We start from the raw sequence: 57,671 nt of genomic DNA on the forward strand, positions 1-57,671 counted from the left end.
ATTACGTTGGGATTGGCCTCTTGCTCAGCAAAAAACGAATATTATTACCAAACGCATCCTGATGAATTACAACAAGCACTGAAAGCCTGCCCGGAGAGACAACCCCAGGGATTATCTTGTGAACACATGGAAGCGCTTGCTACTCGTATGAACGAGCTTGCATATAAATTACAGATGAGTCCCCAAGGCTTTGGCCAAAAAATTATAGCCTTGCAAGAAGCTATCGCTAAAGAGCAAAGTCAATTAAATACCGAACGAAATAATGAAAACCTGGAAGCAAGTTTAATGAAGAAGAAACAAGATTTAGCTGATCACCTGGCAGTGGTTAGATGGTTTGAATCACCCAAGAGTTAATCATGAGAGTATTGATCAGTAATGATGATGGAGTTTTTGCACCTGGAATTAATATCTTGGCTAAAGAGCTTTCATCTTTTGTAGACATTGAAGTGGTTGCCCCAGATAGAAACAGAAGTGGTGCAAGTAATTCTTTAACATTATCTCGACCAATAAAAGTTAAACAACTGGAAAATGGATATTACAGCGTCGAGGGCACTCCAACTGACTGCGTGCATTTAGCAGTAACTGGATTTTTAAACTCTGAAATTGATATGGTTGTCTCTGGAATTAATGAGGGTGGAAATTTAGGTGATGATATCCTTTATTCAGGTACAGTCGCAGCTGCTATGGAAGGTCGTTATTTGGGATTGCCCGCACTTGCAATTTCAATGGTGGGTCATGATATTCAACATTATGAAACAGCAGCAATCATTACGAAACAATTGGTGATGCAACTTAGTACCCATAGGTTGCCCTCACAGACTATTCTCAATGTTAATATCCCTAATTTACCTTTAGATAAAATAAAAGGTTTGCAAGTCACTCGATTAGGAACGCGTCATGGAGCAGAGCCTGTTGTCAAGGATACTGATCCCAGAGGGCGGCCTATTTACTGGATTGGTTTACCAGGGGCGGAAGCTGATGCAGGACCTGGAACTGATTTTCATGCTATTAATGAAGGCTATGTTTCGATCACACCCCTTCATTTAGATATGACAAATTATAAATTGTTTGATCAGTTAGCTCATTGGCTTAATGGTATCCAAGTTCAAGAAGCATAATTTGGTGTTAATTCGCTATAAAAAATGGTTTTATTTTATTATAGCGACCGTTTTATTAAAACCAGATCTCGTATAAATGCTGAGCATTTTACAGGAGAAGGTGCGTTTAGCGGCATAAAAGGCATTTCCATGCTTTTTTTGTGTCAAACCCACGTTAATTTAACCTGAACAATCTACTTGGGCTTTTAGCTATAACGATTTCAGGAATAGTAGAAATCTTTGCAAAGCTCAACAGAATTATTCAGGTTTTGGTTGAGGTACTCGATGATAAGTTCATTTTTTAAAAAGTTCTTATACCTTATTTTCCCACTGCTCTTGGTTGGTTGCGGAAAAAATTGGGCACCGGTTAGCGAGTTACGATGGTATTCTCAAAAAGAACATATTGTGAAACGCGGTGAGACTCTTTATTCAATCGCATTTCGTTATGATACTGATTTTAAGACTTTGGCTCGTTTAAATCATATTAATCCGCCTTATTCTTTGAGAGTCGGGCAAGTCATTAACTTACGAAATATTCCGCGTCATAAGCGAGTTTCGCGCAATTTTAACACATATAAGCCGCAGTATTATCCTCCTCCTAAGCCCAGGCCAGTAGTAATCCATTCACCTGCGAATCGATATGCTCGTTCTGCTTCAGGCTGGTTATGGCCAGTAAGTGGGCGTGTCGTGACCACATTTATTCCTGATCAAGGTAAAAAAGGCATAAACATTGCATGTAGAAAAGGTGAAAAAGTACTTGCAGCAGCAAGTGGTGTAGTAGCTTATGCTGGAAGTGGCCTGGCAGGTTATGGTAACTTAATTATTATTAAACATAATTATGGGTATTTAACTGCTTATGGTCATAATGCCAGAGTCATGGTTGCTGAGGGTCAACATGTTAAGGCAGGTCAGGTTATTGCGGAAGCAGGTGTTATTGACCATAAATATATAGGTGTTCATTTTGAAATAAGAAAGTCAGGTGTTCCTGTCAATCCATTGAATTATCTACAAAAAGGTTGACAGATTACTTGTAGTTATAGCAACAATACTCTTTGTTATGAAGTATAATGTAGTTAACGTGAGTTCGATATAAATTATGATTTTATATCGAACTGTTTATATATTGAACTCAAAATAAATAATTTTGAGATATGGCTAAATACTATAGGTGAAAATAATGCGTGAAGACGATGAGCCAATTAAAGAGCCGGAACTTAAAGAAGAAGAGTGGTCTGAGCCAGACGATGAATCACTTTTAATTGCAGAAGATGATCTTGATTCGTTTATTGAAAAATCCGAAGAAGAAGATTTTGAGCTTCCTGATTTTTCTGATGACCATGCTTTTCCATCATTTCGCGGTAAAAGTGCAATTAAAATGATGGACGCAACGCAATTGTACTTAAGTGAAATTGGATTCTCACCTTTGCTAAGTGCTGAGGAAGAGGTGCATTATGCAACGCTTGCTTTAAAAGGAGATGTTGCGGCTCGGAAAAAGATGATTGAGTCTAATTTGCGCTTAGTGGTTAAAATTTCACGACGCTACCTGAATCGAGGTTTACCTTTACTTGATTTAATTGAAGAAGGGAATTTAGGATTGATGAAGTCAGTAGAAAAATTTGATCCTAAGCGAGGGTTTCGATTTTCAACCTATGCTACCTGGTGGATTCGACAAACAATCGAGCGGGCTATAATGAACCAGACTCGAACAATCCGTTTGCCTATTCATGTGGTTAAAGAGCTAAATGTATACTTAAGAGCTGCCAGACAGCTGACTCAAAAGCTTGATCATGAGCCATCCCCTGAAGAAATTGCTGAGATGGTTGATAAACCTTTAGAAGATGTGCAAAAGCTTTTGGGATTGAATGATAAAGTAACTTCTGTGGATACTCCTATAGGTTTTGATGAAAATAAATCCTTGCTCGATACTATTCCCGACGAAAACAGTGTTAATCCTGCGGAACTCTTGACTAATGAAAACTTACGTTTACATATAGAATCATTATTGGACAAGCTTACTGAAAATCAACAGCAGGTTATTGCAAGAAGGTTTGGCTTGAGAGGTTTTGAAAAAGCAACCCTGGAAGATGTCGGTAAGGAAATTGATTTAACTCGCGAACGTGTTCGTCAAATTCAAGTTGAAGCATTAAAAACACTAAGAAGCCTTTTAGAAAAAATGGGCTTAACACAAGAAGATTTATTTTAATTTTATCTTGAAAAATTTTAAGAAGAGTTGGTAGCCTGAGTAAACAAAGCATGCGGTTAAATTGTCTACTCAGGCTATTTTTTATCCCAAAAACACAGTTAAAAAGGAGTCGCTGTAATGCAAAAAATTGCTTTATCTGCTTTAGTCTTATTTTCATCAATAACTTACGCTGAACAATTAACAACATTTGCGGGTATAGCTGATGCAGTCGCCCAAGGAAAAGAAATTACACTGGTCATGAACCTTCAGGAATGTACTTCGGATAACTTCCCTGCGAGTCCCATTATAGGCTCAGTAAAACCCAATGCGTTTATGGTGATTAATAATAATCGGATTACTGCTTCAGACAGACACTTTACTTTGGATAATCCTACAGCAAACGGTAATCCTACCTTTGAATATATTAAATATAATATTAATTCCGATGGAAAAGTTTCTATAAAAAATACGATAATGAATGCCACTAATTACCAGAAAATGGATACCTTTCAAGTGAGCTGTGAGTTAAATAAAGGGTTTAAAGCATTTGGCTAAACTATAAGCTAAGGAGTTCGCCGCGCCCCTAGCCAGCGATATTAGGCTGTACTTTACCCTGGCTATATCTAAAGTTGCCTGGGTAAAGTATAACGAATTTTATTTGTCTCTAAAAAACAATCTTTTAATCAATCTTAAATTCCTGTTTAAGTCCTTGCCAGCAATCGGTATAGTCCTTCTGTCGTTCAGGAATACGCATTGCTTGTTCAGTGACTTGCCATGGATCTCTTGTTTCAAACATAAAAGCCAATGTATTCAAATAAGCTTCGGGCTTAAGCGTTTGTGCTACGGCTTTTTCATAGCTTATTTGATCAGGTCCATGAGGGGTCATACAATTATGAATGCTTACACCTCCTGGTGAGAAGCCTTCTTTTTTTGCATCATACTCACCATGCACAAGCCCCATTAATTCATTCATGTAATTTCGGTGATAATAAGGCGGTCTAAATGTATGTTCAGCGACCATCCATCTAGGGGGAAAAATAACAAAATCTAAATTGGCTACGCCTGGCGTGTCACTCTCTGAAGATAATACTGTAAAAATACTAGGATCAGGATGATCGAAGCTTACTGTATTAATTGTATTAAACAAGCTTAAATCATAACGATAAGGGGCGTAGTTACCATGCCAAGCTACAACATTCAGAGGAGAATGGTTGCATTTTGCTGTCCATAACCTATGTTGATATTTGCAAATAAGAGTAACATTGGCTTTGTTTTGTTCAAATGCGGCTACCGGATACTGAAAATGTCTGGGGTGAGCTAAGCCATTAGCGCCAATGACTCCTAGTTGAGGTAACGTTAGTGGACTTCCAATATTTTCACAAAGATAGCCTTTTGCTTCTGGGCTAAGGAGTTCCATTTTAAATTTAACACCACGAGGAATAACGGCAATCATCCCCGGGCATACATTTAATTTACCAAATTCAGTGTGTAGGTTCACTTCGCCCATATAGGGAACAAAGAGCATTTCTCCATCGTTATTAGCAAAATATTTATCCTGCATAGAGCGAGTGCATTGATAGAGGTACGCATTGATTAGGGGAGTTCCGGCCAGATGAAACAGACCGTCAACAAAGTCAAAGTCTTCTTCTTTGAATAAATTAAGTGGGGACCAACGCAATGGATTTGGTGGTTGTTCTGCATGGTAAGGTTTAAAAAGCTCCACTTCATAAGGATAGTATGTTCCTTGCACTACAGACGGCAATATACGGTAAAGCCAGCTGCGTAAATTATTATGCCTTGGACGAGTAAAAGCTGTGCCACTTAGCTGCTCTGCATAAAGACCTAAATTACAGTGTTGAGGTGAGTTTTGATTGATGGGCAAGGCCCCTGGAACTGCTTCAGTTTGATGATAATTACCAAATCCTTGCAAATACACTGTTGATCTCCTTTAGAGTTTATGTTCATTGAATGGCGATAAGGGAGCTACTTGGTAAAGTCTTCCAAAGTACTACTTTTCCTCATTTTGATCATAATTACTTAAAAAATAATAACTGGTGGCTACTATAGTCTAAAAAAGCTTAAAATGTCGAGACCAAAACGGCCTCGGTTATTCTTTTTAACAAAAGAAGATGTATAATTTAGGCAAGTTGAAATCAGGTTTTGAGGTATTATATGGCTGGTCATAGTAAATGGGCGAATATTAAATTTCGCAAAGGGGTTCAGGATGCTAAAAGAGGGAAGATATTCACCAAATTAATTAGAGAAATTACCGTTGCGGCTCGTCTTGGTGGGGGTGAGGAATCGTCAAATCCAAGATTAAGAGATGCTGTAAAAAAAGCACTTAATGCGAATATGAAGCGTGATACTATTGATAACGCGATTAAACGTGGAGTAGGGGGGCTGGATGGTGAGGCAATGGTTGCTATGCGTTATGAAGGCTATGGACCCGGTGGTGTCGCAGTGCTTGTAGATTGCTTGTCTGATAATAAAAATAGAACTGTATCTGATGTGCGCCATGCATTCACAAAGCATGGTGGTAACTTAGGTACAGATGGTTCAGTATCCTATCTATTTACAAATCAAGGCGAAATACTTATGGAGCCTGGCCAGTCTGAAGAGCGGGTGATGGAAATTGCTATCGATGCGGGAGCAAATGATGTTTCTGTTGAAGAAGAACAGATAGAGGTGATTACCCCTGTAGAAGCATATCATAGTGTATTGAATGCTTTAACAAATGCGGGGTTGAAGATTGAACAATCTCATTTAACCATGCGCGCTCAAACGCTAGTATCTATTGATGATGAATCAGCACAAAGTTTATTAAAATTAATAGATATGCTTGAAGATTTGGATGATGTTCAAGAAGTGTACAGTAATGCGGAATTTTCCGAAACATTATTAGAATCAATAAATTAATGACTATTATTTTAGGGATAGATCCTGGTTCAAGGATTACAGGTTATGGTTTAATAAAAGAATCAGATCGTAAAATTGAATACATTGATAGTGGGTGTATACGCACTACACCAGATGGTGAGTTGAGCCAAAAGTTGCTGCAAATTTATGATGGCATTTGCCAATTAATGGATCAATACTCACCTGAAGAAGTGGCCATCGAACAAGTATTTATGCATGAAAACCCTAACTCTGCCCTAAAATTGGGGCACGCACGGGGGGTTGCTATGGTTGCTGCAGCGTCACATCGTGTTAAAGTGAGTGAGTATTCAGCACGAGAGATCAAACAAACTGTAGTGGGTTATGGTGCTGCCGAAAAAAACCAGGTAAGTCACATGGTAGTAAGTTTGCTGGCGCTAAATAAAGCGCCTCAAAAAGATGCTGCCGATGCATTAGCCATAGCAATTTGTCATAGTCATATGCGCCATCATTTATCAACTGTGATCGGTAGGCGAGGATTAAGGAGAAGGAAAAGATGATTGGTTGGTTGGATGGGCACATTGTTGATAAATATCAGCCAGGAAAATTAGTTCTCAATGTTCATGGAGTTGGATATGATGTGGAAACCTCGTTAAATACCTTTTTTAAATTAGATACGCTAAATGGATCAGTGGGCCTGCATATACATACCATCGTTCGCGAAGATGCATTGCTTTTATATGGTTTTTTAGATCGTCAGGAAAGAGAATTATTTAGGGCATTAATTAAAGTAAATGGAGTAGGCCCAAAGCTTGCTATGTCTATTCTCTCGAGTATCACCCCAAATGAGTTCATTGAATGCATTCAACAGGAAAATGCTGTTTTTTTAATGAAGTTACCAGGGATAGGTAAGAAAACAGCCGAACGGTTGGTAGTAGAAATGCGTGATAGCTTAAAACAATTTTCTGTGCCTTGTTCTGAATCTTTGAAGTCGGATCATAGGATGAGTGATCAGGATGAAGCAGTAAGTGCTTTAGAAGTATTGGGGTATAAGCCTCAAGAGGCATTGAAAGCTGTGAAGAAAGTTAATGATGGGGTAAAAAGTTGTGAACAGTTAATTCGGGACGCTCTGCAAGTGTTAGCAGCGCGATAATAAGGAGCCTGAGCGAAATACAAAATCATCTGATCGAATCTGGTTTTGATTTTCAACACCCCATAGCTCCCAATATATAATTGTTTTCAAAGCTCATTTTAAAAGAGCATATTCAGAGTGGCTTAGAAAGTAGCTATCGGGGTAGTAAGCGAATATCACAGAGCCATTTTTAATGGTATTGATAATAAATTTTGCCAGACTTGCAGCAATGGCAGGACAGCCCCATGAACAGCCAGCACGACCCGCTTTTTTGATAAAGGCAGGTTCAACATACCATGCCCCATGAACGACAACTCGACGATCGTGGGCATTAGAGTTTAAGTTTTTCTCTAATCCCTTGAGATTTAAGGAATAACCTTTGTGCCCAACGTAAGTACCTTCAGTAATATAAGTTCCAAGACTGGATTCTTTGCTCCACATGTCGTTAGAAAATTTATAGGGCACAGTGCCCTTTCCTGAGTTTCGACCATGAGCAACATAAGTTTTAAGCACTAAGGTATATGTTTGCATATCAAAAATCCACATACGACGTTGGTTAGATGGAACGGAAAAGTCGATAATGGTTAGCATGGGATTTTTAACCTTACCTTGCGCAAAGGCTCTTTTATATGCTCTTAAAGCAAGTTTAATAACCACTTTATTTAACCTTGGGGCTGATTGACTTAATCTCTCTAATACTACCTGCTCAGTGGGGATATTTACCTTTTGTTCTATATTGGTGTTCGTGTTGGTAATTTGAGAATGAGTTGCTATTGCTAGAGTGAATAAAAAGGAAAATAGTTTAATCATTGTGCCTCACGTATTTTAGGATTAAAAAAGAACCTCTCTACTGCATTAAAGAATCAGTTCATCATGAGGTTTTGGCTCGCAAATTTCTATTTACAGCGATCTTGCTTTTACCTTATGAAACTTATTTGCAAAGGCTTTTATTTAATCGTTATTTAAGTGGTTAAATGTTAACCAAAAAGAGCGTTATCAATCCAATTGATTATTTTTATATATCATATGAGAAGGACAAATATTTTATTGTTAACAATCAATTAAGGTAATAATTGAAGAAATGGAAAAATTTAAAAAGTACGGATTTTTGATAAATAGAATGTGCTAACGAGTAAACATAGGGAGCGAGGGAGTAATACTTTTATCAATGCGAATAGACGTTTATAATTGACTATTTTCCTGGATGGGTAAAAAGAATCGCACAATGAGTCCTGTACCTTCTTTGGGGGTGTCTAAAAGTAATCTACCTCCATGCAGTTCAGCAATTTGTTGAACGATTGCTAAACCAAGGCCACTTCCAGGACTTTTATTTCCCAAAACACGGAAAAAGCGCTCGAAGACACGGGATTGTAATTCTGCTGGAATCCCTGGACCATTATCACTAACCTCGAGCATTACTTCATTTTGCAGCTTTGAGAGACGAACTAAAATGCGCCCATGTTCATTGCAATAACGGATGGAGTTATCTACAAGATTACGAATCAATATGCCTAAGGCGGTTGAATTCCCATAAACAATTAAATTTTCTGTATTACTTTCGAACTCGAGATCAATTTGCTTTTCCACTGCTGCTGGTGCAAGCATAGCAAGTATTTCTCGGGTTAATCTGCTTAGATTAACCTCGTCTTTCTCATCCATGTGGGCAGCTTCAGGCACAAGCCTGCTCATTGTTAAAAGCTGTTGTACTATATGAGTACTTCGATTAACACTGGCAATAAGTTTTTGTAATGCCTGATTTTTTTCTTCTATATCGTTAGAATGCAACGCAACTTGTGCTTGTGTTTTAAGTGCAGCAAGAGGGGTGCGTAATTCATGTGCTGCATCAGCTGCAAAACGTTTTTCTCGCTCAAATCCTTCTTTAAGTCTAAAAAACAATTTATTCAGCTCATCGATTACAGGTTTAATTTCTTCAGGTACTTCATGTAGATCCACGGGCTCAAGATGAGTAGGTGCCCGGTTTGCAACTTCTTCCGCTACTTTATCCAAACTATCCAATCCCCGACCAATAATTATCCAAATTAATAGGCCAGATAATGGAAAAGTCAAAAGCATGATGTAAAGATCGTCTTGAGCAATTCGGTGTCCTAATTCATTACGGGTATCATAACGCTCCGCAAGTACTGTACGTATACCTGCTTTAGCATTATAAGTAGTGAACACACGCCAATCCTGATTGGATAGTTTTTTATCACTAAAGCCATCGACTTCCGAAGCTAATGGAATTTTAGGAGCCGTTGATGAATGAAGTAATAATTTCCCACCATTGGTCCAAACTTGAAAATTAAATTTGTCGAGATAATTTTCTGGAGGTTCATCGTTTAAAAATCGCTTTTTATAGAAGGTGTCAATTTTCTGCGGGATTGTTTCAAGTGCATCTTGAATTTTGGCAAGGGGGCGTTGATGGAGATCATCACCGAGTAGGGCCTGATAAGATAATGCAGAAACTGCCATCAAAGTATCCAGGTGATCCTGAATATCTTTTTGATCAAGATAATAATTTCCTATAGCAGTTAAAGTGGTCGTTATTGTAATGGCCAATAAAAGATTTATTAGAAGAAACTTACGTATAGATGATTTCACGATACGATAATACCATCATTTTTTTCTGCCATATATCCAACGCCTCTTATTGTTCGAATAAAATTAGCATTAAGTTTTTTACGTAAATTATGAATATGAACTTCCAATGCATTACTGTCTACGTCTTCTTCCCAGCCGTAAATACTTTGCATCAGTTGTTCGCGCGATAAAACTTGGCCACTGTTTTCCAGAAGTTTTTGTAGTAGTGCGAACTCTCTGCGCGGGACATTGACTAATACATCATCAACAAATACAGAGTGTGCGGCTGGATCCAGAGTAATGTTTCGATATTGCAAAACAGCATCAGCACGACCTTGTGAGCGCCTCACCAGTGCTCTAATTCTGGCGCTTAGTTCATTTAGGTCAAAAGGTTTCACTAGATAGTCGTCAGCCCCGCTATCTAAGCCTTTGACACGATCCTCTACTGACTCTCGGGCTGTTAAAATAATTACAGGGGTAGGATTTCCATCATTACGAATACTTTGCAGTAAGGCAAGTCCAGAGAGTTTAGGCAATCCTAAATCAAGAATAATGAGTTCGAAGGATTCAGATTTTAAAGCAGCACGAGCAGCTTCACCATCTTTAAGCCAATCAACAATATAGCCAAACTGTGTTAATCCAGTTTTTACGGCATCACCAAGTAGTTCATCATCTTCAACCAGCAATAGTCTCATTCTTGCTCCTACTGTTTTTCAAGTTCAGTTCCATCCATGTGCTTTGTAAGATAAAAAGCTTGAATTAATACAAAAAGCAGGGTAAAACCAACCCCCCCAAATAATTTAAAGTTAACCCATGCATCCGTATTAAAGTTATACGCTACGTAAATATTGACCGCACCCATTAAAAGAAAAAATAATGCCCAAGCTGTATTTAATCGTTGCCATATTCTTCTGGGCAGTGTCACATTAGTTTCCATCATTTTTTGAATTAAAGGTTTACCACCAATATACCCTGAACCAAAAAAGACCAGGGCAGAGAGCCAATAAATGCCTGTTGGCTTTAATTTAATAAACCAAGGATTATGGAAAAAGAGGGTTGCTCCTCCTAGAATCATAATTATGGCCAAACTGATTAAATGCATTTTTTCATAATGTTGAAATTTTAATCTATAAAAAGCTACCTGGCTTACAGAAGCTACCATCGCAACGGCGGTAGCCGTATAGATACCAAAAAATTTGTACACAATAAAAAATAAAACTATAGGGAAAAAATCAAAGAGTAATTTCATATTATCTTAATATAAAAAAGTATGTTTCTTTGAGTATAACACAAGTTTTTGTGCTCTCATTCAGCTTTTAATTATTATTAAATAAATCAGTTTGTAACCCTACCAATTACTAGATTTCAATTATTTTCATGCCTTGTTACTTAAAGATAAACATAGATTCTATTAAGTTCAAGTGCTACAGTTTTCATTGCACTTTGCAAGAAAACTAAACTGAACCATTTTTATTAGCATTCCAAGCTATATGAAGTTTATCATACTAATCTTAAGGAGCTATTAAGCGATCTCTAGGATGTCGAGAACAAGTTGCGTCAGGCAGGTGGTGGGGAGGAATTGTCAACACGTCTTATTCTGTTCTTAACCGATAAATATTTTTTGTCCAAGGTATAAGGAGGTATTTCTTGTTAGTCCTGGGTTTAGCGCTAAAAGACGTTCAATTTGAGTTTGATGTTTTTGAGCAATATTACTGAGGCTATCGCCTTTTTTAACCACATAATAAGTGGGTTGATTTATTTTTTTGAAGATAATTAATTGTTGGCCTTTATATAAAGGCTGATTGTTTTTTATTTTATTCCACGTTTTTATTTGCTGTGCGTTAATGCCATAGGTCCTGGCTAAAGTATCATAATTGTCATTAATTTGCACAATATGAATGATGCGATGCACGCTTGATGCGATCATTTGATGTTTCATTGGGAGGGAGTTTGTTGGTTCTTTTTTAACAACAACAGGGGTATTTTTAGTGCTTGGAATTAGAAGAGATTGATGTGGTTTTAATTGGTTTGTAGTGAGTTGGTTTAATTGTTTTATGAAATTTACTGTTGTGTGGTATTTCACTGCAATATTATCTAAACTATCTCCCGGTTGGACTTGGTACATTTCCCAGCTGACACGTTTGTGCTCAGGAAGATTAGCAAGATTAAGATAAAATTGCTGTACTTTTTCGGTGGGAATGAGCAATTTAAAGGGTTTATTAGGAGCTGTGGTCCAGCGATTAAATCCAGGGTTTAGTTTAATGAGATCTTTATAACTCATCCCTGCCATTTTTGCTGCATGACTTAAATCAATAGGGGTTCCTATATTTACTTCCTCAAAATAGGGAAGATAAGCAATTTCTGGAAGCACCAATTTATATCGATCGGGATTGCTGATGATTTCTGCTAATGCAAGCAAACGAGGGACATAAATTTGGGTTTCTCGAGGAACAGATAATTCCCAAAAACTTATGGTATTTCTTGACTTTGGTATCGCTTTTATTGCGCGATCAATGGTTCCTGCTCCCGCATCATAAGCAGCTATTGCTAAAATCCAATCGCCATTGAAAAAATTATTAAGATAAAGTAAATAATTAAGTGCTGCATCAGTGGATGAGTTAATGCTTCTCCTGCCATCAAACCACCAATCTTGGGTTAATCCTAAATCTTTGCCGGTAAGGGGCATTAATTGCCATAATCCAGCTGCACCAGCAACAGAATAAGCAAAGGGATCAAATGCACTTTCAATCATAGGTAACAGTGCTAACTCACCAGGCAGTTTTTTTTTCTTAACTTCGTTAATAATATGATATATATAAGGTTCTGATTGACGACATACTTTGTTAATAAATCCGGGATGGGCTATAAACCATTGAATTTGATCTTGTACTTCAACGCGAGAAGTTTCATGATTTAAAGTAAATTCATATCGTAATACTTCCCATACATTGGGTGCTGTATTCGCTTTGGAACTACAAGTCATACCCCAAAAAATGAGCGTGTAGAATAACAAAACTTTTATCGTGAAAAAGTTAAATTTCAATAGAATTTACCCATGAATTCAATGACTCATCAGTTTACTAAAAATTACTTTGGGATTAAACCCTGGTTGTATTAAATTAGCTCATAAAGAGATTAATTAATACTTTGTGATACAACTTATCCCTGTAAATTTTTAAACTCCCAAGCTTTCAACGAAGAATAAAATAGTTATTTTTCTAGAATTTATTTTAAATTCAAAAGATTAATGTTAAAAAATAACGGATTGCACTGTTTAGCCAATCTTACATAAGGAAGTTGTAAAACAATAAAAATTACAGGAGGTCTGTATGAATAATTTGTTTTTAGCTAAATTAAGCTTTGTAGCTTTAATCGGTACGTCTTTTTATTCAAATTCTACTTTAGCTTCTATTATTACCAAATGTAGTCCTGCAAAAAATGGAACTAAATGTGTTTTTTCTGGAACAGGCTCCAATCTCACTGATTTAATGAACAAAACGATAAAACAGTATCCCAAGGATTTAACTCTTATCATTAATCAAAGTAATACCTTAAAACCACTCACTATTTCAAATAGCAATAACATCACCATTAGTTTGGCTGCAAATGTAACTTTAAAAGCACCAAAAAGGAAAGATTCATCCTGGAAAAATCAAAATGCACTTATTACAGTAGAAAACAGTAATAATTTCATTTTAAAAGGTTCGAGCAGTTCAACAAGTATTATTGATGGTCAAGGATCAACCTGGTGGAATCAAGTTAATGATCGCCCAGTGTTAGTTGAAATTAATAATACATCTGGGATTACTGTACAATTTATCGAATTAATTAACTCACCAAAATATAACTTACATATCGTGAGCAGCGATAATATCAATATCAACAATATAGCAATAAATGCGCCAGCTGATTCTCCTAACACGGATGGGGTTAATACTCATAACATTTCTAATATGTCAATTGATACCATTACCGTAAATAATGGCGATGATGGTATAGCAGTCAATTCGGATCAAGGTCCAAGCAGTGCTATTCGAATTAACAATGTTACCTTAATCAATGGGCATGGTTTATCTATTGGAAGCCAAGTATACAACCCTGTCTTTGATATGACTGTCAATAAAGTAAGCTTTAAAAATTCGAGCCATGGTCTAAGGATTAAAACACGCTGCCCATCAGAAGATCCCTCTAAATGTCCTCAAACCAAAACGGGCAGTGTCTCAAACATATCCTATGAAAATATAACTATGACTGGAGTGGTGTATCCTTTATATTTTGATCTTGATTATGGTACTAATGGAAATTATAGCTATGTAAATCTGAGTAATATTACCTATAGCAATGTAGTAGCAACAAATTCCAAAAATCCAGCTTCGTTAATTTGTTCTGAAAATAATGGTTGTACTAATATTGTTTTTAACTCAGTTAATATAGACACAAACGGGAACTGTCAGGGTATAAATGGTGGTAGTTATGACAAAGTAGTTCCGTGCCCCTTTAATCATAATGCCGTACCTCATTGATTTATATAGTAGGAATAAACCAAGGCACAGCCATACTCTAAACTAAAAATACTCACTCCAATTATAGGCCTTCGAATATAATTGGATGATGGACTTTCCCGCTCTGTGCATGGCCTTTCGTGTACAGAGGATTTTTTAATAGAAAAAATGATAATGAAATTATTGGTTACTTGAATGAATTTTTCTCCTCTCGTAATATCCGGAATATTTCCAGTGAGTTAAGCGATTTTGCCCCGTGTTTTAGGGCGAATTGCTGTACCTCGGGTTTATCAGTGCGTAAAAATGGATTAATTGATTTTTCTAATTCTAGAGTAGAGGGGAGCGTGCAAGAGCATGGGGAATCATGTATTTTTTGCAAATGTTTTTTTACAGATAAGTTGCCAGGTTCCACTGTTTGAGCAAAGCGTAAATTTTGTTGCGTATATTCATGGGCGCAGAATATTTTTGTAGTTTTGGGTAATTCTTGAAAAAGTTGTAAAGATTGTTGTAATTGTTCTAAGGTACCATCGAATACTCGTCCACAACCAGCTGAAAAAAGTGTATCGCCACAAAATAACCATTGGTGTTGGGATTCATAATAGCTAATATGGGTGGATGTATGCCCTGGATTAAATAATATATTGAAAAGACATTGTCCTACCTGAATGGTTTGATGTTCCTCTATAGGATTGTTTACGTAGGGAATTCGTGGGTCTTTAGGGCCATAAACGGTGCAAGAAGGATAGGCTTTAATGAGTTCATCTACGCCACCGATATGATCGTGGTGATGGTGAGTTAATAAAATAGTGCGGAGATTGAGATGATTTGAGTGTGCAAATTGCAATACGGGTTTTGCATCCCCTGGATCAACGCAATCAAAGACGCCAGATTCTTCATCAATAATTGCCCAAATATAATTATCAAAAAAAGCAGAAATAGGAATTAATTTCATCAATTGGCCTCAATATGAAAGAAACAACCTTCTGGATTAAAATAACGCTTAAGAGTGGTTAATACAGTTTTCATTTCTTCCGCTAATGTAAATGGAGGATTAATAATCCATAAACCACAACCGTACATACCCTCAATAGGATTTGCTGTTAAGCTAAATTCAAGATGCAATGTATTTTTTATATTGATGTCCTTCATACCTCTATTTAACCTATCGGTTAATTTTTTATCCACAAGAGGATACCAAAGACAATAAACTCCTGTAGAAAAACGCGAATATGCTTGTTTTAAGGCAATTGGAATTTCTTTGTATTCTTCTTTTATTTCAAAAGAGGGATCAATAAAAATTAATCCTCGCTTTTCGGGTGGTGGAAGCAGCGCTTTCAATGCCAGTACGCCATCACTTCTACTGAAATGTACTTTTTTATTAAAACGGGGTAATTGAGTGAGGACTTCAAACTCTCTCGGATGCAACTCACAAAAATACATTCTATCTTGCATACGTAACAAATTAGTGGCCAGGTAAGGTGAGCCTGGATAATATCTCAATGTCTTTGCAGGGTTAAGTTGATTAATAATATTGAGATAATCTTTGAATAGAGGGTTGAGGGACTGTTCATGAGACCAAAGTAATTGAATTCCATGTTGGTATTCTTTTGTTTTTTCGGCTTGTTTGTTTTTTAGGTCGTATAAACCTGCCCCTGAATGAGTTTCAAGATAAAATAATGGTTTATCTTTTAGTGTTAGATAACACAAAAGACGCGTTAAAGTTAAATGTTTGATGACATCAGCAAAATTTCCTGCATGATATCCGTGTTGATAACTGAGCATAAAATTCCTAAAACATTTTTTAAATTGTCTACTATACTCTTTTTAAGAGAGTATAAAAGGGGAAAGTTATGGAACTTCACGAAGATTATGATGACCAATCATTCTCTGATTATAACTACGATGATGAGATTGAATCTGTGAGTCATCGAAAAAACGTGAGACGCATGCTTGAGGAAAAGCTTGAGCGCAAACGCTTAAAAGAAGAGTTCAGGGACGATTTCGATGAATTAAGCGGTGATTTTGATTGGGATATCTTAGATAAATAATGATACATTTCAGATGAGATGACTTTAGTGCGTACCCTAGTATTAGAATAGTCTAAAGGGTTACTTTTACTTAGGTACGTGGTTTAAAATTCCGGTAGCATTTTAGAGTATTTTCAAGTAATGTCACTATAGTCATTGGCCCAACACCGCCTGGAACTGGGGTTATCCAGGAAACCTTATTTTTTGCACTTATAAAATCAACATCTCCCCTAATACTACCATCCGCTAATCGATGTATACCGACGTCGATGATAATTTGATCCTTGCTAAGCCAGTCGGTGTCAATAACATCCATTTTCCCTGTTGCCACAATTACTAAATCGGCAATACGAACTAGATTTTCAAGGTGTTGGGTAAATTTGTGGGCAATTGTTACTGTTGCACCTGCCAAGAGTAATTCCAAGCTCATAGGGCGGCCGACTATGTTAGAGGCCCCAATGACAAGAGCATGTTTTCTTTTCACTTCAAGGTGGTAATGTTTTAATAGATTCATGATACCCAGTGGGGTACATGGACGTAATAAAGGATTACGTTGCGCAAGTCGACCTAAATTATAGGGATGAAACCCATCCACATCTTTTTCTGGTTTGATGCGTTCAATTATTGAGCTCTCGTTAATATGTGAGGGCAAGGGTAATTGTATGAGGATACCATCTATTTGATCAGAACAATTTAACTGATCAATAAGATTAATCAATGCTTCTTGTGTTGTTTCTTCAGGTAAATCGTAAGAATGAGATACTATGCCCACTTCGGCACATGCTTTTCTTTTATTTGCTACATAAACTGTTGAAGCGGGATCCTTGCCAATGAGAACAACAGCAAGACCCGGTGCGCGATGACCTTTTTCTATATGATCCCGCACTTGATCTTTTAATTCATTGCGACGCAGAGAAGCGACAACTTTTCCATCAATTAAAAATGCCGACATAATTACCTATGAGAAAAGCGAGGCGCTAATTATGAATTAGCAGTTGGTGTAATGCAATAGTGTTTTACTGGAGTGAGTCAATAAATTACTAAGTTACTAAATAAGACTGATTTACGTATCTACCTAGTGAGATAGGAATTACCCCAATAAGGGCCTAATTACTTGAATCAATTCACAAATAATGTTAGCTTTTTTTATATTAAGCCCTAAGCTAGTTCAACTCCAAAGGGCGTGGAGCTCCTTAGTGAAAAAAAATGTCTTGTTTGCAGCTTTATTTGCACTTACTTTGCCAACCTGTGTTGATGCGTTAGGTTTAGGCGAAATGAAAGTAAAGTCTGCCCTTGAACAACCTTTTGCGGCAGAAGTGAACTTAATCGATGTACATGAGATCTCATTATCGAATGTTCGCGTTAGCATAGCGGATCCTCAAAGTTACCAAAGTCTTGGTGTAGAGCGACCGGGAGAAGCGGATTCCCTTTTTTTTGAAATTAAAAAAAAATAAGCAAAGGAAATTTGTTCTAGTTATTTACTCTACAGAGCGAATAACAGAACCTTATTTGCAACTGATTATTGATTTAACTTGGTCAAAAGGGCAAATCTATAAAGTCTATACGGTATTATTAGATCCTCCGGGTTATAAACTAGCAAGTACAACTGCCCAAAGTGGCTTGACCTATCAACGACAGTTCTCTAATTACCGTTCAAATACTGTTGTTTCATCAAATAAGAAAATTCATAACATAAAGAAAGAAGTCTATGGTCCTACAGTTACTCAAGAAAATGTATGGCAAATTGCACAAAGATATAAAACATCTGATACCATTTTACCTCAAATAGTTCTAGCAATCGTTGGTGCAAATCCTGATGCATTTACTGATGGCAATTTAAACGGATTAAAGGTTGGGGTTCGTTTGAAGATTCCATCTGCTCAAGAATTTATCAAGGTTCCAGCTGATTTAGCGACACTTGAAGTGATGGCCCATGATAAAGCATGGAATGAAAAAACAGCAATTAATCATGTATTGTCACCGCCTTACATGAGTGGACAAACATCCAATATAACTCCTCCAGTTGAGTATTCGCAAATTCCTCCAGTGCCAAAACTTTCAGGCTCGGCTCTTCCTGTAACGAATCAGACGCAATCTGAGCCTACCTCAGTAAGCATATTACCGCCATTGGAAAATCAAAAACAAATTAGCTACGAACAAAGTAGGACTTTAAATGCAGAAATATCGATTACAACTGCGGCAGTAGACTCTTTACGAGAATCTAATGCTTTATTAACAGAGCAATTAAGCTTATTACAAACACAAAATAAAAAATTACAAAAGCAGTTGGATGTGCGCGATAGGGAAATTACATCACTACATAAGCAAGTTCAAACCTTGCTACAAGAACGTATTGCTGAGCAGGGCAGCTCTGGTTTATTTAGCGGCATACCCTCTAATTTCGGGTCTTTGATTATTTGGTTACTTATTGCAACAGGTGCAGGTAGTATCGTATTTTATTATTTTAAACGTAAGGAAGAGAAACAGAATCATAAATCACAACCAACCCATTCTGTGGAAGCGGATTCAGCTTTGATTGAATCTCCTTTGAATACAAAAGAAGAGCCCATGGTAGAAGTTAGGGCAAGCGAGCGACCGTCGCAGCCAGAAATAAAATTAACTCCTGAACCTCAATTTTCGGATCCATTAACAGAGGTAGAAAATTTAAAGGGCATTGATGATTCTAAAGAAAGAACTTCTGCTTCTATTGAGCTTCCCCATAAACCAGGAAATAGTGAAGAACGATCAGGAGCAATAAGTGTAGTAGATGCCACATTAGATTTAGATGAAGAGCAGTTAACGAAATCAAAGCATGAAAATAAAAGTGTATCTAGAGAGATTCAGGCTGAAGAAAACCTATTAAAATTTGAATCAGCTGCCACCAATGAAGATGTCACATCAGATTTAGATGACGATCAATTAACGAAATCAGACCATGAAAATCAAAGTGTGTCTAAAGAGGGGGGGACTGAAGAAAACCTATTGGAATTTGAATCAGCTGCCACCAATGAAGATGTCACATCAGATTTAGATGACGATCAATTAACGAAATCAGATCATGAAAATCAAAGTATGTCTAAAGAGGGGGGGACTGAAGAAAACCTATTGGAATTTGAATCAGCTGTCACCAATGAAGATGTCACATCAGATTTAGATGACGATCAATTAACGAAATCAGATCATGAAAATCAAAGTATGTCTAAAGAGGAGGGGGCTGAAGAAAACCTATTGGAATTTGAATCAGGTTTATATGACACAATTGCAAAAGGGCTTATTCATGATACAGATTATTCTAAAGAAGCCGACAGCGAGAATGAACCTGGCCTGGAGTTTACTTTATCCCCCCCAGATCTACAGAACCCTACCCACAATGAAGTGGATCTTTCTTCCTTAAAAAATGAAAAAGCGTTAGATACTCTTTTGGCTCTGGCTAGAACATATATTGGAATGGAAGATAAAGAATCCGCTTTAAACTCATTAGATGATGTACTTAGACATGGTACCAAGGCACAAAAAGAAGAAGCAAAGCGCTTGCTTGCTGAGATAAAGGGAAAGTCTTAATTTATTAATATTCTACGGATAACGTGGAGCTCATACGTTTTTGCAAGTATTCATTGAATGAAAAGTGAAGTACATTCATACATATGTCCGTTTATTTGGTTGGAAAGTACTATTTTAGCTCACTCTGGTATTGGTGATATGCGCGCTCATTCCCCTAAGGTTTGTTGCATTCTGCTCTATGGATGTGAGCCCCATTTTTAATGAGTAATTGATGAATCAGAGCACCTTCCGAAGTATTTTTTTTTGCTAACTCAAGAGGAGTCTGGTAATAACAATCACTCAAATTTACGTCTATATCGGGAGATTCGAGTAATAGTTTGACAATATTTAAATGATTTGCTTCAACTGCATAATGTAACGCGCTTTTATTTTCTGCATCTGTTTTATTGATTTCGGCGCCATAGTTAAGTAATTCTTGAACCGCTTTAATGTTATTTGCAATTGATGCCATGATTAATGGTGTTTGGCTACGTTTATCAAGCGAATCTTTGGGGCAGGTTCGAAGACATATTTTCACCATATCATTGTCGCCATATCTAGCCGCATAATGCAGCGCATTACGTCCTTTTGCATCAGTTAATTGCGCTACTCCATCAATATCAAGCAATAATTTAGCACAATGATGTTGTGCATTTAAAATGGCGGCATGAACAGGAGAATGGCCTAAATTATTAGAGATAAAGGCAAGTTCTCTTGTTTGAGGGTGTGAGAGCAGATTTTCTATCAGCTTATCATAGCCATATATGGACATAATATGCAAAAGTGTATCATTAGACTGATTTCTTTCATTCAAAATATTTTCAGGAGAGCAACTTAACAACATAAAAATTAACTGCTTATTTTTTTTCATTCTTTCATTATGTAGTATCGGAAGCATTAAAGTAGAAAATAGGATGGACTCTCCTTTTGCATTTTTTTCTTGCGGATTTGCTCCAAGTGATAATAAAGTTTCTGTCGTATGGTAATGGCCTCGTGCAGCTGCTAGTTGGAGTAATGTATTATGATTTATTTTAGTATTTATTTGTTTAGCAGATGGTTTTAGTGTTCTCAAATAGCTATCTAGCCCAAAATCTACGATAAATTGTAACGAAGTCATACCTTTTAAAGCAGGCACAGGCATCGTCAAATTATCAGTTTGAGTATTTGGTTTAATGTGTTCAAGAAAGCCTGTTGCCAAATCTTTATAAGCTGTAAACTGTTCCAGAAGAGTTCCCTCAAAGTGGAGATCAGTACTTACTGTTTGCTCACACCAATTAATTAATTTATCCAAGTCTTGGGCTAGTGGAGGGTCTTTTATGTCTAGACTTCTACATAGTGCTTCAAACTTCGTTATCATAATTAGCTCCCAAATGAGTCATTTATATATTATACCTATATAAGGTATTTTTATGCCCCCACCTATGAGCCAAATATAGTCTATATTTTAAATAATCGCTAACCTTGTATTTTAAGGTGATATTATGTTTGCTAGATTATTTGGCAAAAAAGATTCTTCGCCTTCTTCTCTCCCTAAAATAAAATTTGTCAAATTATCTAAAGATGATCATTTGGGTTTAGCTTTAACGGATTTTCAAAAATTTCGCAAAGATCTTAATAGCGCAATAATTGAATATAATGATGCTCGAAAACCTGAAGCTAAAAAAGCAGCCTTAGTTAAAATGCAAAAAGCAATAAACTATATTGACTTCCATGTTCCACCAGATACCTTAGCGACAGCAATTGGATTTCATGAATTAAAAAAGAATTTGTTTCTCCAGATGAAGAAAGCATATGCTGAGAATGGGATTAATACCATGTTGAGACAAGGGCGTTCTGATTCCCTTTTCACTCGGATTATCTCGGATATGTCGCCTGATAAAGCAGATCGATTAATGGAAATTTTACATCAAGGTACAAGTGACATGGATCCTTCAATGAAGTCTCGAATACAAAGTGATTTGAATGGATTATATGACTTGATGGATTATTCTGATGAAGCAAATCAATGGAGGGATTTTTGTACCAAGTATTCAATTGAATTTTTAGGAGGTAGTAACTCTAGGAATTACAAAGTGACAAATATTGATGTTACTGATCCTCAGTATGGAAGTATTAAAATTCTTAAAATTGACAACCGGCTGGGGATGCCAAGGCATATCGAGCAACATTTACGTGTAAGTATGGGGGATGTTTTTAGTTCAATAGGTGCGGATCGACAGGTTAGAGGGGTGAATGATGAAGGACACATCGTCTCTAGAACATTACTTATAACCGATTTTTGTACATCGGGTTCTGTAGAAGACCACAGTACAAGGGTTAGAGCAATAAGCAGAGATAAAACATTTCAAGAATGCAGTAATATTATGGGACAAATGACCCAATTGTTCATGAGAATTCAAGCGGCTAACTGTTGTTTTCCGGATGCTAAGTTGACTAATTGGTTGGTGGAGGGAGAACAACTACGCTTGGCGGATACTAAAAGTTTTGTATTTACAGAGGGAGGGGGATACCTTAAAACAATCCCCGGAAATGAACATGTGTGTATCTTGCGTACTCCCGGGTTTATGCCAACGGAAATAGATAGTTCTTCATTTAAGGCAGAAAATCTACATGCCTCTCTTTTAGGGCGTAATATATATAGCTATCTTACTGGTTATTGGCCTGACTCAATTGATCTGAACGTTCCGATATTTAAGAGCGAGATTGGTAAAGAATATAAGCGGTTGATAAAGCAGCTAATACAAGATCCTCCTGACAGTAGAATGAGTTTGAATGATGCTGCTAAAAAATTACAAGAGTTAGGACTTTATTTTGAGCTAACTTATAAAGATATATTAGGTAAAGTGAGTAATTTAAGTTCAGTACTTGATTGTGAAATAAAACCATTAGTAGTAAATATTATAAGATCTGATATCGATAATATTGGATTTGACAAAGATGCTACCGCGTTAAAGATAAATATTAAATTAGATAAAGTAAAAGAAAGTGCTGATAAGTGTGATGCGCTCATGAAAAAAATCAGCGCGCTTAAAATTGCTGATCAAAATGATATGTCTCTATCCAGGCTTAAAGAGGCACAAAGAGATGCAATACGCCATGCAAAATCAGTAGATGATTTAAAGATAAAATTAGACGAGTTTGAGACGAAATTAAAAAAAGACTTGGTAAAGCAAGAAAAATTGAAGCAAAGCGCTGATAAGTGTGACGAGCTCATTGAGAAAATTAACGCCCTTAAAATTGATAGTCAAAATATCATCCCTTTAGCAATGCTTCAAGATGCAAGGCGACATGCAGTACGTGATGCTACTTCAATAGATGACTTTAGGGAGAAATTAGATAGGTTTGGGAGAAGTTTAAATGTCGAGCATAATAAACTTGAAAGGCTATTGAGTGAAAATGCTCCCAGGTGTGAGCAACTCATGAAGGACATCAGTAATCTTAAACTTGATGATAAGAGTGTTATGCCCTTATTAATTCTCAGGGATGAAAGACAAAATACAATACGTGATGTACGATCAATAGACGAATTTGGGATCAAATTAATTGGCTTTAGGACAAAATTAGAAGAAGTTCAATTGAAACTTCGAAGCGATATAGCTGTGTATCAAAGGTTAAAAAATGATTTAATTCATTTAAAAGTCTGTAAAAACGATAAAGAAATGGATAAGTTTCTAAACGATTGCGATAAAGCAATAATGCAGAGTGGGAATTTGGATGAGCGGTTGAATCAAATAACGAAACAAAATCAAAAAATGGAGAGAATAATTCATGGTTTAACTTCCTCGGAAAATCAAGAGATAAAAAATCTTATCAAGAAATTTGATGCTAGAAACAAATGGTATACCATAGGGATGGATAGGAAAGCACGTAGAATCGAGAGAGCCCTTGCGAATGTCCCAATAGAGGAACGAGCTAAATTATTAAGTTCAAATCATGAGACTGTAACCAATTTACTTGATGCTATTGCATGGAAAAGGAAATCTGTTTTTAGCAGCGCTAAAAACAAAGAAGGAAAAATTGAAATAGAGAAGTCAGCAGATTCATTTAAAGACTTTAGAATCAAATTCAAAGATGCGATTGCAAAAAGACAAGATGTTAAACTTGAAGAGATTCCATCACCTAAAAGATCATTTAACCATAATGAGCATTTATAATGCTCACTATTACATAAATTATTTGTCAAAAAGATAACTCATGCTGGCTAAAATTTCATTGGAATGATAAGAGCCTGGATTTAATGATTGATTTGACCATGTTCCAGTTCCATTACCCGAAGGGTATGGACCCAGATCCTGATAAATATAACCTAAGGAAAAGATAAACCGGGATAACAAATGTATATCTATACCAGCACCTATGTTGTAGGCAAATTCACTGGTATTGGCTGTTCTGAATCCTGGACTAACGCGCGGTGTCACGCCTTCTAATGCTGTTTCATTATAATTAGAGACTTTATTAAATGAACTCCCTATACCTCCATTGATATAAGGTGAAAACATTCCATGCTTAAATAGATTCATTTTGCCTGAAATTAGCAGGAGGTTCGAAGTAAAATCAAAATGATAATTGTAATTAGTAAATTGGGGTAAGGAGTATTGTGTAATTTGACCATTGAGCTGGGTCTTGAAAAAATACTGCCAAAATAGGCCAAGTGAATAAGAAGGAAACCAAATATGGTCGTTTTGCCATCGACGGCCTACAGTTGCTGCAATAACCGCCCCTTTGTCACTGGTAATTGAGTATTGATCATAATTGTAAGGTGCTGAAAATACAGATCCATTATTTACTTGTATCTGAGAGTGCAGCTCAGGAAATTGTACTCCTGCTCCAAGTGAGATAAACCAGTTGCCCTGAGCATTAAAAACCGATTGGAGTGATGGCTTTTGTACGTATTCAGAATTTTGAGAAAAAGAGGTATTATGACATACGAGTAATAGGGCAGTAATACATGGATAAAATAAATTCCATTTCATAAATTTAAGTCTCGAATTTTTAATACAAATTGTTATAGATACGCTAACCTCTAATTGGAAACCGAGAAACTATCATAAATGAATTCAATAAATCAACATAAGACAGCAAAGCAACGATTAATTTATCGATCAGGAATGAGGAGTTGGTAGTATACAATTTAAGCTAAAAATCTGGGTTTATTGACTTTTTGTTTCCACTACCACCGTGTAGCGTATTTTTTACAACAACCAGCTTAGCAAAAAACAATATTAGAGATTCATATCGTTTGGGCGTAGAAGAGTCAAATGAATTGCCAATAAACACGATGAACTCTGGGTTTCAGTAAGAAATGACGATAATATTTTAATAAACTTGAAATCAATTCCAGTTAAAGTATAGACAAAACAAATGCTGTATTATAAATTGACCCTTTTATCAGGAATAATCAATGCGAATCGCTTTAGTGCTTGAGTATGATGGTAGCAAGTATCATGGCTGGCAAGCACAAACAGGATTGCATACCGTACAACAGGCTGTAGAAAATGCTTTATCTAAAGTAGCAGATCTTCCTATATCCGTAGTTTGTGCCGGGAGAACTGATACTGGTGTGCATGCAACAAATCAAGTAATTCATTTTGACAGCGAAAAGCAACGCAGTATTCGTGCATGGATCCATGGTGTAAATTCTTTTTTACCTAAAGATATTTGCGTGAAATGGGGAAAAGAGCTCTCTGAAGAATTTCATGCAAGATATTCTGCAACTGCGAGACGGTATCGCTATGTGATTTATAATAGTGCAATAAGACCAGCATTGTTGCGTAGCAATGTAACATGGCAATACAGACAATTAGATCATCGTCTAATGCATCAGGCAGCCCAGGTTTTATTGGGAGAAAATGATTTTACTTCATTTCGATCTGTTGAATGTCAATCGAATACTCCAATGCGGAATGTGTATAAACTTCAAGTGAATCGTATGGGGGATTTGGTAATAATTGATATTACTGCTAATGCTTTTTTACATCATATGGTAAGAAATATTGCTGGTGTTCTGATTGCAGTAGGCTCAGGAAAAAGACCCGTTTTTTGGGTGGAGGAAGTGCTTCAGGCAAAAGATAGACGGTTAGGTGCTGAAACAGCACCTGCTTATGGATTGTATTTAGTACAAGTGAATTATCCGCAAGAGTTTTCTATATTACAGAATTGCCCGGGGCCCATGTTTCTTTTGGAGAAATAATTGAATTCATCACGTGTACGAGTCAAGATGTGTGGCATGACGCGTAGCGAAGATATTGCCTGTGCTGTAAATTTAGGCGTAGATGCTATTGGTTTAATTTTTTATTCAAAAAGCACCCGATTTATTTCTATTGAACAAGCAAAGATTCTACTCAGAGATCTTCCTGCACTTGTGGATTCTGTAGCTGTTTTGGTGAATCCTGAACGAGATTTGGTGCAAAAAATAATAGAGGAATTGCCAATTCAGTTCTTGCAATTTCATGGTGATGAATCAGCAGAATTTTGCCAACAATTTAAAAAACCTTTTATTAAAGCGATACATGCAGATTCGGCAGAATGTATACAACAAGCAGCACGAGAGTTTTCGATGGCCCATGCTTTGTTATTAGATACGCCTTCTACTGCAGCAAGAGGAGGAACAGGGCTTGTTTTTGACTGGAAAATTATTCCAAAAGATATAAAACCTTATATATTGGCTGGGGGCATAGATGAATCTAACGTGCTTAAAGCAACTGAATCATGTCATCCTTACGCAGTAGATTTATGCAGTGGAGTTGAGGTCTCGCCTGGAATTAAAGATCATGGCAAAATGAGTCGGTTTATGCAGAAGTTATTGAATAGATAGTAAATTAGGTACCGCGAAGCGGAGTCTGGGATTTGAGGACGCTTAGTATGTTGCTTTGCTGTGCCCAGAATATATTTTAAGAAGTTGAGAAAGGTAAATTGATGAACAAGAAAGAACTTCCTGATGAACGTGGGCATTTCGGTCCTTATGGCGGTATTTTTGTAGCGGATACGTTGATGCATGCTTTGAAAGAGTTGGAAGAGGCCTACGCAAAATACCGACAAGATCCTGATTTTCTCGCAGAATTGCATGCTGAATTAAAGGATTATGTAGGACGGCCTAATCCACTGTATCATGCTCGACGCCTAAGCCAGGAAATCGGTGGCGCACAAATCTACCTAAAGCGAGAAGATTTGAATCACACTGGAGCCCACAAAATTAATAACACTGTGGGACAAGCATTACTCGCTAAGCGGATGGGAAAAACCCGAGTCATTGCTGAAACAGGAGCAGGACAACACGGGGTGGCTTCAGCTACTGTCGCTGCTAAATTAGGCTTGGAGTGCGTGGTTTATATGGGAGCTGAAGACATAAAACGCCAAGCATCTAATGTGTACCGCATGAAATTGCTGGGTGCGGAGGTTGTTCCTGTAACAGCAGGATCACGTACGTTGAAAGATGCATTGAATGAAGCCATGCGGGATTGGGTGAGCCATATTGATGATACATTTTATATCATTGGAACAGTTGCAGGACCACACCCTTATCCTCAAATGGTTAGAGATTTTCAATCAGTAATTGGTATTGAAGCAAAAGCACAGATTTTAGAAAAAACAGGCCGTTTGCCGGATGCTTTAGTTGCTTGTGTAGGTGGAGGTTCTAATGCGATTGGCTTATTTTATCCTTTTCTGAATGATACAGCAGTTGCTCTTTATGGTGTGGAAGCAGGAGGAAAAGGTTTGGATAGTGGCGAACATTCCGCCTCGCTTATAGCCGGAATACCAGGTGTTTTACATGGTAATCGAACTTATTTGCTTTGTGATGAACACGGTCAAATTAAGGACACTCACTCGATTTCTGCAGGTCTTGACTATCCTGGTGTAGGGCCTGAACACGCTTATTTGAAGGATACTGGGCGCGCGATTTATGAGGCAATTAATGATGATGAAGCGTTGCATGCGTTTCGAACCTTAACCCGTATCGAAGGCATTATTCCTGCACTTGAATCCAGTCATGCTATTGCCTATGCAATGAAACTTGCGAAGACAATGCCCGTAAATCAAAATATTATCGTGAATTTATCGGGGCGTGGCGATAAAGACATGCATACAGTGGCACAAATTGATGGAATTAGCGTATGAACCGAATTGACAGCACCTTGATGCGCCTTAAGGCAAAAGGTAAAAAAATGCTCAGTCCTTATATCACAGCTGGAGATCCTTATCCTGAGGTCACTGTGAATTTAATGCATGAATTAGTGAGAGCGGGAGCAGATATTTTAGAATTAGGTATACCTTTTTCCGATCCTATGGCTGAAGGACCAGTGATTCAACGCGCTATGGAGCGTGCACTTGCTCAAGACGTGCACTGCCATACTGTATTAAATATGGTCAAAGAATTTCGTGTTCAGGATCAAGAAACCCCGGTGATTGTCATGGGTTATTTAAATCCTATAGAGCATTTTGGCTATGAGCTTTTTGCACAACAAGCAGCAGAAGCAGGTATTGATGGAACCATAATAGTAGATTTACCTCCTGAGGAAAGCGAAGAAATTGCTAAAATCTGGCAAAAATATGGTTTGTACAGTATCTTTCTTTGCTCGCCTACAACTTCAGACGAGCGTATGGCCTTAATAAATAAGTTTGCTAATGGCTATTTATACTATGTGTCTTTAAAAGGCGTCACTGGGTCTGATGCACTTGATACAGCATCTTTAAAAGCCCAATATTTACACCGAAAAACTCAAACCAGTCTTCCTTTAATGGTAGGTTTTGGCATAAAAACAGCAGAAATGGCAGCAGAAATAGCTCGTTTTGCTGATGGTATTATTGTAGGGGCTGCTTTAATTACGCGCATACTTGATGCTTATAATACGAATAATGATATGTTACAAGCCGGAGCTGATTTAATTTATTCCATGCGACATGCTATGGACAATAATGGATAAAACGATGATTGAAATAACTGAAAAGCGAGCTCATTTTATAAGACAACTGATTGCTGATGAATTAGCCAGTGGTAAGCATAAATCTGTAATTACCCGTTTTCCACCAGAGCCTAATGGTTATTTGCATGTTGGACACGCTAAAGCTATTTGTGTGAATTTTGGTTTGGCACAAGAGTTTGGGGGAATTTGTTATTTACGCTTTGATGATACAAACCCTATTAAAGAAGAAGAAGAGTATGTCAATGCCATTATTGAAGATGTTCGTTGGTTAGGTTTTGATTGGCATGCTATGACCCACTCATCAGATTATTATCATGAGCTTTATGATTTCGCTGTATCTTTAATTAAAAAAGGTATGGCTTATGTTGATAGCTTAAGTATGGATGAAATTCGTGCATATCGCGGCACTCTACAGGAACCTGGTCGTGAAAGTCCTTACAGAAATAGGCCTGTTGAAGAAAGTTTAGACCTATTTGCGCGTATGAAAGCTGGGGAATTCCCTGATGGAGCACATGTATTGCGAGCAAAAATTGACATGCAATCAGGTAATGTGAACATGCGCGATCCTGTAATTTATCGTATTCGTCATGCACATCATCAACGCACAGGTGATGAATGGTGTATTTATCCTATGTATGATTACGCACACCCTATTTCTGATGCTTTAGAAAAAATTACTCATTCATTATGTACTTTAGAGTTTCAAGATCACCGACCCCTTTATGATTGGTTTGTTGATAATTTACCCTTACCTGCGAAACCGGTACAAACAGAATTTGCCCGTTTAAATTTGTCACACACCGTAACTTCTAAACGTAAGTTGCGTGAACTGGTTGAAAAAAAGGCAGTGTCTGGATGGGATGACCCTCGAATGCCTACTTTGCGAGCAATGCGTAAACGCGGATATCCTCCCGCAGCAATTCGTCAATTTTGCGAAGTAATTGGTGTATCACGCAGTGATTCAGTAATTGATATGTCGGTACTCGAAGAATGTGTCCGTGCTGAGCTGAATCGAATAGCGAAGCGTGCTTTATGTGTTATGGAACCGCTAAAGATAGTCATTGAAAATTATCCTGAGGACAAAACTGAACTATTAAAGCCCGCTTATAATCAACAAGATCCACATTCAAGCACACGTGATTTGCCGTTTTCACGAGAAATCTTTATCGAGCGTTCTGATTTTATGGAAGAGCCACCCAAAAAATATCATCGCTTATCACCTGGTGCTGAAGTACGGTTACGTCACGCTTACGTGATTAAATGCCGTGATGTAATTTATGATGAACAAGGAAATATTCTTGAATTACGCTGTACCTATGATGAAAATACTTTAGGAAAGAATCCTGAAGACAGAAAAGTTAAGGGGGTTATTCATTGGGTATCTTGCAAACACGCATATCCAGTGACTATATTGGAATATGATCGTTTATTCAATGATCCTAATCCTGGTCGAGAAGAAGATTTTTTCCAGTTTTTAAATCATAATTCATTACAAATAAAGCAAGGCTATTGCGAGCCGGCTTTAGCTAATCAACCATTAGGTGAAGTATTCCAATTTGAACGCTTGGGGTATTATTGTGTTAATGAATTAAAAGAGGGATCTGTTCGTGCTTTTCATCGTGTGGTGGATCTGAAGGATACTTGGGGAAAAGTGAGTTAAAAGGGGCAAATATGTTGCATTTATATAATTCTTTAACTAGAACAAAAGAGCCATTTGTATCTATTTCACCGGGAAAAATTGGTATCTATGTTTGTGGTATTACAGTATATGATCGATGTCATATCGGCCATGCTCGCTCTATGGTAGCTTTTGATGTCATTGTCCGCTATTTGCGTTCCCAGGGATATGATGTGAAATATATCCGTAATATTACGGATATTGACGATAAAATTATTGCACGTGCACATGAACGGGCGATACCTATAGATGAATTGACTGCTCAATATATTGCAGCAATGAATGAGGATACGCAGGCGTTAAATATTTTACCTCCGGATGTAGAGCCACGTGCTACAGACCATATTCATAGCATAATCCATTTAATTGAACGGTTACTTGCTAAAGGGAATGCTTATCTTAGTGATAATGGTGATGTATGTTATCAAGTCAATTCATTTGCTGATTATGGTAAATTATCAAACAAGGATCTAGAGGGGTTAATGGCTGGAGCCCGAGTTGAAATTGTCAAGGAAAAGCGTTCACCGTTGGATTTTGTTTTATGGAAAAAGGCAAAACAAGGCGAGCCTAGCTGGCCTTCGCCCTGGGGGGAAGGACGACCAGGTTGGCATATTGAATGCTCAGCAATGGCGATGAGTGAATTAGGTGAGCAGTTTGATATTCATGGGGGAGGCTTGGATTTGCAATTTCCTCATCATGAGAATGAAATCGCTCAAAGCGAAGCTGCAACTGAAAAGCCTTTTGCAAATTATTGGCTGCATGTAGGAATGTTGCAAGTTAATAATGAAAAAATGTCAAAATCATTGGGTAATTTTTTTACTATCGCCGATGTTTTAGCAAAACATCATCCAGAAGTAGTGCGTTATTTTCTTTTAAGTAGTCATTATCGTAGTTCATTAAATTATTCTGAAGAAAACCTGGCTAATGCTAAAAAGGCATTAACTCGCTTGTATCAAACAATCAAAGATAGTCGTTTTATTGCTGATGGTGAATTAGATAATCATTGGATAAACGAATTTAATCAAGCAATGAATGATGATTTTAATACCCCAGTTGCATTATCTGTTATGTTTCAGCTTAGTCATGAAGTTAATAAAAGTAATTCACCTATATTAGCGGCTACGTTGAAATATCTGGGAAATACTATGGGGCTGTTGCTGACAGATCCTTCGTCCTTCTTACAGTCAGGATTAGATGATGAGGACAAGGCATCAATAGAACAATTAATTAATGAGCGCTTGCAAGCACGCACTGAGCGTAATTGGGAACGAGCGGATCAGATAAGAGCAGACTTATTAAGTCGAGGAATCGAATTAGAGGATGGCGCAAATGGGACTACTTGGCGTAAAGTAGAATAAATTTAAAGTAATAGTGGACTCAGACCTTCCGCTTTTGCGGAAGGTAGCAAAATTCGAAACCATTGCAAGAGGTTCAGCTTTTCTACAGCAGCGAGCCTATTACAGGGCACTGTAAAATAAAATTTAGAGTAAGATTTGTTGTTTCTCTTCTCCCTTACTTGTGCCTAAGGTGACAGGATGTGATTGAGAGGCCGCGGCGTCAGTAAGGATCTATTAAATTTCACGATCTCTCCAGTATTAATCGCTGGGTTCCATCTTTTTTTATTGATGTTCTAGTACTTTTTAAGCGAAATAAAAAAGCGATGATTAAAAAAATCATCAAAATAAGTGCTATCCACCCCATGAGATAAAAGCAGTCGTCTAATGCTAAAGCAGTTGCTTGTCGGGTCAAATAGTAATTTAATTGAGCAGAAGCATGTTTTCCTTGAATATGTAAAAGTTTTGCTCGGGTTAGAAATAACTGGGTTTCCTGAGAAAATGCGGTTAAACTGCTGCCTAAACGCAAATGAAAAAAAACTTCTCGCCTGTGCCATAAAATGGAGAATAACGCAACTCCCAATCCACTTCCAATTAATCGTGATACATGGAAAAAGCAAATACATTCAGCCAGTTTTGTTTCAGGAAAAGTATGTATTGATAATTGGAAGAGGGGAGATAAAAATAGCGCAAGTCCAATGCCAGACAGGGCTCGAGAAAATGCAATTCGATTGAAATTAATATCTACATTAAAATAGCTGGTATAAAAACAAGAAATGGCAAAAAAAAGGAGGGCAATTATTAATGGAGGAAATGGTTTATATTGTTTTTTATTAAGAACAACCGGGATCCATCCACAAAAAGCCATTGTTCCTATAATTAAAGCAATCCAATCTGGAGTGTAATTGACATAGAGTTTCAGCCATAAAGACAGCAAAATGACCATACCGAAATAGATTGCAAATAGTAACGCAATGTAGATCATGGCTAGCGAAAAATAAAAATTTTTCAGCAGTTTTAAATCTACGATTGGGTTTTTAGCAGACCAACTGCGTAAAACAAAGAAGATAAAACTTATCACTCCTGAACTCAGTAAAAAAGTGATTAGGGAAGAACGAAACCAATCTAATTCTTGAGCCGTTGTCAACGCAGTCCCAATAAAAACCATGCTGACACAATAATAAAAATATCCAAGTTTATCAAAAACGACTTCTTTTACGGGTTCATGATATCTTCTATAACCATAGCCAACATACACAATTAAAAAGACACATAAAGGCACATTAGAAAAAAATAGAAATCGCCAATGATAGTCATAAGCAATCCATGCTCCATATGATGCACCAATGACTGGAATTATTGAAAGACAAATTAAGACCAGGGAAAGAATATAGACTTTATCCTTATTAGAAGATAACAAGGGGATAAGTGTACACGTAATTAGAAGAAACATTGCTCCCGAAGCGAATCCTTCTAAAAACCTAAATAAGATAAAATAAAAAAAATTGGTAGCGGTGGCACATCCCAAAGAGCATAAAGCGGTTAAACTGAGACAGACTACAAAAAGCTGTATGGGGCTTAAACGTGTTACTGCAGGTTTTCCCAAAGGGACTCCCAAGAGATTTCCGATACAAAAAAAACTGACGGTATAGGAGGTCATATAGGGGCTACCCCCTAGATCACTTACAATATAAAGACCAGCCATTATTGGTAAGGTGAGATTAAAAATGACTGCAGCAAGTGCTAAGAGCAAAATATAGAGAATCATTATTTTCTTCGCTCATTTAAAGCAAATTTATTTAAAATGAGAGGGGTATTAGCATATGCCTGAAGATTCGGATCTAAATTACTCTTAATAATTTCTGCGATTAGTTCTTTATCACCAGTCTCTTCTTTTTGAAAAATATCAGTCACATAATGAGGCGAGTCCGAATTAGATGTAGGTACTAAAGGACCATCTTGATAAGACAGATCAGTTGTAACTTCTAAAGAGAGACCAATTCGAAGAGGATGTTTTTTTAATTCATCTGGTACTAGAGCCACTCGAACAGGTAATCTTTGGACAATTTTAATCCAATTTCCGGAGAGATTTTCAGGGGGTAATAATGAAAAGGCATTACCTGCTCCTCCAGGTAAACCAACAATTTTTCCATGAAACACAACACTGGAACCATAAAGATCTGAAGTAAATTTAACTTTTTGTCCAATGCGCATTTTTTTTAGCTGTGTTTCCTTATAGTTGGCGTTAACCCAGATTTGATCCATGGGAATAATGGACATCAGCGGATCATTAGGGGAGACCCACATCCCTACTTGAATGGTTCTTTGCGCTACAAGACCATCTACTGGAGCATAAATTTTACATCGATATAATTGCACCCAGGCATCACGTACTTCTTGTGCTGCTTCCTGTACCCAGGGATGTTCAATAATCGAAGTGCCTTGTACAAATGCGAGCATCTTCTGGTAATTATTTTTAGTGCTTTTTAGAGAGGCTATTGAGGCTTTAAGATCGTCTTGTGCATGCTGATAATCTTCCAAAGAAACCCCTTTGGCATCAATTACATCATAGCGGTGTTTCAGATTTTGCTGTGCTTTTAAAAGTTCAGCTTTTTTTACGTCTATGTCTGCTGCCAATATAAATACATCGTGAAATGCCTGGCATACATCACGTACTGTTTGAGCTAGCTTTTTTTTCGCTTTTTCAAGCGCGATTAGAGCGTCGGTTTCATTTAAAGAAACAATCAGCTGTCCTTTTTTTACAAGAAAACTATCATCAGTATAAATACCTGTAACAAATCCAGGATGTAAGGATTTGATATAAACCTGGTTTCCCTGGACATAAGCATCATTAGTATAAGCCTGATTTCTCCAAACAAAAAACCAATATAAAAAAAGAATAAGAAACAAAACTAGAAGAATGATCGCAAAATAAAAAGAGGGGGATTTCTTTTTCATGAGTTTTTCACCAAGGGTATCGTATTTTGGTAGTAACCGCCTCCTAAGGCTTTGGTCAATTTTATTGAGGCCAGGTATTGGTTATAGAGTAAAGTAACATCTACAATCCTTTTTTGAATGACCTCTTCTTGCAAAAAATAAAGATCAAATAGACTATCTAGCCCTTTTTTCTGGCGCAAAGAACTGAGTTCATAACGTTGATTTGCCAATTCAACTACACGTTCTTGTTCTACCTTTTGTTGATAAATGTCTTCCGCAAATGCCAAGACATCAAGGACCTCCTGGGTACTGTATAGGATCAAGTTGTTATATGCATCAATTGCTGCATCGAATTGTGCTTTGCTTGCTTTGATATTGGCTCTTATCGCTCCCGCAGTGAAAATGGGCAAACTTAATGCTGGCCTAAACGCTGCTGTACCACTGGAGATATCAAAAAGTTTTTTCCAACCTGTACTTTCCAGACCAAGAAGGCCCACAAGATTTATATTGGGATAATACTCAGCCATTGCTGCCCCTGTTTTATAGGCCAAAGCCTTGGCACGCCAAATTTGCGCCATAAGATCAGGCCTGCGAGCTAAAAAATCCAATGGTAGTATTTGGGGAATATTCAGTGCCTTAGGCAAGCTTGGAAGTGAGGAATTGATTGACAATGGACTATCAGGCCCACGTCCGGTTAAAGTATTAATCAAGTGCTTATTTGCTGTAAGCTCATCGGTAATACTCGAAAGTAATTTTTTTGCTTCAAGTAGTTTTTCTGAGGTTTCTAATGCAGGTAATTTTGAAGAAAGTCCTTTTTGTACTAACAAATTTTGTAATTTTGCAATTTTTTGTCTCACGCTGATTAATTGAACATATAGTTCTTTTCTAATCAGATTTGTTTTATATGCGAAATACGCCTGTGCTGTTGCGGTACTTGTAATTAATTCTACTTCAGCTGCTTCTGCTTCTTGAGCTTTTGCTTCTCCCAGAGCAGCACGAAAGAGGTTACGGTTTTGCCCCCAAAAATCAATTTCATAATTAAATGAAAGTGAAAGATCTAACAAGTTGGCATTTAAAGGAAATGAGGGATTGAACGCACGATATAGTCCATTGTGACTGATATATTGTCTGTTCTCATCTGCATTAAAAAAGACTAACGGGAAAAGCACCGATCGTGTAACTATCGCTTGCTGTTTCGCTACCTCAATGCGCTTTTTAACTTCCTGAATAGATGGGTTGTAACCTAAAGCTTCTGTGACAAGGCGATTAAGTTCAGGAGAATTATAAGACAACCACCATTGTTTGTTTGGCCATTGTCCTTGAGAAAAAACTTTCTTTTTTTGCAGACTTTTTTTAATGGCATGTTCCATGCTGGGGACTGCTTTTATATGTTCAACTTGTTTTTGTTGAGGCAGAGAGATAGTGCAGGATGCTAATGCATATAAGCTCAAGCAAGCAATTCCTCTGATTAGCCACATAATAGATCCTTTAACAATAACCTAATTTCCATCTTATCATCATAAAATTACTTATATAGTAACCATTAGCACTTGATTTTCATAGGAGTTTTTGTCCGCTTGGGATAGTATTTAATGTGCACTGCAAAAAATAGGCTATAGTAAATATCATAATTACAAGGAGAGTATTATGAAACGGAGTTTATTAATAATATTGAGCTGCCTTATTTCTTTTTTTTATTCAACGGGTATTTTCGCCAACGACACCATTCGAGTGCAGGTGAAAACAAATGAAAAATCAGCTGCGGCATTGGGATTTGTAGTAGAAGGAAAAAAAAGCGGCACTGCAGGGAAATCATACTTAGGTAGAGGACCTTCGAATAAGAAATATGTTTTTGGCTTTAGAAAGCACACACCTTTTGGGGATGATATTATTTGTGGTTCTAAAACTTTAACAAAAGACAGTACAGTAACTTTGGTAGTTCTTGGAGATAACTGTTCGATTACAGTAGATTAACAGCAATTTTTTGCCACAAGGTATGACAAGTTGAAGCAGGATGCAGTCATTTTATGTTTATCTTATGGCAAGCAGGCGGAATGGTACACTAGATACCGGTTCAACGTCAGATTTAAAGAAACGAGTCCGGGAGCATAAAAAGAATAGGGTTCCAGGATTTACAGCCCAGCACAATGTGCATCTATTGGTTTATTATGAGGTTCATGAAGCCTATGCAGAAGCTGCTCGACATGAAAAACGTTTCAAAAATTGGTGCAGACAATGGAAGTTAAATTGGATTGAGGAGCTTAATCCAGAATGGCGTGATCTAGATGAAGAAACCTGCCATTGCCTAAGAGTGTCTGGATGCCACGGACAAGTTGCGGCACGCAGGTGGTGGGGATGAATGGTCAACACGCCTTAGTTAAAATGAACACCACTTTTGTATGCTATCCTTAATCATGATAGGTAATAATTGATCATACTAATTACTAATTGATCTAATTATGTTATAATCGCTGCTTATTTCTATACAAAAGGAAAGTTTATGAAATTAATTGAATATGTGCGTTCTAAAAACATTAATGAAGTTGAAACCAGATTATCAAACAGCTATATTGAGGACAAGGAAATCAATGATGCTTTTCAGGAAGCCTGTGGCTTAGGTTATAGTAATTTCGTAGAACTTTTTTTAAATGATAAAAGAGTTAATCCAAGCTCTCCCTCTATTCAAGCCATAGATTATTCATTCTCACCAAGTCTTACTGACTCCTTTGGACTACAACAAGCTTGTTATAATGGTCATTTAGATATCGTGGATCTTTTGCTCAAAGATAAACGCTCTGATCCATCTGCAGGTGATTATAGGTGTATAAAGTTAATTGTCGATAAAGCTGAGTCAAACAACAATTACAAGCAAATTCTACAAAAATTGACGGATTATTGTTGGAATAATTATCTGGATTATCGTACTGGATTAGGGGATAAGCTCTCAGCTAAAATCGATACAATTTTAGCCAAGGACACTTATAACTCTGATGAGAGTTATAGCATACGCCATCATAAATAAGGATCGCATGCAACAGAAAAGAAGGCTCTATTTTTTGAGTAACTTATTGAAAAGTTATTTACAAAAAGATCTATAGGGCGTGTCAACGCGCCCTACAATGTACGCCGCTTTTTCTATCAATATTCTCATAAATATTCTCTATATGTTGATGATTTAGAAATCCTTAATCCGGAACAGGATTATGCACTGGCTCGATTAGGCTATATCCGGGCATAAGCTCAATGTTATCACGATACTGTTAAATTGTGTCTTGCGTTAGGAGGTTAGGGCGTAGCGTATACAAATAATTTAATTTATAAAAAAAATATAAGATCCTGGATACAACATTCGCTCAGAACTCAAATAGCGTAGTACCTGTCTGACTATTAGGAACTGGTTTATTGGAGAAGGCCAGTATAAATTCGATCTGCAAGTTCAACAAAGATAATATACTGAATTTGTAACGAATAAATTAAATATAGGAATTAATAATGCCTCAGTTGACACTTACCATTTCTCAAAACATAAATGCAAATCTTATTAATTTTAAAAGTCTTTTCGAAAAGGTTCATAATACTCTGCGAATTGTACCCAATATGGACGTGAATACTGCTTATAGTGGAGTTATTCAAGAAATCTATTCTTATATTGGTTTTAATAACCCCAAGTCAGCAAAAGTTTACCTCCAACTTTACTGGATGGAAAATGAACAACGAGCCGCAATGAAATCAGAGTTAGGAAACGCTTTACTTGAGATTCTTGAGCATAGTATTGTCCCTGAAGTAGAAGAACAGGGGCTTATATGTATACCAAGAGTTAGAATTGCAAATCTTGGGGTGCTAAATCAAAGTTATTTCATTGGCGGAGCTTAATAAAGGCACAATGAAGTCAGCAGTTTGATATATAGATCTTTATATCAAACTGCTATTAAGCTCAGGGGGTATCAATTTCTTAATAAGTAGGTCTATCTTTATCTGCTTCATACCCATCATCATGCTCTATTTGAGGCTCTTTGCAAGTTTGCCTCATTCTTTCTTTAAAACCTGAAAAACGAGAGGAGCGTGATGATTTTTCTACATCAGCTTCATATCCATCTTCATAATCCTTTTCTTTGTGGCTGATGGCCTTTGTTAATTTAGATTTAAAGACGCTCGATTTTTTAAGGAGATCCTCATAAAACTCTTCTGGTTTTTGAGGATTATATTCTTTCATTTTCGAGTCTATTTTCTTAGTGCGGGAAATGACTGCTTCTGATTGCTCTTGAATTGCCTCTCGTATTGATAAATTATCAGTCTGCAACGCCTTGTCATTTGAAGATGCCTTTACTAACATGGACATTCCATACTTAAAGGCATCGTAGGGTTGTAGGGGAGTATTTTCTACATCTTCTCCTTTTTTTATGGCTCTTTCTATTAAATAGTGATTAACTCCCGCGGCTGTTTCTACAATAGTATGATAATCACCACGTTGAAAGGGAGCGACAGTGAGTGCTCCTGCCAGTGACTCAAAATTAGAGTTATCATCTAACCACGTGCTTCTGGGACCTTTTCCAGAGGAACATAGGCCATCGATTGCAGACAGTGTCAATGGACAAGTGCCTGAGGTATGTCCCCTGATTTCAATTCCACCTTCCACGGCCGCACCTATCCATGAGGGAAATCCTTTGCGGACCTCACTTCTAAATTTCCTTGAATCTAATGATTTTTGAGGTAGTTGATCTTCTTCTTCATTTTCACTTGCGGAAGATACATCTTCTTGCTCACCAGTAATGATGCTGCCTTCGTATGAGGGGTTAGGTTTAAGGAGTTCTTTGGCGATATCATCTTTAGCACGAGCAGTATAAATATCTCCAATAGGTCTGGTTAGTTTATCCTTCATAACCTCTTGAATTTTATCATCCATCATTTTTTGAGCAGGAGTTTCAGGTGTAAAAGGGGGCACAACCCAGGAGGCATGAATCGCTCTGTAGCCCATCGCTGTTCCAATTGTTTCAATTCCAGTGATTAATCTTTGCGGAGGAATGGTACCTGGCTCAGCCTCCAAAAATTCTCTAAATTTTTGTGCTGCCGTTTTTGTTGTACTGTCTTGAAAACCGCCTCTGGACATCTCAGATGATCCCCCTAAGAGCCAGGTAAGTGCTTCATCTGGCATTTTGCCAAATTCTTCGGCCATTCTTTGACGAGTAAATTCAAGCTGTTGAATTACCTCGGAGTCTGGGTGTCTCATTACTGCCCTGGATATTTCTTTGGTTTCTCGATTATTTTCTTCTAATAATTTTGTTTTTTTGGAAATTCTTCCTACACGTCTTTGTTCTGTGGATTCCTTGGCACTCCCAATATCTTTTAATATTTCAACGCGTGATCGAGACATATCATAATCTCCTACTACATTTTATGCTTATATAGTTGAATTATAGTTCAACTTGGGCGTTATTTAATATTTTGTGGGTTCTTAAAGATAATAAAAAAGTTTTAAATATAAAAATCAAGAGTGGTAGCAGAGGTGTGCTGTGAGAACTTTCCTATATATTGTATGTTGCCCAAGGTATGGTCTATTTTAACTTTGTGTTGTGACTCGAAGAATTTCAGCAAGCGAAGTATCGCCAGCAAGTACGCGTTTAAAACCATCATCGCGAATGCTAGGACTAGTTGGACGTAGATGTTCTTCCATAGTTTGTAAATCTTCATGACGATGGATCATGCCTCTTAATACTTCATCTATAGTGATAAGTTCATAAATTCCCGTTCTTCCTCTGTAACCTAAGTGATTGCATAGGTCGCAACCTTTAGGTTCAAAGACTTTGGATATGTCCGTCTCAGGCGTAAGCCCCATGAGTTCCATTTCATCATCTCTTAATTGATGCGGAGTTTTGCAATGGGAACATAATTTTCTAACGAGTCGTTGAGCAATAAGACCAACAATACTGGATGATAAAAGAAAGGACTCTACTCCCATATCGCGTAAGCGAGTCAACGCCCCTAATGCACTATTTGTATGTAATGTAGACAGTACCAGGTGTCCGGTAAGGCTGGCTTGAACTGCAATCTCAGCAGTTTCAAGATCGCGAATTTCCCCTATCATGACTACATCAGGATCTTGCCTGAGAATAGCCCTTAGCCCTTTAGCGAAGGTCATTTGCACTTTAGTATTAACTTGGGTTTGCCCTATACCTTCAAGATCATATTCTATTGGATCCTCAATGGTAAGTATGTTTCGTGTGACTTGATTTAGTTCAGTAAGCATGGCATATAATGAAGTTGTTTTACCAGATCCTGTTGGCCCTGTTACCAGGATTATACCATGAGGTTCTGCAATCATTTTCCGCATCGCCTTTAGGGTCGATTGAGGCATACCTAACAGATTTAAGTCTAATTGGGCTGCTTGTTTATCCAAGATCCTCAAAACTACGCGTTCCCCATGATTAGAGGGAAGAGTAGAGACACGTACATCGATATTATGGCCACCGATGCGTAGTGAAATACGTCCATCTTGTGGGATGCGTTTTTCTGCAATATCTAATTTCGCCATTACCTTTACTCTGGAAATGACCAGCGGAGCAATGGCACGTTGAATTTCTAAAACTTCATGTAAAACACCATCAATACGATTGCGTACCAAGACTCTGTCTTCATAGGTTTCAATATGAATATCGGATGCTTTTTGTTTTATTGCTTGAGTAAACAAAGCATTTAGTAAACGTATAATTGGGGCATCATCCTGGTTTTCTAATAAATCTTCGCTAACAGGAAGTTGGCTGGCGAGTAATGAAAGATCCATATCTTCTTCCATGCCTCCCGCAGCATCCAATATGGATGATTTAGATTGATAAACATGAGCTAGTTCTTGCTGGAAAGCAGACTCATCTACTCTTTTTAAAGAAAACTCACATTGTAATAAACGTTTTACTTCTGCCAGGGCTTGCAGGGACGTATTTGACAAATAATAAACGGTAGCCTGATTATTGGTCATTTCATTTGCCACTACGATCCCATTGTTTTTTGCAAAACTATAAGGGATTTGTAGGTATTTCTCTTCATGTTCCATTACTTGGTCACTAATAAAGGTGGACGACTAAACGGTTTAGGTAAGTCAGCACGTTTTAATGCGGGCATGACTGTTGAATTATTACTTTGTACAAATGCATCTTGTGACCTTAGCCAATCTAATTCATATTGGCGAATATTATTATATTTTTCTCCAGATAGATGCATCGTATCCCTTTCATTACGTAAGATAATAGGCTTGATAAAAACCATAAGAACTCGTTTTTCTCGGGTATTTATATTACGTTTAAATAAACGACCGACACCAGGTAGATCTCCTAGAACAGGTAGACGATTATTGTCATTATCTAATCTGTCTTGAGTTAATCCTCCCAGGACAACAATGTCACCACTTTCAACATGAACTGAAGTAACGATGCTGCTGATTCTAAAAGTTGGATTCACAGATGCTTCTGCAGTAGCTGGTGGATCTAAAGTATCATTGCCTTGATCGATTTGCATCTGGATTCCATTCCCGCGCGTAATTTGGGGGCGGACATAAAGGTGCAACGCAACATTGACTCGATCAAACGTTGTATAGGGGCTTGCAGGTGTTGTGCCTCCAGCATTGTTAGGATAATTTGTGGAAGCAACAGAGACTTGTTTTCCTACCAGGATTTTAGCTTGGCGGTTATCAAGAACCACAACAGAGGGGGTTGATAAAATGTTGGCTTTATGTGCTCTTGCCAAAGCATAAATTTGTGCCTGGAAATCTGCAATTTGAGTTTTACTATTGATGATCGCAAAGCCATTTCTAAAGCCACCTGGTTTTCCGGTTTGCTGATTGCTGCCCCATTCTATACCCAAATCATTGACATCATCTTGATTAATTTCAGCCACAAGTGCTTCGATAAGTAACTGTGCGGGTTTAATATCCAGTTGCCCTATGACTCGTTTTAGAATATGTATTACTGATGGGGGGGCATTGAGAATGATGGAGTTTGTGTTGGGTTCTGCAATGATTTGTACTGTAGGTTTCGTTGTTCCTTCATTTTGAGTTGTTGCCGATGTTGTATTTGCAGTTGCACCTGATGGAGTTAGCGAACCACCGGATACAGGATAAAGAGATGTAGAACTTTGTGTGGTTGCATTATTACTATTGTTGGCAAGATTAGAGGCAGGATTTGTACTGTCTAATGCTGGCCGTGTTATTGTTCCAATAGTTGTGCCAACATTACCGCTAAAGTTTGCTTGTGCGATACCAGCAAGGATAGGTACTAAATCTTCTGCTCTCAGATAATTAAGATAAACGACTTGAGTATTCGCATTAAGGCCTTCGGAACTTTCTTTATCCAGTTTTAAGATCAACATTCTAATTCGTATTCGGTCAGTTTTAGAACCACTGATTAGAATAGAATTGGAGCGATCATCGGCGGCGATGGTTGTTTGTGCCCGTGCTCCCCCCATATTGGGTTGAGTTTTTACCAGGTCTTTCAAGGTAGCGGCGATATCCATAGCTAATGAATGGCGTAAATGGATCATATCGATTCCACTAGTAGATGAATTATCTACCTGTTTGATTATATCAGCAAGGCTATGAATATTATTGGCACGACCTGATAAAATCAGCATATTAGAAGGGGCATAAGCTGAAATACTGCTCCATTGAGGCATTAATGGCCGTAAAACAGGAACTAATTGCTCTGCCGGGACGTAATGAACTGGTACTACAGCGACCATCATGTCGTCCCCATGAGGATGATGCTGTACTTCACCCAAAATATCAGGGGATTGTGTTTTTGCATCTATATTAGGAATAACTTTAATAACAGACCCGCTTGGGATAGCTGCATAGCCAGATACTTGTAATACTGAAAGAAAAACTTGATAAAGTTCATTATTATTCATTGGCGTTGAAGAAATAATCGATATTTTTCCTTGAACGCGAGGATCAATGACAAAATTTTTGCCAGTAACTCTTGATACTTCCGCTATAACCGCGCGAATGTCAGCGTTTCTTAAATTCCATAATTTGCTGTTACCAGGTAGTGGTTGAGCTTGCTCCTCTGTATTTCCAGTTTCGTTAGGGGGAGCGAATGAAGTAACTTGTTGATTAATATTTGAATTGACTTTTTTAGATAATTTATTTTGCAAATCTCGTGCAGCAAGGTAATCACTAATGGGTCCAATCTGTACAAGATAAAGTTTTTTATCAGATAAGTTTTTAATTTCTACTGGCTCATTCACAAGCAAAGAAAGCTCTTTTTTACGTTGCTGTGCATCTTTTTCTAAATTGAAAGCACCTGCTTGCAGAAAAAAAATAGTACTTCCATTTTTGGTTGTCGTGGAAATATTAATTTCGTTTGCATGAGTAAATGCAGAGCAAATAAATATTAAAAAAATAATAACAATAGAGCGCATTGAAAAACCGCAAAATCCTAATTAATTTACATAATAACTAAATTTACTAACTTACCATAGTTTTTTTGGCGAGTAATTAAGGGATTTTAAAAGAACATCACATTCTACTTTAAAAACCTTAACCATTTTGAAGATTAATCTACAATAATGAAAATAACTTTTTCACACTGTGAAATGAATATTGTTAATACTCATGGAGATGGAGCATTCCTCTTAGAATGCAGCGATATAATAAAGAGTATCATTGTAAAAAAAATTGTAACGAAAAAATAATGCTGTCATAAGCTGCTTTTTTCGGTGAGTGCTTCGAATCAGGTCTTAAAGAACTGGGAGCTTCGATGCTTATCATTACTTTTTCGAAAAGATGGGAGCCATTTAAAGGTACGCTATAAGGCGGAGTTTACAGGTTAGACCTTCCGCTTTTGCGGAAGGTGATGTTTTTTCGAAAATCTAGAGTTGATATCGAAACTTTAATCCCTACCCAGTCTGTGTTTTGCTGACATTAGTTTCTGAGTACTTGGACATTGAATAGAGTATTTTTTAATTGCAAATTAACACTATTGACTTAAGTCTAAAAATTTATACTAGTGATAAATTATAGCTTGGTAGATGGCTGAGCCTCCATTAACGATGATGAGTATGATAGTGTTGATTTGGATCCGTATGCTGGTGAGTATGTGTATGGTGATTATGGTAGTTAGGATGTGGCACCTGATGAGGAGTAAAAAAACCGTAGGGAGTAGACGTGACGACAACGGTTTGGGGTGGATTTGTTACTACAACAGTTTGGGGTGGATTTGTTACTACAACGGTTGTGTTTGTAGTGGGGGCATGGGTGTGTATGTGATTCGTTGTGGGGTGATTATGTGTATGAGTATTTCCTGCAGTTGATACATGTTTCATAGTTCATCCTTAGTTCGAATAAAGAGTTAAATTTTATTTCAACTATAAAAAGAATGATGATTTAAATTTGAATATTTTAAATATCATCTTTATGCATTATAAGCAGATGGTTTTCTTAATGTATATAGTGATGATTCGCACATAAACTGATGTGCGAATCTTTTTCTTGATTCCTGTAGCGAAAATAAGGGGCTAAGGGCAACAAATAATAGTTCGGACTTCTTCAAGATCTGTATTACTGGGATGATTGAGATCATAATTACCAATGTATTCTTGACTTGTACTGTTACTGACGAAGTGTTTTTCGAAACGGCAGCCTAATATTCCTGCATTTTGTCGACGAAGTTTATTCAATGGAGGTATCTCTGTTTGAGAGTCAAATACTTGTATTAATTGATTTTCAGATAAGTCAGCTACATGTGTTTTTCCACCAGTAATAAATAGGGTATTGGTTTTTCTATCAAAAAATTTCATTATGGTCTCCGTTAAAAAACTCCGTGAGTGTTCACTATAAAACTTTATTGTCAAATAGTAACGCATTAAATGTAATTTCTACACTAATGAAGCTATTTCGTCAACAATATCGTGTTGCCAATAAGATATTTAAATTGAACATATAGTAGTCATGGTGTTGAGCTGCCTAACTGATAAGAAAAAAGATGATGAACACAAAACTTAATATAAAAAGTAAAAAATTAATTTTTTGTCGAGTTAACAATTTTAATAGAGTATAAAGAATGATACCTCCACCAATTCCATCAGCTATAGATGCAGTAAATGGAATCATCATGATGGTAATCATACAAGGAGCTGTCTCGCTAATATCTGGCAACTTCATATCAGTTAAATGTTTCATCATACAACAAGCTACGTATAAGAGTGCGGGGCCTACAGCAAAATTAGGGATCATCTTTGCTAAAGGAGAGAAAAATAGCATGAGAATAAAACCAATTCCAATGGTTATTGCTGTTAATCCACCACGTCCACCTGCTTCTATTCCTGCCGCAGATTCGATATAGGGTGAAGTACTTGCGGAACCTAATAATCCCGCCATTGCAGAGGCCATTGCATCAGCAGTTAAACAATTACTCAAACGTTTGGCGTAGTTTTTTTGTTGTTTAAATAAAGTAGGATTTAATAAACCAATTAAAGTTCCTGTGGCATCAAATACAGCAATTAGAAAAAAGGTAAACATCGCTTTCATTGCTAAAATAGTGTTAAGTCCAGAAAAATCGAGTTTTAAAAATGTAGGCGATATCGAAGGTGGCATGGACATTAATCCTTCCCAGGTTGATAATCCTGTTAATAGACTTAAAGTTGTAATACTAAGAATACCAATAATAATTGCGCCCGGTATCTGAAAATAGTCTAAGGTGAGTATAAGCAAAAATCCCAAAAAAAATAATCCGCTTTCAGGGCGATTCATTGCACCAAGATGCATCAAATGATGTGGATCAGTAATAATGATTTGGTTGTTTTTTAGGGTGATAAGGGCAATTAATAAACTAATGCCAATTAAGATCGCAATCTGTAAATTATAAGGAATTGCTTCTATAAGCAGGCGTCTTAGGCTTGTAAGTGATACTAAGATAAATAAGACTCCCGAAAGGAAAACAATGGCTAATGCATGCTCCCAGTGTATCCCCATTCCTTCTACTACGGTATAAGAGAAAAAGACATTTAATGCCATACCCGGAGCAATACCAATGGGAGTATTAGCGATTATTCCTGTGAGTAAACATGCAAAGGCGGTGATAAGACAAGTAGCGGTGAACACTGCACCTTGGTCCATACCGGCATCATGAAGTATAGCTGGGTTAATAAATGCTATATACACCATTGTTAAAAAAGTGGTGATGCCAGCGATGATTTCTGTTTTAAGGGTAGTATTTTGAAGAAAATAGGACTTTAACCGCTCCATTATGTTTTTCCTATTTATTAAAAGTAAATTATAAAGCTGGGATAATTTCTTATCAATATAAAAATTTATTTTAAAGAAACTCTGGAAATTGCCGACTATAATCAATATGTGTCAAGATATAGAGATTTTCAATATGGTAAGCAATATAAGAAATGAATTAACTGATCTGATTTTAAAGAGATTAAATGAAACCAAGGAGCATCTAAAACAACAATTTTTTCTTGAGCATCATATAAAGGTTGCCCGACATTTTGTTCTTGATAATCTACTTCCAAATGAAATTGCTGAGGCAATATACACGAGCTTTCCCCAATCAGAGCAAATGCGCTTATTAAGTATTTCCGGGAAATTAAAATTGAAATACAGCCATTTAAGGGATGTTCCCTGCATACTGCAAGATATTAACCTTGCGATGCAAGATCCTAGAATTGTTGCTGTGATTGAAGATATAACAGAGATTAAAAACCAAATTCCCGATCCTTCATCCTATGCAGGTGGAATTAGTACATTACTCAAAGGATATTATATAAATCCCCATTTAGATCTCTCACATGATGTGGATAATAAATACTATCGAACGGTGAACGTGCTTTATTATGTATCTCCTAATTGGCAAGTAGAAAATGGTGGAAATTATGAATTATGGGACTGCACAATCAAAAATCGTATTGTTGTCCCTAATTTTTTTAATCGTATGCTTGTTATGGAAACAAATCGATCATCTTGGCATGCTGTAAATACAGTGAAGAGTGATGAACCTCGATGTTGTGTGTTTAATTATTATTTTTCTGAGCAATCTCCTGAAGGTGAGGATTATTTTTTCAAAGGGATTTCCTATAGAGCTCGTCCCGAACAAAAAGTTCGTCGTGGAATTGAACTGGTCAAGAGCACGGTATTGAGAAAAAATTGGCAATATTAGATCCTTGCAAAGCCAGGTGTCGCACATAAAGTGCGACACTCAGGCAAATTATCAATCAACCCTAATAGTGACTAGTAATTTGGGAAATCAGGGGGCATTGAATCCTTATTAATCAAACCTTTTTTTAAAATAAAAGCTATTATAATTTTTTTATATGGAGCAATAATTTCTCAAATTGTGTCACGATTAAATTTGCTTGTCTTGCTCAGCAATATGTATTATATTGACCAAATTGATTAATAATGATTAAATTTAAATTTTTTCTACCGAAATGCATGAAAAATTGAACAGAAAAGAATATAATGCAATTGCAAATGAAGTAGCTTTGCAATTGCACTCACTTTTTCCTCAAGTAGAATCTCAGGTACTTCATTCTGTTTTTGGTCCGGAAATTCTTGCTCAACCATTAAGGATTTCAACATTAAAAACCAGGGTGGATTTTGAAGAGGTTGAGAAGAATGCCCTCGGACAACTTCGAGAAAAAATAAATCAAGAAAAAAACAAAACTATTCGTGAACAAAAGCTGCAACAACTAGAAAGCATTATTCTTTTTGGTCAATTATTATTTTCACAATCAGCATGCTTGTATTTTTTTAAAGAATGTAAAAGTGCATCAATTAACCCCAAAATCAGCAGGATACTTACAGAGATTAACAAACTGATTGAAGATGAAGGCCTGACAATAGAATCCTCCCGTTTTGAAGTATTGAGTCGCCGCAAAAAATTTGATGAACTGTATTCTAAAATTCATCAACAAATCAAGATTATGGTAAACACTGCATTAAATAAACAGGCAGATTCTTATCGATTACAAGATAACTTGGCCAAAACTAAAATCTTTTACTATCAACTTAATGACTTAAATTTTAAATACGCGCAAAAACCATCAAGAAGGTTTTCAACATTGGTGAATACATTGCAAAGTTGTGGCTCTAAAATTGCTGTAACTGCAACTGTTATTGCCATAGGCGCAACTGCGTTATCATTGATTCCGGCATTAGCTCCAATTATGACTTCGATTGCTTTAGCCGCTTCCTATGTATCATTAGTTGCTGGCGTTCCTCTTGCGTTAAAAAATTTGGGGACGCTACTTTATAACCTCTTTCGATTTGGCGCAGCTCCATCTAAGGGAGAGTTGATTGGAGTCGCTTTTATCGCAACTAACTTGCTGACTACGGGATTGAGTAAGCTTGCTAATCAACTTGTAACACTTGGCTTAACAGGCAAATGGGCAATTAAAACAGTAAATTGCCTTAAAGGAGTGGAAAATTTAACTAAAGCATCGCTGGGTGTAGTCGGACAAATCGGCCAATCAAAGCACGATATGGAAATTGAACAGGTTAATGAACATAGATTATTTTTAACATAGATGTGAGTTCGATATAAAAGGCTTGCGTAACATCCGGGGTTGCAAGATATCATGCCGGCGAAAATAGATTCATTGCGGATCGTATTTTGCACATAAAACATCATAATGCCTATCATAATATAACAAAAAACGATTTTGCATCATTCATTAGTTGAAACCTTCGGCACACTCCAAAGTTTAAATATGAATCATAGTTTGTTAAATGTGATCAAAAAAAGTATAATTGCTGCTACATTTAACTTTAAAGCCTAAATATATGACAGATAAATTCAGTTACTACCTAGAAGACAATAATGAAGTTAAAAACATGGATCACTTCGCTGCTTTGCAAATGAGTGAGCACTCTTTTAATGAATTGGGTTTGGATGGTTTAAAAAGCCAATGGAAAAAATTAGCTACTGAGTTTCACCCAGATAAAAATTGTAGCAGTGAGCGCGCTGGAATAGTATTTCAGAGAATACAGCAAGCTTATGAGGTTTTATCCGATCCTATTAAGCGCCAACAGTATTTATTGGATAAAAGGGTAGATTTTACTTTTGATGTCAATTTTGTTTATTCAGATATTGATATTTTGCTAACAGAGCTTAGTATAAAAAGCAATCAACTAGATGAATTAATTAATCGATTAGATAGACTTAATAAACCAACACCCTCTATAGACTCGAGGAACATACGTATTTTAGAAGTTCCTGATAGTTTGGAACAAATAGCTCTGGCCTTAAGTAAAATTTATAAAGGTACTTTTGTAACCGAAGATGTTCTCAACAAACAATTCCATCTCTTTTCTCGAATTGCAGCACAAGCCACAACTGGGGGCGAGTTTTACGCGCTTAATTTAATTGCCAAGAATGATCCGATCCTTTCGCAACGAAGGTTTGATTATATGCAAAAAGCTGCAGCAAAGGGACATTTGGTGAGTTTAGCACATATGACTAATGCAGTATTTTCCGGACATTTTAGACCTCTGGAAGACTCAATCAAATGGGGATTAAACTGCTTACGCTATTTAGAGAAAATAGCAATACCTAAACTTGAGATAGATGAGCCATCTTCAGAAGAATTGATCCATATCAAAGAGCAATTAGCGGTTCTTAGAGAGCGACGTAATGAAGTTTTGCCTTCGGTAATACCTAGGGATACTAAAGCATTTGATGAGCTGGTAACTCAAGTGGTTGAATATAGAAATAGGCGTGGAGGGGTAAGTTCTGAAGATTTCAAGCTTGCTCCGGCTATGATTGATCTATTAGAAAAAAATCAACTATTGTCTTCAATTCAATTGATTCATAAAGCAGAATCTATGCAATCATTACCAATTGATGAACATGATTTATTAGTGAAAGTCTATGACAATTTTGCAGAAAAAGTGACTGAATTGCGGCATGCTCCTAATAAAAATCAGAATGCCTTAAAAGCCGCTAAGGACTTAAGAATTCAGCTTGCTGAGGCAATTGATACTTATAAAATAAATAAAGCAAACTCAGCGATGACAAAAGAACAAGCAAAAATAGTATTTGTGGATATATCAACTAGTGCAATAAATAATGCCAAGCATTTATTAGAAAAAGAATTAGGATGGGGAGATTATCTAACCAATCTGGCAAAATCATTTGCTAATGTATTTATTAATGTTGCTAATTCGGCAAGAAAATCATTAAGTTTTCAATCCCAATTTACTCTTTTTGCACTCGCTAAAGCTTCTTTTATTCCTGAAGTAGAAAAAATGCAAGATGATTTGTTTCAACAATTGTCTCTAAGGTAAATTAAAAGAATAATTCTCAATATGAGCAAACCTTTTTTAATGCAGGGTTTGCTCCTGCATACACATTTATTCCCATTCTATGCCTTATGTAAGACTGGGAGTAATTTCTGTTTTGGGAGTGATTTCTCCATGAGAAGAGGGGGTGGCATGGGTTCCATATATCATCCTTGATACGGGACTCCAGAAGAAAGAAAAGGTTCTTGAAAAGACACCGCTTGTTTCTACCGCTACAGATTCTGAACCTTTATTTTCTTTGCTGCGATCAATGACACCAAAATGTTCAATAGCATGTTGTTCTGCCAATCTTAAGAATGAGCCTATTTCTGCAACTGGCGGAAGAGCTTGGGGTCTTTCTTTATAAAATCGTTCTGCAGCTGTTACGATTAATCCATTAGCCAATTTTAACAAATCCAGTTCATCCACTTCAATTTTATCATTAGGAACTATACTCCTTAAGGCAGCCAAATCATGAATAAAAGTCTGAATTTGTTGATAAAGCTTTGCCAAATCTTCAATAGTATCTGCGAATTGTTCTTCGTAGCTTTGAGTTAGCTGTTCTAGACTGTATGTTTCTAGGCCTTTTCCAGCCAACTTTTTATAGATATGGGTTATTTTAATTTCGGAAGGATAGTTAGGTAGTATTTTATATTCTTCGGGATTTATAATTTCATCTAGGGTGATTAAAGAGTTATTTTCGGCGTGATTTAATTGCATCAATAATGCGTTAAAAAAATGAATTAAACGCTTGTCCATGGATTCTTGTAAGTAGTTAAAGTCTTTTTCTAAACCTTGAGATTGAGTAATTAGTGTCTGGTTTATGCTGGTGAAACTTAAAAGGAGGAGTTCATCTACAAAGTGTTGAATCGTTGAATTATCCGATGCAGATAGCTCTTTAAATTTACTCAAGATATTAATAATGGCTTCATACAAGATTTCTTTTTCTTTTTGCTTTTCAATGGTACACCAATCCTCAGTTAAGTATTGTTGGCTTACTTGACGAATTACTATGCCAAATGTTTCCAACACGTTTTTGCGAGTATTTTCATAATCCAGAATAGATGCTTCTTTATTGGCGATTTTTTTGATACTTTCTTCTAAGACCAAGCTTGCAGTATTGATCAGCTCAGCAGGATTTCTTCTTTCCGTATCAAGACCAAAAATTTTAAAAAAATGTGTCTGCATTAATGACGCATGTTCTTCATTAACGTAGCCTGAGTATGTGGTAAAGATATCATTGAAAAGACCATAGGTATGTCCTTTGAGCAATGTTCTGCGTTGGTTAATGAGACCCATGTAGGAATAATGGGTTGAGTTATAAGCATCATAGCCTATTTGGTTTTTGGCAATTGCGGCATAAAGTGTTCTTAAAATTGTAGGAAAATCCATGGCGGATACATTGATTCGATCCGATTCAATAAGGCTGCCTAAATATTTTCTGCCTAACGCGCTATGCTGATTAAAAATCTGAATGCCATTATTAAATTCGACACCTTGTTTGCATAAGAAATGCAGCAGTTTATAGATCATTAATTTTTGGACATGGGTAGTTTTATAACCATCAGGGGAAACTATTATTCCCAGTTGAGAGCCATTATTCCCGCTTGATCCAGTGCCATGATGTCCTGGCATAGAATACCGAACAAAGTTTTGATTTTCCTTATTGGCTATTTCAGGAAAAATTGGGGTAAATCCCCAGTCAGAATGTTCGTTTACATAATAAATTAATTCCGTATTCTTTATAATTTCAGGCAATATGAAGAATCGTTCGTCATACCAGGTTATAGGGAAACAATCTCCAGGGACAGGGTCTATACCAAAAAAGTTTATTGAGACGTTAGGCAGGGACGTTTTTATTTTAGCAAACCACAGCTCCTGTTCTTCTTTAGGTATTAGATTAATTTGGGATTTTAGCGGTTCGATAATATCTGGCGTATTATTGGTTGGCTTTCCCTTGTGTCTTTTGGTTTGTTGTTCGGTTAACTGTTTTAATACTTCATCAAAAGTAACGCAAGTCGCAATAATCTTTTGTATTGCTTCTAATTCATGAGCCATTAAAATGGATTCAACAGCTCCTCTACTATGAGCAATTATATTGATTTGAGTTTGGTCACGACTAATTGCTTTTAGGATTGCAGCGAGACCTAAAGCAATTTTCTCACCTACATTAGCACCATCAGTTTTTGGCCCATTAATTACGGTGATTTCATCTGCCTGAAAGGGATAAGGGTTCTTGGCATCTATTTTTGCTGATTTAGGAGGTATGTCTGTTTTGATTAAAGAAGAAACAATACTTAACGTTTCTCCTTTAGGGTAATCTTTTACTTTGGCTCCTTTTATATAAGGAGTAGGCTTAGGGCCTTTTTTTAGGTCAGGAAAAAAGTCAGTGAGTGTCCCCAGCATTGTCAGTGTGAATGGTTGTTTTTCAATTTTACTGTCCATAGTAATTGCCTCATATTGTGACACAATGAACCATTATAGGCATTATTTAATATAAAAATAAACAAAGTACGTTCATTTTTTACATTAAAAGAGATGCAATTGAATTGTTTTTTAATTCTTGGTTTCCATTTTAAATCAATATCATATCGGAGTTGATCCCATTCTATGGGTGTTGGTGCTATTTCCAGTTTAAAATTAGGGGTGGTTTATGAGAGGTCGGCAAGGTATGGTCTGATGGCCAACCAAGAATAATGGGAACTACGGCGGTCATTTTTTTTGGTATTCCCAACTCTTTTTTCCATTCTGGCAAATTTAGTGCTGGGACTGAAAAACCAATAACGCAGGTACCAAGACCATAAGTTAGGGCAGCAAGCATTAAATTTTCTGCAGCTAGCCAGCAGTCAGCACTGACAAATTTACCTTTAAAGGTGCTGTATATAACAATCAACGCAGGTGCGTTATAAAAGACATTGAACTCGTTTTGTTGTACTACTTGTAATATATGCTCTTCTTGTAAGTCTATTTTTTTCTTTTTTTCATCCATTGTTAATTGTTTGGCGCTTTCTGAGATACGATCTAATAAAGCTTTATTCTGAATGACTACAAATCCCCTGGATTCTTCGTGAAGTGCTGAAGGAGCATGTACTGCTGCATCTAAAAGCTGATGGATAATTTCAGAGTCTACATTTTTGGATAAATAGTTACGTACTGCTCTGCGATGATACAAAGCTTCCATTATGTCAATTTTGTAACGATTTATTAATTCTGGGCTTTCCATGTTTGCTCCCGGCTTTGGTATCTACGTGTGTTTTGAGTCTTATTATAGTTATAGCAAAATTTATAATATTGGTTAGGAAAATTTCTTTGTCGCTTTAATTCTACGCATTAATTTTAATGTTCATTATAAAACCTGTATTTGGTTAAAAACCAAAAATAACATTTTTTTGTAAATGAGAATGATTATCAATATCATTTGTGTTAGGATTCATTACTTCGAAATAATAGCGTTTCTTAATTAAATGATTTGGACAATGAGTTTGTGAACAGACATGTGACACACTGTTTTATTATTACAAATAAATCACTCTGTGTGTCGTGAGGTAGAAGTAAAAATAATAAGTAGAGGTACCCTGATGATGTATAAAAAAATGATATTGGCTTTGGTCTGTTTGTCAAAAACAATTTATGCTGGGCAAGAACAAAAGTTACAGCACCAAATCATACAATTACAAAAACAAACCCAAGAATTACAAACTCAACTCAATGCATTGCAAAAACAAGTAGTTGCACAAGAGATTCATGATTTGGCTAAAAAAAACAAAAAGGTAATCACCCAACAACAATTTTCATCACGTGTTGCTAAAAAAGAAAATAAAAAAACGCATCAAAACCATAAAATTGTTAATTATCATTCATCCAATATAACAGTACATACTCCAGAGGAGCATCCTGAGCTCATTGGATTGTATCCTACAGCCTTGGTCGCAGATGAGCGAGTGGTAAGTTATATTGCAGGGACTCCAGTAGTTGCATCCCCTTATCTAGGTTCCCGGCCTGCATTTGATGGTTCGGATTATATAGTGAATATTTCAAGTATTAATCGTGATGTACGATTAATGCAACAACGTCGACGCATGTATCGATACTATCAAAATATGGGCTATCCTATTCCGGAACGACCTATAATTGCACTGAGTGGAAAATCAGAACCGGTAGGTATGCTCAATAGCAACTATGTTGGTGATAGCAATGTTGATTTAACTTTAGGCTCAAGTGAGCTGGATATTGCAGCTGCTCTTAACCAAAATGTGGAGGCATATATTGCAATTGCTTATGATCAAAGTCCTCCAGAGGTAGGGCCCAGAGTCAATAATTCAGCATTTAATTTGAATATGGGGTTTGTGAACATTGGAAACCTGGATAAGACTCCTTTTTATTTTACAGCCGGGCAATTGTATGTGCCTTTTGGACGTTACTCCAGTTCTATGATCAGCGCACCATTAACATTAAACCTGGCGCGAACGAAGACAAGACCTTTCATTTTGGGTTATAAATCCCAAGGAGATTCCGGGCCATTTGCTGCAACTTATATTTATAGAAGTGATACAACTCTGGGACGAACCGGGGTAGGTGGTGTAAACGCGGGTTATAGCTTTATATTTAATAAAATCAGAGGTGAAATAGGAACAAGCTATATTAGCTCCATCGATGATGCAGCGGGAATGCAAAGCACGGCAGCTAATCCGGGTACCTTTGGAGGGTTTGGTTCATTACTTAATGGGAATGAAGCAGTACGAAAAACCCAGGCCATAGATATTTATGGAAATATGGCTTATGACCGCTTCAATTTTGCTGCTGAATGGGTTGGTACCACACAAGCATTTAGAGCACAAGATCTAAGTTTTAACGGGCGTGGTGTAAAACCACAGGCATTACAAACAGAAATAGATATGACCTTTAAAGCATTCAATAAGCCATCATCTCTAGGTGTGGGCTACCAGTGGACTAAAGAGGCACTGGCCTTAAATTTACCTCAACATCGTTTTATAGGTGTATTTAGTATTTCTCTTTGGAAAGATACTGTTGAAAGTATTGAGTATAGGCATGAAATTGATTATGGAGCCGATCAATTCGCTAATGGAGCAGCTCCTCCGGGTCTGGTAAATATTCCAACATTAGGTACGGGGGGAACCTCTGATACCGTATCAGCCAAAATTGGTGTTTATTTCTAGAAATTCATATTGCTAGAAAATTTTGAGAATCTATTGATTCATTACGAATGGCAACAGAATAGCTGGTATTTTTGATGCAATAAAAATTTTGAAATTAAAAGGCCATATGGTATTACTTGCCACTTAAAAAGCCATCTTCTTTCGAAGGTGAGTATCCTGCACTAGGCTTAAATGTTATTGTATTGCAGGATAAGGTAGTTGGTAAACGATTCGCAGCTGATAAATAGCCTTATATTGATGCAATTAAACAGCTTGATGCCTAAACAGCAATTGATCCACTAAAATGAAGACTTGCAGTTTTAAAAAGGAAGCCTATTACCTTCTGAGGCTAATGGTTCCCGTATTAAAGGGATTTTTATAGAAGTTCGAAGAAATGAACAAGAAAAACTATTAGAAATGGAGCACCAAATTCATACCGTTAAAGAATTGATACAAAAAGCAACACTTGAATTGGGCTGCTTGGGAAGAAGTTTGGTCAAATTAAACCGAGATGAAGCTTTAACCACATCCACTCATCGCATCCAGGAAACATTCCTGCAGTTACAAGAGTCTCAAATTAAGCTGGGTGAGTCTGAGTTTGCAGAGGCATTACACTTCAAGAAACATGTTAATGATGCCTATGGCATTACTCAAACCTATGACTCTCTTCTTAAATCTATGGCAGAAAATATTAGTGATACTCAAAAGTCAATGGAGCTTGAAACAAGCTCCATTGAGAGCCTTATAGAACAACAAAAGGAACGTGAGAAATTTTTAAGAGCTGCTAAGGTTAAATTAATACAATTTAAGAACGATTTGGCTGAAACCTCTGAACTTTATATTCCCGCTGACAAAATTCCTAAACATGAGTTAATTAACTATTTGGAATGTACTTCTTCAACAGAGTTGATGCAGTTTTTTGATCAACTCTATGCAAATGAAAAAAATGCAAATTCATGGGGAGGTTGGAACTTTACACGTTTAAAGAATTACTGGAATCATAATACCGCTTTTCTTACAGTAAGTGATTTGGAATATGATTTGTCAACAACTTCAGGGTATATCGATTATAAAATTCAACTCATTGAACAAGAACTTGCTGGCACAGAGAATAAGCCTGAGGGCGTAGGGACTTCCCAGCCTAACCTTTGGGATCTGCAAAAGTCTTATCAAACTGCCATTTACAAAAAACATGAAGATAAAATTCGGTTATCGCAACTGCACACTGAGAAAGATAAGTTAGAAGCTGAAAAAAATGAAAAATTAGAGGAGTTGAATGCTGAATATGCACTTTTAAAACAATCATTTGAGAAAGCAAAATTGGCTCATCAACTTTCTTACCTATCGCACAGTCAAGCCGTTTGCGCATTAGACATTCTTAGGATTGGCTATGCGCTTACTGATATTGAAGAAAAAGAAATAAGCTTTAATAAGGTTTTAA

50 protein-coding genes (2 of these 50 running past the window's edge) are annotated in these 57,671 nt (G+C 36.8%); 28 read left to right on the plus strand and 22 right to left on the minus strand.

Translation table 11 applies throughout. The features are described 5' to 3' along the window. The 5 genes from EKG34_RS00900 to EKG34_RS00920 form a co-directional block, all read left to right on the plus strand. Positions 1–354, plus strand: the 3' portion of a protein-coding gene (locus EKG34_RS00900; protein ID WP_003632151.1) for a hypothetical protein. The gene continues 27 nt to the left of window position 1, outside the view; only the last 354 of its 381 coding nucleotides appear in the window; its start codon lies off the left edge, out of view; it ends in the stop codon at positions 352–354. Between the two features lie 2 nt (positions 355–356). After that, positions 357–1,118: a 5'/3'-nucleotidase SurE gene (gene surE / locus EKG34_RS00905; RefSeq protein ID WP_003632150.1), complete on the plus strand. Its 762-nt coding sequence runs from the start codon at positions 357–359 to the stop codon at positions 1,116–1,118. A gap of 264 nt (positions 1,119–1,382) precedes the next feature. Further along, complete coding sequence (locus EKG34_RS00910) at positions 1,383–2,117, plus strand: peptidoglycan DD-metalloendopeptidase family protein (RefSeq protein ID WP_003632149.1); 735 nt, start codon at positions 1,383–1,385, stop codon at positions 2,115–2,117. Between the two features lie 157 nt (positions 2,118–2,274). After that, positions 2,275–3,300: an RNA polymerase sigma factor RpoS gene (rpoS, locus tag EKG34_RS00915; protein ID WP_003632148.1), complete on the plus strand. Its 1,026-nt coding sequence runs from the start codon at positions 2,275–2,277 to the stop codon at positions 3,298–3,300. A 117-nt stretch (positions 3,301–3,417) separates the two neighbouring features. Beyond that, entirely contained in the window at positions 3,418–3,834 is a 417-nt protein-coding gene (locus tag EKG34_RS00920) for a VirK family protein (RefSeq protein ID WP_003632147.1), read from the plus strand. 124 nt (positions 3,835–3,958) lie between these two features. On the opposite strand, the gene hmgA is transcribed toward EKG34_RS00920, so the two are convergent. After that, a complete protein-coding gene (gene hmgA / locus EKG34_RS00925; protein WP_003632146.1) occupies positions 3,959–5,215 on the minus strand; it encodes a homogentisate 1,2-dioxygenase in 1,257 nt (418 codons plus the stop codon). 236 nt (positions 5,216–5,451) lie between these two features. Between hmgA and EKG34_RS00930 the strand changes: the two genes are divergently transcribed. From EKG34_RS00930 to ruvA, 3 genes are read left to right on the plus strand one after another with little or no spacing between them, the layout of a single operon-like run. Then, complete coding sequence (locus EKG34_RS00930; protein WP_003632145.1) at positions 5,452–6,195, plus strand: YebC/PmpR family DNA-binding transcriptional regulator; 744 nt, start codon at positions 5,452–5,454, stop codon at positions 6,193–6,195. After that, on the plus strand, positions 6,195–6,713 hold the full coding sequence (gene ruvC / locus EKG34_RS00935) for a crossover junction endodeoxyribonuclease RuvC (protein ID WP_003632144.1): 519 nt from the start codon (positions 6,195–6,197) through the stop codon (positions 6,711–6,713). Before EKG34_RS00930 ends, ruvC begins: the two co-directional genes overlap by 1 nt. Next, positions 6,710–7,306, plus strand: coding sequence for a Holliday junction branch migration protein RuvA (ruvA, locus tag EKG34_RS00940; RefSeq protein ID WP_003632143.1), 597 nt, complete (start codon positions 6,710–6,712; stop codon positions 7,304–7,306). The genes ruvC and ruvA overlap by 4 nt, the downstream gene beginning before the upstream one ends. A gap of 93 nt (positions 7,307–7,399) precedes the next feature. Here ruvA and EKG34_RS00945 read toward each other — a convergent pair whose 3' ends face one another. The 5 genes from EKG34_RS00945 to EKG34_RS00965 all read right to left on the minus strand — a co-directional run bounded on the left by EKG34_RS00945 (position 7,400) and on the right by EKG34_RS00965 (position 12,908). After that, on the minus strand, positions 7,400–8,095 hold the full coding sequence (locus EKG34_RS00945) for a murein L,D-transpeptidase catalytic domain family protein (RefSeq protein ID WP_003632142.1): 696 nt from the start codon (positions 8,093–8,095) through the stop codon (positions 7,400–7,402). Between the two features lie 372 nt (positions 8,096–8,467). Then, a complete protein-coding gene (locus EKG34_RS00950; protein ID WP_012978997.1) occupies positions 8,468–9,886 on the minus strand; it encodes an ATP-binding protein in 1,419 nt (472 codons plus the stop codon). Then, positions 9,883–10,560, minus strand: a complete 678-nt coding sequence (locus tag EKG34_RS00955) for a response regulator (RefSeq protein WP_003632139.1) — start codon at positions 10,558–10,560, stop codon at positions 9,883–9,885. Before EKG34_RS00955 ends, EKG34_RS00950 begins: the two co-directional genes overlap by 4 nt. Before the next feature lie 8 nt (positions 10,561–10,568). Next, on the minus strand, positions 10,569–11,114 hold the full coding sequence (locus tag EKG34_RS00960; RefSeq protein WP_003632138.1) for a septation protein A: 546 nt from the start codon (positions 11,112–11,114) through the stop codon (positions 10,569–10,571). Between the two features lie 354 nt (positions 11,115–11,468). Next, positions 11,469–12,908 carry a lytic transglycosylase gene (locus EKG34_RS00965; protein ID WP_012978998.1) on the minus strand — a complete coding sequence of 480 codons (1,440 nt, stop codon included), beginning with the start codon at positions 12,906–12,908 and terminating at the stop codon, positions 11,469–11,471. 286 nt (positions 12,909–13,194) lie between these two features. On the opposite strand from EKG34_RS00965, the gene EKG34_RS00970 reads away from it, so the two are divergent. Further along, positions 13,195–14,388, plus strand: a complete 1,194-nt coding sequence (locus tag EKG34_RS00970) for a glycosyl hydrolase family 28 protein (protein WP_003632135.1) — start codon at positions 13,195–13,197, stop codon at positions 14,386–14,388. Between the two features lie 166 nt (positions 14,389–14,554). On the opposite strand, the gene gloB is transcribed toward EKG34_RS00970, so the two are convergent. Next, on the minus strand, positions 14,555–15,319 hold the full coding sequence (gene gloB, locus EKG34_RS00975; RefSeq protein WP_003632134.1) for a hydroxyacylglutathione hydrolase: 765 nt from the start codon (positions 15,317–15,319) through the stop codon (positions 14,555–14,557). Then, positions 15,319–16,149 (minus strand): 23S rRNA (adenine(2030)-N(6))-methyltransferase RlmJ, encoded by an 831-nt coding sequence (locus EKG34_RS00980; RefSeq protein ID WP_012978999.1) that lies wholly within the window; start codon positions 16,147–16,149, stop codon positions 15,319–15,321. Before EKG34_RS00980 ends, gloB begins: the two co-directional genes overlap by 1 nt. 68 nt (positions 16,150–16,217) lie before the next feature. On the opposite strand from EKG34_RS00980, the gene EKG34_RS00985 reads away from it, so the two are divergent. Then, positions 16,218–16,415, plus strand: a complete 198-nt coding sequence (locus tag EKG34_RS00985; RefSeq protein WP_003632131.1) for a PA3496 family putative envelope integrity protein — start codon at positions 16,218–16,220, stop codon at positions 16,413–16,415. A gap of 70 nt (positions 16,416–16,485) precedes the next feature. Here the strand turns inward: EKG34_RS00985 and folD are convergent, their stop codons facing one another. Next, positions 16,486–17,346, minus strand: a complete 861-nt coding sequence (folD, locus tag EKG34_RS00990; RefSeq protein ID WP_003632130.1) for a bifunctional methylenetetrahydrofolate dehydrogenase/methenyltetrahydrofolate cyclohydrolase FolD — start codon at positions 17,344–17,346, stop codon at positions 16,486–16,488. Between the two features lie 244 nt (positions 17,347–17,590). On the opposite strand from folD, the gene EKG34_RS18470 reads away from it, so the two are divergent. Next, positions 17,591–17,848: a type IV pilus assembly protein FimV gene (locus tag EKG34_RS18470; protein ID WP_223800006.1), complete on the plus strand. Its 258-nt coding sequence runs from the start codon at positions 17,591–17,593 to the stop codon at positions 17,846–17,848. Beyond that, the gene (locus tag EKG34_RS00995) at positions 17,829–19,955 is read left to right on the plus strand and encodes a FimV/HubP family polar landmark protein (RefSeq protein ID WP_242616746.1); all 2,127 of its coding nucleotides are present in this window, start codon (positions 17,829–17,831) and stop codon (positions 19,953–19,955) included. Before EKG34_RS18470 ends, EKG34_RS00995 begins: the two co-directional genes overlap by 20 nt. Before the next feature lie 154 nt (positions 19,956–20,109). Here the strand turns inward: EKG34_RS00995 and EKG34_RS01005 are convergent, their stop codons facing one another. Continuing rightward, positions 20,110–21,291, minus strand: a complete 1,182-nt coding sequence (locus EKG34_RS01005; RefSeq protein WP_012979001.1) for an ankyrin repeat domain-containing protein — start codon at positions 21,289–21,291, stop codon at positions 20,110–20,112. Between the two features lie 124 nt (positions 21,292–21,415). On the opposite strand from EKG34_RS01005, the gene EKG34_RS01010 reads away from it, so the two are divergent. Continuing rightward, positions 21,416–24,088: a hypothetical protein gene (locus EKG34_RS01010; RefSeq protein WP_003632127.1), complete on the plus strand. Its 2,673-nt coding sequence runs from the start codon at positions 21,416–21,418 to the stop codon at positions 24,086–24,088. Between the two features lie 18 nt (positions 24,089–24,106). On the opposite strand, the gene EKG34_RS01015 is transcribed toward EKG34_RS01010, so the two are convergent. After that, complete coding sequence (locus EKG34_RS01015) at positions 24,107–24,907, minus strand: outer membrane protein (RefSeq protein ID WP_003632125.1); 801 nt, start codon at positions 24,905–24,907, stop codon at positions 24,107–24,109. 428 nt (positions 24,908–25,335) lie between these two features. Here EKG34_RS01015 and truA point away from each other — a divergent pair, with 428 nt between their 5' ends. The 6 genes from truA (at position 25,336) to cysS (ending at position 31,891) form a co-directional block, all read left to right on the plus strand. After that, the gene (gene truA, locus EKG34_RS01020; RefSeq protein ID WP_003632124.1) at positions 25,336–26,124 is read left to right on the plus strand and encodes a tRNA pseudouridine(38-40) synthase TruA; all 789 of its coding nucleotides are present in this window, start codon (positions 25,336–25,338) and stop codon (positions 26,122–26,124) included. Continuing rightward, positions 26,125–26,748 (plus strand): phosphoribosylanthranilate isomerase, encoded by a 624-nt coding sequence (locus EKG34_RS01025; protein ID WP_003632123.1) that lies wholly within the window; start codon positions 26,125–26,127, stop codon positions 26,746–26,748. It abuts the gene before it with no gap. Between the two features lie 101 nt (positions 26,749–26,849). Continuing rightward, positions 26,850–28,049 carry a tryptophan synthase subunit beta gene (gene trpB, locus EKG34_RS01030; protein WP_003632122.1) on the plus strand — a complete coding sequence of 400 codons (1,200 nt, stop codon included), beginning with the start codon at positions 26,850–26,852 and terminating at the stop codon, positions 28,047–28,049. Then, the gene (trpA, locus tag EKG34_RS01035) at positions 28,046–28,855 is read left to right on the plus strand and encodes a tryptophan synthase subunit alpha (RefSeq protein WP_003632121.1); all 810 of its coding nucleotides are present in this window, start codon (positions 28,046–28,048) and stop codon (positions 28,853–28,855) included. The genes trpB and trpA overlap by 4 nt, the downstream gene beginning before the upstream one ends. 4 nt (positions 28,856–28,859) lie before the next feature. Beyond that, positions 28,860–30,515 carry a glutamine--tRNA ligase/YqeY domain fusion protein gene (locus EKG34_RS01040; protein ID WP_003632120.1) on the plus strand — a complete coding sequence of 552 codons (1,656 nt, stop codon included), beginning with the start codon at positions 28,860–28,862 and terminating at the stop codon, positions 30,513–30,515. Positions 30,516–30,526: 11 nt separating this feature from the next. Then, a complete protein-coding gene (gene cysS, locus EKG34_RS01045) occupies positions 30,527–31,891 on the plus strand; it encodes a cysteine--tRNA ligase (RefSeq protein ID WP_012979002.1) in 1,365 nt (454 codons plus the stop codon). Positions 31,892–32,111: 220 nt separating this feature from the next. Here the strand turns inward: cysS and EKG34_RS01050 are convergent, their stop codons facing one another. From EKG34_RS01050 to EKG34_RS01060, 3 genes are read right to left on the minus strand one after another with little or no spacing between them, the layout of a single operon-like run. Continuing rightward, positions 32,112–33,635: an MFS transporter gene (locus EKG34_RS01050; protein ID WP_012979003.1), complete on the minus strand. Its 1,524-nt coding sequence runs from the start codon at positions 33,633–33,635 to the stop codon at positions 32,112–32,114. Next, complete coding sequence (locus EKG34_RS01055; protein WP_003632117.1) at positions 33,635–34,825, minus strand: HlyD/EmrA/EmrK family protein; 1,191 nt, start codon at positions 34,823–34,825, stop codon at positions 33,635–33,637. The genes EKG34_RS01050 and EKG34_RS01055 overlap by 1 nt, the downstream gene beginning before the upstream one ends. Then, a complete protein-coding gene (locus tag EKG34_RS01060) occupies positions 34,822–36,282 on the minus strand; it encodes an efflux transporter outer membrane subunit (RefSeq protein WP_003632116.1) in 1,461 nt (486 codons plus the stop codon). The genes EKG34_RS01055 and EKG34_RS01060 overlap by 4 nt, the downstream gene beginning before the upstream one ends. Positions 36,283–36,451: 169 nt before the next feature. On the opposite strand from EKG34_RS01060, the gene EKG34_RS01065 reads away from it, so the two are divergent. From EKG34_RS01065 to EKG34_RS01080, 4 genes are all read left to right on the plus strand, one after another. Next, the gene (locus EKG34_RS01065; protein WP_003632115.1) at positions 36,452–36,778 is read left to right on the plus strand and encodes a hypothetical protein; all 327 of its coding nucleotides are present in this window, start codon (positions 36,452–36,454) and stop codon (positions 36,776–36,778) included. Positions 36,779–36,818: 40 nt separating this feature from the next. Beyond that, positions 36,819–37,163 (plus strand): GIY-YIG nuclease family protein, encoded by a 345-nt coding sequence (locus EKG34_RS01070; RefSeq protein ID WP_012979004.1) that lies wholly within the window; start codon positions 36,819–36,821, stop codon positions 37,161–37,163. A 141-nt stretch (positions 37,164–37,304) separates the two neighbouring features. Next, entirely contained in the window at positions 37,305–37,826 is a 522-nt protein-coding gene (locus tag EKG34_RS01075) for a hypothetical protein (RefSeq protein WP_003632112.1), read from the plus strand. Positions 37,827–38,296: 470 nt separating this feature from the next. Next, a complete protein-coding gene (locus tag EKG34_RS01080) occupies positions 38,297–38,677 on the plus strand; it encodes a hypothetical protein (protein WP_003632111.1) in 381 nt (126 codons plus the stop codon). Between the two features lie 79 nt (positions 38,678–38,756). On the opposite strand, the gene EKG34_RS01085 is transcribed toward EKG34_RS01080, so the two are convergent. From EKG34_RS01085 to EKG34_RS01110, 6 genes are all read right to left on the minus strand, one after another. Then, positions 38,757–40,175: a hypothetical protein gene (locus EKG34_RS01085; protein WP_003632110.1), complete on the minus strand. Its 1,419-nt coding sequence runs from the start codon at positions 40,173–40,175 to the stop codon at positions 38,757–38,759. 186 nt (positions 40,176–40,361) lie between these two features. Beyond that, positions 40,362–41,849 (minus strand): GspE family T2SS ATPase variant LspE, encoded by a 1,488-nt coding sequence (gene lspE / locus EKG34_RS01090; protein ID WP_003632109.1) that lies wholly within the window; start codon positions 41,847–41,849, stop codon positions 40,362–40,364. Then, positions 41,849–44,209 (minus strand): GspD family T2SS secretin variant LspD, encoded by a 2,361-nt coding sequence (gene lspD / locus EKG34_RS01095; protein ID WP_003632108.1) that lies wholly within the window; start codon positions 44,207–44,209, stop codon positions 41,849–41,851. Before lspD ends, lspE begins: the two co-directional genes overlap by 1 nt. 624 nt (positions 44,210–44,833) lie before the next feature. Then, complete coding sequence (locus EKG34_RS01100) at positions 44,834–45,112, minus strand: hypothetical protein (RefSeq protein ID WP_012979005.1); 279 nt, start codon at positions 45,110–45,112, stop codon at positions 44,834–44,836. Between the two features lie 192 nt (positions 45,113–45,304). After that, positions 45,305–45,586 (minus strand): hypothetical protein, encoded by a 282-nt coding sequence (locus EKG34_RS01105; RefSeq protein WP_003632107.1) that lies wholly within the window; start codon positions 45,584–45,586, stop codon positions 45,305–45,307. 166 nt (positions 45,587–45,752) lie between these two features. Further along, entirely contained in the window at positions 45,753–47,033 is a 1,281-nt protein-coding gene (locus EKG34_RS01110; protein WP_003632106.1) for an NCS2 family permease, read from the minus strand. 133 nt (positions 47,034–47,166) lie between these two features. Between EKG34_RS01110 and EKG34_RS01115 the strand changes: the two genes are divergently transcribed. The 3 genes from EKG34_RS01115 to EKG34_RS01125 all read left to right on the plus strand — a co-directional run bounded on the left by EKG34_RS01115 (position 47,167) and on the right by EKG34_RS01125 (position 51,080). Beyond that, positions 47,167–47,952, plus strand: a complete 786-nt coding sequence (locus EKG34_RS01115; RefSeq protein ID WP_003632105.1) for a 2OG-Fe(II) oxygenase — start codon at positions 47,167–47,169, stop codon at positions 47,950–47,952. Between the two features lie 283 nt (positions 47,953–48,235). Then, the gene (locus EKG34_RS01120) at positions 48,236–49,321 is read left to right on the plus strand and encodes a hypothetical protein (RefSeq protein WP_223800008.1); all 1,086 of its coding nucleotides are present in this window, start codon (positions 48,236–48,238) and stop codon (positions 49,319–49,321) included. Positions 49,322–49,577: 256 nt separating this feature from the next. Next, positions 49,578–51,080: a J domain-containing protein gene (locus EKG34_RS01125; RefSeq protein ID WP_003632102.1), complete on the plus strand. Its 1,503-nt coding sequence runs from the start codon at positions 49,578–49,580 to the stop codon at positions 51,078–51,080. An 84-nt stretch (positions 51,081–51,164) separates the two neighbouring features. On the opposite strand, the gene EKG34_RS01130 is transcribed toward EKG34_RS01125, so the two are convergent. Continuing rightward, positions 51,165–53,519, minus strand: a complete 2,355-nt coding sequence (locus tag EKG34_RS01130) for a hypothetical protein (RefSeq protein WP_080619798.1) — start codon at positions 53,517–53,519, stop codon at positions 51,165–51,167. A gap of 178 nt (positions 53,520–53,697) precedes the next feature. Further along, positions 53,698–54,297, minus strand: coding sequence for a nitroreductase family protein (locus EKG34_RS01135; RefSeq protein ID WP_003632100.1), 600 nt, complete (start codon positions 54,295–54,297; stop codon positions 53,698–53,700). A gap of 355 nt (positions 54,298–54,652) precedes the next feature. Between EKG34_RS01135 and EKG34_RS01140 the strand changes: the two genes are divergently transcribed. Continuing rightward, on the plus strand, positions 54,653–56,251 hold the full coding sequence (locus EKG34_RS01140; RefSeq protein WP_003632098.1) for an LbtU family siderophore porin: 1,599 nt from the start codon (positions 54,653–54,655) through the stop codon (positions 56,249–56,251). A 396-nt stretch (positions 56,252–56,647) separates the two neighbouring features. Then, on the plus strand, positions 56,648–57,671 hold the start of the coding sequence (locus EKG34_RS01145; protein WP_003632097.1) for a hypothetical protein. Its footprint extends 1,598 nt past the window's final position; only the first 1,024 of its 2,622 coding nucleotides appear in the window; its start codon is at positions 56,648–56,650; the stop codon falls past the right edge of the window.

This window comes from Legionella longbeachae, from assembly GCF_004283175.1.
GTDB lineage: Bacteria > Pseudomonadota > Gammaproteobacteria > Legionellales > Legionellaceae > Legionella > Legionella longbeachae.

Coding starts and splice junctions, on each gene's coding strand:
- EKG34_RS01130 (WP_080619798.1), bottom strand. CDS start 53,519: ATGGACAGTAAAATTGAAAAACAACCATTCACACTGACAATGCTGGGG.
- EKG34_RS01075 (WP_003632112.1), top strand. CDS start 37,305: ATGAAATTAATTGAATATGTGCGTTCTAAAAACATTAATGAAGTTGAA.
- EKG34_RS01005 (WP_012979001.1), bottom strand. CDS start 21,291: ATGATAACGAAGTTTGAAGCACTATGTAGAAGTCTAGACATAAAAGAC.
- lspE (WP_003632109.1), bottom strand. CDS start 41,849: ATGGAACATGAAGAGAAATACCTACAAATCCCTTATAGTTTTGCAAAA.
- EKG34_RS01060 (WP_003632116.1), bottom strand. CDS start 36,282: ATGTGGCTAATCAGAGGAATTGCTTGCTTGAGCTTATATGCATTAGCA.
- folD (WP_003632130.1), bottom strand. CDS start 17,346: ATGTCGGCATTTTTAATTGATGGAAAAGTTGTCGCTTCTCTGCGTCGC.
- lspD (WP_003632108.1), bottom strand. CDS start 44,209: ATGCGCTCTATTGTTATTATTTTTTTAATATTTATTTGCTCTGCATTT.
- EKG34_RS00985 (WP_003632131.1), top strand. CDS start 16,218: ATGGAACTTCACGAAGATTATGATGACCAATCATTCTCTGATTATAAC.
- EKG34_RS01065 (WP_003632115.1), top strand. CDS start 36,452: ATGAAACGGAGTTTATTAATAATATTGAGCTGCCTTATTTCTTTTTTT.
- EKG34_RS01100 (WP_012979005.1), bottom strand. CDS start 45,112: ATGAAACATGTATCAACTGCAGGAAATACTCATACACATAATCACCCC.
- EKG34_RS00960 (WP_003632138.1), bottom strand. CDS start 11,114: ATGAAATTACTCTTTGATTTTTTCCCTATAGTTTTATTTTTTATTGTG.
- surE (WP_003632150.1), top strand. CDS start 357: ATGAGAGTATTGATCAGTAATGATGATGGAGTTTTTGCACCTGGAATT.
- EKG34_RS00920 (WP_003632147.1), top strand. CDS start 3,418: ATGCAAAAAATTGCTTTATCTGCTTTAGTCTTATTTTCATCAATAACT.
- EKG34_RS01115 (WP_003632105.1), top strand. CDS start 47,167: ATGGTAAGCAATATAAGAAATGAATTAACTGATCTGATTTTAAAGAGA.
- rpoS (WP_003632148.1), top strand. CDS start 2,275: ATGCGTGAAGACGATGAGCCAATTAAAGAGCCGGAACTTAAAGAAGAA.
- EKG34_RS00945 (WP_003632142.1), bottom strand. CDS start 8,095: ATGATTAAACTATTTTCCTTTTTATTCACTCTAGCAATAGCAACTCAT.
- EKG34_RS00930 (WP_003632145.1), top strand. CDS start 5,452: ATGGCTGGTCATAGTAAATGGGCGAATATTAAATTTCGCAAAGGGGTT.
- ruvA (WP_003632143.1), top strand. CDS start 6,710: ATGATTGGTTGGTTGGATGGGCACATTGTTGATAAATATCAGCCAGGA.
- EKG34_RS01110 (WP_003632106.1), bottom strand. CDS start 47,033: ATGGAGCGGTTAAAGTCCTATTTTCTTCAAAATACTACCCTTAAAACA.
- trpB (WP_003632122.1), top strand. CDS start 26,850: ATGAACAAGAAAGAACTTCCTGATGAACGTGGGCATTTCGGTCCTTAT.
- EKG34_RS01085 (WP_003632110.1), bottom strand. CDS start 40,175: ATGTCTCGATCACGCGTTGAAATATTAAAAGATATTGGGAGTGCCAAG.
- EKG34_RS01015 (WP_003632125.1), bottom strand. CDS start 24,907: ATGAAATGGAATTTATTTTATCCATGTATTACTGCCCTATTACTCGTA.
- EKG34_RS01050 (WP_012979003.1), bottom strand. CDS start 33,635: ATGATTCTCTATATTTTGCTCTTAGCACTTGCTGCAGTCATTTTTAAT.
- ruvC (WP_003632144.1), top strand. CDS start 6,195: ATGACTATTATTTTAGGGATAGATCCTGGTTCAAGGATTACAGGTTAT.
- truA (WP_003632124.1), top strand. CDS start 25,336: ATGCGAATCGCTTTAGTGCTTGAGTATGATGGTAGCAAGTATCATGGC.
- EKG34_RS00970 (WP_003632135.1), top strand. CDS start 13,195: ATGAATAATTTGTTTTTAGCTAAATTAAGCTTTGTAGCTTTAATCGGT.
- EKG34_RS00910 (WP_003632149.1), top strand. CDS start 1,383: ATGATAAGTTCATTTTTTAAAAAGTTCTTATACCTTATTTTCCCACTG.
- trpA (WP_003632121.1), top strand. CDS start 28,046: ATGAACCGAATTGACAGCACCTTGATGCGCCTTAAGGCAAAAGGTAAA.
- gloB (WP_003632134.1), bottom strand. CDS start 15,319: ATGAAATTAATTCCTATTTCTGCTTTTTTTGATAATTATATTTGGGCA.
- EKG34_RS01125 (WP_003632102.1), top strand. CDS start 49,578: ATGACAGATAAATTCAGTTACTACCTAGAAGACAATAATGAAGTTAAA.
- EKG34_RS01135 (WP_003632100.1), bottom strand. CDS start 54,297: ATGGAAAGCCCAGAATTAATAAATCGTTACAAAATTGACATAATGGAA.
- cysS (WP_012979002.1), top strand. CDS start 30,527: ATGTTGCATTTATATAATTCTTTAACTAGAACAAAAGAGCCATTTGTA.
- EKG34_RS00980 (WP_012978999.1), bottom strand. CDS start 16,149: ATGCTCAGTTATCAACACGGATATCATGCAGGAAATTTTGCTGATGTC.
- EKG34_RS01105 (WP_003632107.1), bottom strand. CDS start 45,586: ATGAAATTTTTTGATAGAAAAACCAATACCCTATTTATTACTGGTGGA.
- EKG34_RS00955 (WP_003632139.1), bottom strand. CDS start 10,560: ATGAGACTATTGCTGGTTGAAGATGATGAACTACTTGGTGATGCCGTA.
- EKG34_RS01010 (WP_003632127.1), top strand. CDS start 21,416: ATGTTTGCTAGATTATTTGGCAAAAAAGATTCTTCGCCTTCTTCTCTC.
- EKG34_RS01055 (WP_003632117.1), bottom strand. CDS start 34,825: ATGAAAAAGAAATCCCCCTCTTTTTATTTTGCGATCATTCTTCTAGTT.
- EKG34_RS01080 (WP_003632111.1), top strand. CDS start 38,297: ATGCCTCAGTTGACACTTACCATTTCTCAAAACATAAATGCAAATCTT.
- EKG34_RS01140 (WP_003632098.1), top strand. CDS start 54,653: ATGATGTATAAAAAAATGATATTGGCTTTGGTCTGTTTGTCAAAAACA.
- EKG34_RS01040 (WP_003632120.1), top strand. CDS start 28,860: ATGATTGAAATAACTGAAAAGCGAGCTCATTTTATAAGACAACTGATT.
- EKG34_RS01070 (WP_012979004.1), top strand. CDS start 36,819: ATGCAGTCATTTTATGTTTATCTTATGGCAAGCAGGCGGAATGGTACA.